Origin of the sequence: Paenibacillus polysaccharolyticus, assembly GCF_900102085.1 — a bacterium.
Taxonomy (GTDB): domain Bacteria; phylum Bacillota; class Bacilli; order Paenibacillales; family Paenibacillaceae; genus Paenibacillus; species Paenibacillus polysaccharolyticus.
The window spans coordinates 173,014-230,684 of sequence record NZ_FMVM01000005.1; the positions used below are offsets into that span (position 1 = coordinate 173,014).

The 57,671-nt window shown below is 45.5% G+C and carries 52 protein-coding genes and 1 other annotated feature (2 of these 53 only partly in view); of the genes, 8 read left to right on the top strand and 44 right to left on the bottom strand.

Annotation, left to right across the window (positions count from 1 at the left end; all coding sequences use genetic code 11):
* The 9 genes from BLQ13_RS08765 to BLQ13_RS08810 all read right to left on the bottom strand — a co-directional run.
* Positions 1–3,740 carry the 5' portion of a hypothetical protein gene (locus BLQ13_RS08765; protein ID WP_090918199.1) on the bottom strand. Its footprint begins 3,079 nt before the window's first position, so the window shows 3,740 of its 6,819 coding nt (coding positions 1–3,740); its start codon is at positions 3,738–3,740; its stop codon lies beyond the left edge, outside the window.
* Between the two features lie 341 nt (positions 3,741–4,081).
* Positions 4,082–5,827 carry a clostripain-related cysteine peptidase gene (locus BLQ13_RS08770; protein ID WP_090918201.1) on the bottom strand — a complete coding sequence of 582 codons (1,746 nt, stop codon included), beginning with the start codon at positions 5,825–5,827 and terminating at the stop codon, positions 4,082–4,084.
* Between the two features lie 386 nt (positions 5,828–6,213).
* Entirely contained in the window at positions 6,214–7,845 is a 1,632-nt protein-coding gene (gene groL / locus BLQ13_RS08775) for a chaperonin GroEL (protein ID WP_090918203.1), read from the bottom strand.
* Between the two features lie 74 nt (positions 7,846–7,919).
* Positions 7,920–8,201: a co-chaperone GroES gene (groES, locus tag BLQ13_RS08780; RefSeq protein WP_090918205.1), complete on the bottom strand. Its 282-nt coding sequence runs from the start codon at positions 8,199–8,201 to the stop codon at positions 7,920–7,922.
* 494 nt (positions 8,202–8,695) lie between these two features.
* Positions 8,696–9,478, bottom strand: a complete 783-nt coding sequence (gene tatC / locus BLQ13_RS08790; RefSeq protein ID WP_090918209.1) for a twin-arginine translocase subunit TatC — start codon at positions 9,476–9,478, stop codon at positions 8,696–8,698.
* Between the two features lie 78 nt (positions 9,479–9,556).
* Positions 9,557–9,805 carry a twin-arginine translocase TatA/TatE family subunit gene (gene tatA, locus BLQ13_RS08795; RefSeq protein ID WP_090918211.1) on the bottom strand — a complete coding sequence of 83 codons (249 nt, stop codon included), beginning with the start codon at positions 9,803–9,805 and terminating at the stop codon, positions 9,557–9,559.
* Between the two features lie 151 nt (positions 9,806–9,956).
* Positions 9,957–10,442 (bottom strand): MogA/MoaB family molybdenum cofactor biosynthesis protein, encoded by a 486-nt coding sequence (locus BLQ13_RS08800; protein ID WP_017690080.1) that lies wholly within the window; start codon positions 10,440–10,442, stop codon positions 9,957–9,959.
* A gap of 37 nt (positions 10,443–10,479) precedes the next feature.
* On the bottom strand, positions 10,480–10,983 hold the full coding sequence (moaC, locus tag BLQ13_RS08805) for a cyclic pyranopterin monophosphate synthase MoaC (RefSeq protein ID WP_276326730.1): 504 nt from the start codon (positions 10,981–10,983) through the stop codon (positions 10,480–10,482).
* Between the two features lie 15 nt (positions 10,984–10,998).
* A complete protein-coding gene (locus tag BLQ13_RS08810; protein ID WP_090918213.1) occupies positions 10,999–11,637 on the bottom strand; it encodes a 5-formyltetrahydrofolate cyclo-ligase in 639 nt (212 codons plus the stop codon).
* Positions 11,638–11,915: 278 nt separating this feature from the next.
* On the opposite strand from BLQ13_RS08810, the gene BLQ13_RS08815 reads away from it, so the two are divergent.
* A complete protein-coding gene (locus BLQ13_RS08815; protein ID WP_090918215.1) occupies positions 11,916–13,877 on the top strand; it encodes an ABC-F family ATP-binding cassette domain-containing protein in 1,962 nt (653 codons plus the stop codon).
* A gap of 664 nt (positions 13,878–14,541) precedes the next feature.
* On the opposite strand, the gene BLQ13_RS08820 is transcribed toward BLQ13_RS08815, so the two are convergent.
* The 7 genes from BLQ13_RS08820 to BLQ13_RS08855 form a co-directional block, all read right to left on the bottom strand.
* The gene (locus BLQ13_RS08820) at positions 14,542–16,101 is read right to left on the bottom strand and encodes a 2-isopropylmalate synthase (RefSeq protein ID WP_090918217.1); all 1,560 of its coding nucleotides are present in this window, start codon (positions 16,099–16,101) and stop codon (positions 14,542–14,544) included.
* Between the two features lie 223 nt (positions 16,102–16,324).
* Positions 16,325–16,671 (bottom strand) — a binding site (T-box leader).
* 521 nt (positions 16,672–17,192) lie between these two features.
* Positions 17,193–18,251, bottom strand: a complete 1,059-nt coding sequence (gene tsaD / locus BLQ13_RS08830; protein WP_090918222.1) for a tRNA (adenosine(37)-N6)-threonylcarbamoyltransferase complex transferase subunit TsaD — start codon at positions 18,249–18,251, stop codon at positions 17,193–17,195.
* Positions 18,248–18,769 (bottom strand): ribosomal protein S18-alanine N-acetyltransferase, encoded by a 522-nt coding sequence (gene rimI, locus BLQ13_RS08835; protein ID WP_090918224.1) that lies wholly within the window; start codon positions 18,767–18,769, stop codon positions 18,248–18,250. Before rimI ends, tsaD begins: the two co-directional genes overlap by 4 nt.
* A gap of 17 nt (positions 18,770–18,786) precedes the next feature.
* Positions 18,787–19,707 carry a tRNA (adenosine(37)-N6)-threonylcarbamoyltransferase complex dimerization subunit type 1 TsaB gene (gene tsaB, locus BLQ13_RS08840; protein ID WP_244159257.1) on the bottom strand — a complete coding sequence of 307 codons (921 nt, stop codon included), beginning with the start codon at positions 19,705–19,707 and terminating at the stop codon, positions 18,787–18,789.
* Positions 19,704–20,189 (bottom strand): tRNA (adenosine(37)-N6)-threonylcarbamoyltransferase complex ATPase subunit type 1 TsaE, encoded by a 486-nt coding sequence (tsaE, locus tag BLQ13_RS08845; RefSeq protein WP_090918226.1) that lies wholly within the window; start codon positions 20,187–20,189, stop codon positions 19,704–19,706. The genes tsaB and tsaE overlap by 4 nt, the downstream gene beginning before the upstream one ends.
* 250 nt (positions 20,190–20,439) lie before the next feature.
* A complete protein-coding gene (locus BLQ13_RS08850; protein ID WP_090918464.1) occupies positions 20,440–20,616 on the bottom strand; it encodes an H-type small acid-soluble spore protein in 177 nt (58 codons plus the stop codon).
* A 4-nt stretch (positions 20,617–20,620) separates the two neighbouring features.
* Positions 20,621–20,920, bottom strand: coding sequence for a hypothetical protein (locus BLQ13_RS08855; protein ID WP_090918228.1), 300 nt, complete (start codon positions 20,918–20,920; stop codon positions 20,621–20,623).
* Between the two features lie 176 nt (positions 20,921–21,096).
* Between BLQ13_RS08855 and ku the strand changes: the two genes are divergently transcribed.
* From ku to ligD, 5 genes are all read left to right on the top strand, one after another.
* A complete protein-coding gene (gene ku, locus BLQ13_RS08860; protein WP_090918230.1) occupies positions 21,097–22,011 on the top strand; it encodes a non-homologous end joining protein Ku in 915 nt (304 codons plus the stop codon).
* Positions 22,012–22,424: 413 nt separating this feature from the next.
* Positions 22,425–23,294, top strand: a complete 870-nt coding sequence (locus BLQ13_RS08865; protein WP_090918232.1) for a VOC family protein — start codon at positions 22,425–22,427, stop codon at positions 23,292–23,294.
* 235 nt (positions 23,295–23,529) lie between these two features.
* Positions 23,530–24,627 carry a GerAB/ArcD/ProY family transporter gene (locus tag BLQ13_RS08870; protein ID WP_090918234.1) on the top strand — a complete coding sequence of 366 codons (1,098 nt, stop codon included), beginning with the start codon at positions 23,530–23,532 and terminating at the stop codon, positions 24,625–24,627.
* A gap of 64 nt (positions 24,628–24,691) precedes the next feature.
* Positions 24,692–25,651, top strand: coding sequence for an ATP-dependent DNA ligase (locus BLQ13_RS08875; protein ID WP_090918236.1), 960 nt, complete (start codon positions 24,692–24,694; stop codon positions 25,649–25,651).
* Positions 25,652–25,665: 14 nt separating this feature from the next.
* On the top strand, positions 25,666–26,556 hold the full coding sequence (gene ligD, locus BLQ13_RS08880; RefSeq protein ID WP_090918238.1) for a non-homologous end-joining DNA ligase: 891 nt from the start codon (positions 25,666–25,668) through the stop codon (positions 26,554–26,556).
* Positions 26,557–26,622: 66 nt separating this feature from the next.
* Here the strand turns inward: ligD and BLQ13_RS08885 are convergent, their stop codons facing one another.
* Together BLQ13_RS08885 and cls are read right to left on the bottom strand one after the other, a co-directional pair.
* A complete protein-coding gene (locus tag BLQ13_RS08885; protein ID WP_090918241.1) occupies positions 26,623–27,534 on the bottom strand; it encodes a YitT family protein in 912 nt (303 codons plus the stop codon).
* Positions 27,535–27,887: 353 nt separating this feature from the next.
* A complete protein-coding gene (gene cls, locus BLQ13_RS08890; protein ID WP_090918243.1) occupies positions 27,888–29,327 on the bottom strand; it encodes a cardiolipin synthase in 1,440 nt (479 codons plus the stop codon).
* A 321-nt stretch (positions 29,328–29,648) separates the two neighbouring features.
* Between cls and BLQ13_RS08895 the strand changes: the two genes are divergently transcribed.
* Positions 29,649–31,001, top strand: a complete 1,353-nt coding sequence (locus tag BLQ13_RS08895) for a hemolysin family protein (protein ID WP_090918245.1) — start codon at positions 29,649–29,651, stop codon at positions 30,999–31,001.
* Positions 31,002–31,081: 80 nt separating this feature from the next.
* Here BLQ13_RS08895 and BLQ13_RS08900 read toward each other — a convergent pair whose 3' ends face one another.
* The 24 genes from BLQ13_RS08900 to BLQ13_RS09015 all read right to left on the bottom strand — a co-directional run bounded on the left by BLQ13_RS08900 (position 31,082) and on the right by BLQ13_RS09015 (position 55,598).
* Positions 31,082–32,158 (bottom strand): AI-2E family transporter, encoded by a 1,077-nt coding sequence (locus tag BLQ13_RS08900; protein ID WP_090918247.1) that lies wholly within the window; start codon positions 32,156–32,158, stop codon positions 31,082–31,084.
* Between the two features lie 129 nt (positions 32,159–32,287).
* Positions 32,288–33,079 (bottom strand): ABC transporter permease, encoded by a 792-nt coding sequence (locus tag BLQ13_RS08905; protein WP_090918249.1) that lies wholly within the window; start codon positions 33,077–33,079, stop codon positions 32,288–32,290.
* The gene (locus BLQ13_RS08910) at positions 33,072–33,983 is read right to left on the bottom strand and encodes an ABC transporter ATP-binding protein (RefSeq protein WP_090918250.1); all 912 of its coding nucleotides are present in this window, start codon (positions 33,981–33,983) and stop codon (positions 33,072–33,074) included. Before BLQ13_RS08910 ends, BLQ13_RS08905 begins: the two co-directional genes overlap by 8 nt.
* Before the next feature lie 574 nt (positions 33,984–34,557).
* A complete protein-coding gene (locus BLQ13_RS08915) occupies positions 34,558–35,070 on the bottom strand; it encodes a hypothetical protein (protein ID WP_090918252.1) in 513 nt (170 codons plus the stop codon).
* 94 nt (positions 35,071–35,164) lie between these two features.
* Positions 35,165–35,719 carry a VanZ family protein gene (locus BLQ13_RS08920; RefSeq protein ID WP_139168867.1) on the bottom strand — a complete coding sequence of 185 codons (555 nt, stop codon included), beginning with the start codon at positions 35,717–35,719 and terminating at the stop codon, positions 35,165–35,167.
* A 31-nt stretch (positions 35,720–35,750) separates the two neighbouring features.
* Complete coding sequence (locus BLQ13_RS08925; protein WP_090918256.1) at positions 35,751–36,668, bottom strand: LCP family glycopolymer transferase; 918 nt, start codon at positions 36,666–36,668, stop codon at positions 35,751–35,753.
* A 41-nt stretch (positions 36,669–36,709) separates the two neighbouring features.
* Positions 36,710–38,041 (bottom strand): UDP-glucose dehydrogenase family protein, encoded by a 1,332-nt coding sequence (locus tag BLQ13_RS08930; RefSeq protein ID WP_090918258.1) that lies wholly within the window; start codon positions 38,039–38,041, stop codon positions 36,710–36,712.
* Positions 38,038–39,426 (bottom strand): sugar phosphate nucleotidyltransferase, encoded by a 1,389-nt coding sequence (locus tag BLQ13_RS08935; RefSeq protein ID WP_090918260.1) that lies wholly within the window; start codon positions 39,424–39,426, stop codon positions 38,038–38,040. Before BLQ13_RS08935 ends, BLQ13_RS08930 begins: the two co-directional genes overlap by 4 nt.
* A 54-nt stretch (positions 39,427–39,480) precedes the next feature.
* Entirely contained in the window at positions 39,481–40,482 is a 1,002-nt protein-coding gene (locus BLQ13_RS08940) for a polysaccharide pyruvyl transferase family protein (protein ID WP_090918262.1), read from the bottom strand.
* Positions 40,448–41,833 (bottom strand): lipopolysaccharide biosynthesis protein, encoded by a 1,386-nt coding sequence (locus tag BLQ13_RS08945; RefSeq protein ID WP_090918264.1) that lies wholly within the window; start codon positions 41,831–41,833, stop codon positions 40,448–40,450. The genes BLQ13_RS08940 and BLQ13_RS08945 overlap by 35 nt, the downstream gene beginning before the upstream one ends.
* Complete coding sequence (locus BLQ13_RS08950) at positions 41,833–42,729, bottom strand: glycosyltransferase (RefSeq protein ID WP_090918266.1); 897 nt, start codon at positions 42,727–42,729, stop codon at positions 41,833–41,835. The genes BLQ13_RS08945 and BLQ13_RS08950 overlap by 1 nt, the downstream gene beginning before the upstream one ends.
* Positions 42,726–43,928 carry a glycosyltransferase family 4 protein gene (locus tag BLQ13_RS08955; RefSeq protein ID WP_090918268.1) on the bottom strand — a complete coding sequence of 401 codons (1,203 nt, stop codon included), beginning with the start codon at positions 43,926–43,928 and terminating at the stop codon, positions 42,726–42,728. Before BLQ13_RS08955 ends, BLQ13_RS08950 begins: the two co-directional genes overlap by 4 nt.
* A 45-nt stretch (positions 43,929–43,973) precedes the next feature.
* Positions 43,974–45,119, bottom strand: coding sequence for a glycosyltransferase family 4 protein (locus BLQ13_RS08960; protein ID WP_167375685.1), 1,146 nt, complete (start codon positions 45,117–45,119; stop codon positions 43,974–43,976).
* A gap of 36 nt (positions 45,120–45,155) precedes the next feature.
* A complete protein-coding gene (locus BLQ13_RS08965; RefSeq protein WP_167375686.1) occupies positions 45,156–46,238 on the bottom strand; it encodes a glycosyltransferase family 4 protein in 1,083 nt (360 codons plus the stop codon).
* Position 46,239: 1 nt separating this feature from the next.
* The gene (locus BLQ13_RS08970; RefSeq protein ID WP_090918274.1) at positions 46,240–47,418 is read right to left on the bottom strand and encodes a glycosyltransferase; all 1,179 of its coding nucleotides are present in this window, start codon (positions 47,416–47,418) and stop codon (positions 46,240–46,242) included.
* Positions 47,415–48,728, bottom strand: coding sequence for an O-antigen ligase family protein (locus tag BLQ13_RS08975; protein WP_090918276.1), 1,314 nt, complete (start codon positions 48,726–48,728; stop codon positions 47,415–47,417). Before BLQ13_RS08975 ends, BLQ13_RS08970 begins: the two co-directional genes overlap by 4 nt.
* 1 nt (position 48,729) lies before the next feature.
* Positions 48,730–49,923 (bottom strand): glycosyltransferase family 4 protein, encoded by a 1,194-nt coding sequence (locus BLQ13_RS08980; protein ID WP_167375687.1) that lies wholly within the window; start codon positions 49,921–49,923, stop codon positions 48,730–48,732.
* A gap of 49 nt (positions 49,924–49,972) precedes the next feature.
* Positions 49,973–50,938 carry a UDP-glucuronic acid decarboxylase family protein gene (locus BLQ13_RS08985; RefSeq protein WP_090918280.1) on the bottom strand — a complete coding sequence of 322 codons (966 nt, stop codon included), beginning with the start codon at positions 50,936–50,938 and terminating at the stop codon, positions 49,973–49,975.
* 32 nt (positions 50,939–50,970) lie between these two features.
* Positions 50,971–51,639, bottom strand: a complete 669-nt coding sequence (locus tag BLQ13_RS08990) for a sugar transferase (protein WP_208606761.1) — start codon at positions 51,637–51,639, stop codon at positions 50,971–50,973.
* Positions 51,636–52,544, bottom strand: a complete 909-nt coding sequence (gene galU / locus BLQ13_RS08995) for a UTP--glucose-1-phosphate uridylyltransferase GalU (protein WP_090918282.1) — start codon at positions 52,542–52,544, stop codon at positions 51,636–51,638. Before galU ends, BLQ13_RS08990 begins: the two co-directional genes overlap by 4 nt.
* Positions 52,545–52,768: 224 nt before the next feature.
* Complete coding sequence (locus BLQ13_RS09000; RefSeq protein ID WP_090918284.1) at positions 52,769–53,449, bottom strand: CpsD/CapB family tyrosine-protein kinase; 681 nt, start codon at positions 53,447–53,449, stop codon at positions 52,769–52,771.
* The gene (locus BLQ13_RS09005; protein WP_090918286.1) at positions 53,430–54,182 is read right to left on the bottom strand and encodes a YveK family protein; all 753 of its coding nucleotides are present in this window, start codon (positions 54,180–54,182) and stop codon (positions 53,430–53,432) included. The genes BLQ13_RS09000 and BLQ13_RS09005 overlap by 20 nt, the downstream gene beginning before the upstream one ends.
* A 65-nt stretch (positions 54,183–54,247) precedes the next feature.
* The gene (locus BLQ13_RS09010) at positions 54,248–55,006 is read right to left on the bottom strand and encodes a tyrosine-protein phosphatase (protein ID WP_090918288.1); all 759 of its coding nucleotides are present in this window, start codon (positions 55,004–55,006) and stop codon (positions 54,248–54,250) included.
* A gap of 154 nt (positions 55,007–55,160) precedes the next feature.
* A complete protein-coding gene (locus BLQ13_RS09015; protein ID WP_090918290.1) occupies positions 55,161–55,598 on the bottom strand; it encodes a hypothetical protein in 438 nt (145 codons plus the stop codon).
* 338 nt (positions 55,599–55,936) lie between these two features.
* Here BLQ13_RS09015 and BLQ13_RS09020 point away from each other — a divergent pair, with 338 nt between their 5' ends.
* Positions 55,937–56,305, top strand: a complete 369-nt coding sequence (locus BLQ13_RS09020; RefSeq protein WP_090918292.1) for a helix-turn-helix domain-containing protein — start codon at positions 55,937–55,939, stop codon at positions 56,303–56,305.
* Between the two features lie 106 nt (positions 56,306–56,411).
* Here the strand turns inward: BLQ13_RS09020 and BLQ13_RS28470 are convergent, their stop codons facing one another.
* Together BLQ13_RS28470 and gltB are read right to left on the bottom strand one after the other, a co-directional pair.
* A complete protein-coding gene (locus BLQ13_RS28470; protein WP_167375688.1) occupies positions 56,412–56,564 on the bottom strand; it encodes a hypothetical protein in 153 nt (50 codons plus the stop codon).
* A gap of 221 nt (positions 56,565–56,785) precedes the next feature.
* A protein-coding gene (gene gltB / locus BLQ13_RS09025; protein WP_090918294.1) for a glutamate synthase large subunit crosses the window boundary here: on the bottom strand, positions 56,786–57,671 show its 3' portion. 3,713 nt of this gene lie beyond the right edge of the window; the window shows 886 of its 4,599 coding nt (coding positions 3,714–4,599); its start codon lies beyond the right edge, outside the window; the stop codon is at positions 56,786–56,788.

The following is a 57,671-nucleotide window of genomic DNA, read 5'->3' on the forward strand; positions in this document are numbered from 1 at the left end:
TAGTTGCCACTTAGCCCTTTCAGATCAATCGTATATGTTGTCTGTTTGTTTCCTTCGCCATTAACGACGGGCTGACTACTTTGCATTTTTACTGATTTACTCGAATTAAACAGCTCATAATCTTCTTCAGTAAGAATATGACTGGCTGATGGATCTTTAATAAGTGCGAATGAAACAGTTGTGTCACTCTTGTCCGAAACATCGACCGTGATCCGGCCATCTTGTCTTGCTCCATTGGTTACCATTTCGCTGGATGCTATTGCATTCGGAGCTGCCTTGTCAATATTCGAAACTGAAATCGGAACTAAAACCTGATTGCCAAGCTCGTCAGACAGTATCAGGTTTGTTGTAACGTTCTCGCTCACAGTTACTGTGAATGCACCGTTTGTATATGGAGAAACGGTGATTTTGTCCTGATCTTTTGGCTCAACCGTCAGTTTTGAAATGCCTGTCCCAACATCATTAGCTACTATTCTTGCCGTTACTGATGAGTTGGTTGGTTGAATGGTGCTGTAGTCCGGTAATTCAAAAGTTGGTGCCTGGCTATCATATAAGATTTTGACAGGTCTTGTTTCTGTTAAAAACTCTGGCCTTTCGTCAGCAGGGTGATTTAAAAGTCCAAATTGAAGATATATTGTATTGATCCCTTCTTTGAGTGCCACCGGTGTATCTAGTGTAAATGCAAACTTACCACCTGAATTATTGCTCTCTGTAAAAGTTGGAACTAACACACCCTGATCTGTCGGCATCCCGTCAATTGTTGCATAATAGACTGGATTTTGATATTTCGTTGCACTTTCAGAAGTCCAAGCTGCATGGGGTTCATATAATTCAACATCGACCTTATATGTGCCGTCATTGGTTGCACCCATTCCGTTTAGCGTCTTGGCTTGAGCATGTGCTAACGACTCAATTGTCGCAGGTCCCGACCTCATCCCAAAGTACGGGGAAATCTTTTTACTTTCCTTACCAAGAACATCCGTCGCAACAACAACAATGCTATAAGCACCCGAAGGAAGTCCTGTCATTGTTAATGTTTGATCAACTTCGAATACACCTTCACTATTTGCTGTCAGTGTTAGCGGATGATTCTGCGTATTCTCAATCTTCGTTTCTGTTTCTGGTTTAGCCAAATAATAACTTGCACTTGCAATACCACTTGCATCTGTCACTTTAACTCTAAATTGATGCGTTGACTTGAAATGATCAAGCTGATTGCCAACGATATAACTAATTTCCGGTGCTTTATTGTCGTACGTGAACTCTCGAGTAAATTCTAATGAATTGCCAGAGCGTTTATCTTTAACTCGATATTCAAGTATATATTTACCGTCCATCAAAACTTCAGTTCCGCTGCTATTACGTTTTTCAGCTGCACCAACATCATCGCTTGCATCATAGACAGTAAAGTTTTGTGTGAAGCTTGTTCCATTACGAGGATGAGAGACCCATCTATAGCTCGTTTCAATATTGGAATTACTTACATCAAATTTGATATCAAAATGTGTATTTGGTGAACCTGTATCCTTTGTAATAAGGGTGTCAGCAACAGAACCATTAAAGATCTGGACTGTTTTTGTATAGTACTTTGACGCTTTTTCATTTCTTGAATCGTTACCTAATGAATCCACTGTGAAATAATATAGAGTCCCGTCAAAGCTATCACCTTTGGGAACAGATAATACAGCCGTTGAACTTTCACCTTTTGAATCTACAAATGCCCACTTGCCTTGAACTGAAGAAATTTCTTCTGATCCAAGTTTGATGTCATCTACAGGCGTATTAGGTGGTGAATCCGTACCGTTCATAAACGTATAATACGTTCTAGACCAACCGCCATTACTTTGTTGATAATCTTCCATTTCAAATCTATAGTCATTTCTTTTACGAGACTGTGCATCTTGCGGCTTTACACTTTCGTGAACCGTTACACGCGGAGCCTGGTTATCTAATTTAATATGTTCAATCTCTGAGTATCCAGCATCTCCACCAAGTGAATTGTTAGCTTTATCCCATCCATACAAACGAAGCTTGAATTCGCCCTCTGTAGGATCAATTGGGCTTAAATTTGTACTAACACCTTTTAATACCTCCGTACTAATAGGTGCTGTAACTTTCGTTGCGCTACCTAAACCGTCAAAGTTGGTTATTCTTGTTGTTGTCGGTTCATAGACATCCCCATTTTTCTTGTATAGCTCGTATGCCAAATAGTTTTGATTATCAATGGTATGAGCGACATTCCCCTCAGGATAGAGTGTTTCGCTAGCCACCATATAAAATTGATGCACTTTCTTCACATTATTTTGAATGGAATTTTGACCTGTTAGATCCTGTCCATTTTCATCGGTAATTCTGATCGTTGGTGTTTTGGTGTCCACTTTATGAGTAGAAAAATAAAAACTTTGTGCTGAATTCGATTCTGGTGTGGGTCTCTCCAAATAATATGGCTGTTTTACACCCTTTTTCGTTAAAAAGGTAGATACATCATTAAGCTGTAGCCTTATGCCCTCACTCTCCACTTCGCTAACATCCATGGGTACTTTCCCCGTAAACTGAAGCGTACCATTAGGTTTACCATCCTCCCCCAATAATTTGGTCATGGTCAGATTAGTAAGTGGTGTTGTAGTACTATTCCCAAGATATAACACTGGTGTTGCTTGAAAATTAGTAATCAATTCTTCTTTAATTTCTTTTGTCATCGTTTTTCTATGAATTGAAAGTGCATCAACGGTAATATTCACATCTGTTAATTTTCGATTTAGATATCGATTGTCAGTTGCATGCGAGAACGTAGCTGTTTCCGAAATATTTTCATTGCCTAAGTCATAGATGCTGCGATAGAACGTATATGTAACATCTTTATAATAGTAATCCGCTTGCCCAATTTTTGTTGTTAAATAGGTTTTAACTTCGGGATTTCCTGAAGTTTTATGGGCAAAAGTCCCTCCAAGGCTTTCAGCGTTGGTAGACTGGGCAAGGAGACCCACCCTATAGGTTAGTGATATCTCCGCTTTATTCTGCGCAACCATTGCATCGTGAAGCTTTTTGCGGTCAATATCTAACTTGAAATTATTCGTTTTGGTTGGCTCTTCAAATGTTAACCAATCTCTACCTACAGCATCGTCCGAAACGGTATAGTTGATCACTGGAGTATCTTCATATTGCATAATGTCGTATTCACCATATTGATCTCTAACCTTTTTGTCCCACTCTACACGTTCAGAGCCTGATGAATTAGTATCAAGGTAGAACTCTCCTCCACCAACATCAACATTACCCATAGCTGTGAATTTCCGTTTTGTTACATCTGAAATATCACGATAAAGTCTGCCCTGATCTTTTGTCCATGTGTTTAATTTAATGGTCTTCGCCTGTGTTGGATTTATGCCCCCATTAATAGTAGGAAGCCATAGAACCACAGAATCCCCGTACCAGTCATCACTGCCAACCAGCCAAAAAACCAATTCATTCATTCTCCATGGTGGAATGTTCTGCAATTTGAATGTATGTTGCACATCAGACCAAGCCGTAGCGGCGCCAATTGCTCTATAATGATCAGAGGCTATCCCAGGTTCATAGGTACTTACGCCCATATGAACATCATCATCTGTTCCTCCATTTTCGTTTCCTCCTGTTTTCACACCGAACACATAGGTGTACTCTGTTGGCACATTCGCATAAACAGGTGCTACTGATGCCAGAAGTGAAATGACTAGCATCAAACTTAAAATCTTCTTCATGTAATGCCTCCTCGGTTCATTGTGCTTGCCATTTTGACCTAACACCTTACAATCCATTTGTTACATTTTCATTTTTAAATCCGCTATTTTGGCGGCTATCGCCTGCTGCATCGGCAGTGTACGCATTAGCAGTTATACATCATGTTCGACAAATTGTGACAGTTCTTTTCGTATCATATCATCATTGATTACAGGAACGGTGTTATATAAAGAAAACTTTAAGTTTCATAGATGAACATAATTGCAAAAAAAAGAGACCGCAAAAATTTGGTAAACCTATGCGAACCTCTTAATGAAGAATCTAGGAACCGTTTTGATTCATTTGAGCTTTAAGGCTCATTTTAGTTAAAAATAGTTTCTAGATACTTTGAACTAAGACCGATGGCTTTTAGTTCTTCTTTCATTTCATTTGCATGTTCCATTTTTTTGTTAGGAACGTACATACCCACACCATTACGATTTTTAAAACCTGCTGAATTTTTCACTTCAAAGGCGAGTGCTTGAGCAGCAGCAGTAACTTCTGATGATTTACCCATTAGATCTATAAGATCATATTGATCAAATACTCCGTCGTTTTTGCCTAATAGATCAGAGTTTTTTGCAAGGTCTGTAAGTGAGAAATCAAATGCTGCATTTTCTATTGCATGAACCAATGATTCAGCCTGAGAAAGCTTCATCATTGACATTGTTGTCTGCATGCTAGATTCAATCCCGGAATGAAGGGTAAAGGAATCTAAAATTAAACGTCCTAATCTTTCCGAGCTAATTTGTGGGTTTCGCTCCATCGCACCGATCCATGTGGTATAGTACAATCCTGCAGCGGGGATTGAATCTTCAGAAGCGATGAGATACTTGCCATAGTTTCTAAGCGAATAGGCCGTTTCAACTGTGCCCATAAGACATGCATCAAAGACGATTAAGTCGAAATACATATCTGATGCATCAATCGCCTTCGAAAGCTCCGAAACCTTCATCGTTTTTCGTCCGTTTAACTCGTCTGCACCAAAGCCACCCATTGTACCGTACCCGTGATCCCATAAAACAAGTATATAACGATCACTTGGTGCCACGGCTTTTCCCCAAACAAGAAAATCCCTTAGTGTTTTAGGGTCTGATGCGGCGGTTTGGATGCGGCTTGGATGCTTTTTAAGTCGTCCCTCGCTAACTTCAAAGCGTTCGGATGCTCCATCCGTCATATATTTGTTGTGATATTTGAGCGTTCCACCTGTTTGAATCAGGATGTTCGTATTTTGGTTTGGCTGACCACGATATATTTCTTCCAAGTCATTGGTTAGTTGGCCTTGTTGTGATTCAAGATCAGAACCAATGGCATATATTAGAACCGTCGTTGAATTCAGTTTTTTATCCTGCTCCAAGATCAATCTTGCCTCGTTTAAACTTTGCGTTGTAAACACATTTTTCTCTCGAAGGATCTGACCATGTGTTGCAATTTGATTTTTGGGTCTGGTTTTTAACACATAGCCACTTATTTTTGCAAGAGTTCCCCGATTGAATTCGACTTCTTTTGTAAGGTCTATTCCTAAAACGATTGAAGCGAAAGAAACCGCAGTTTCATATGTAAAGTCACCCTTTGTTTCTGAATATCCCAAAACCCTTAAAACCATTGCACTATATTGCTTTAGAGAACTTGGTTGGTTACCTCCGAAATGACGCTCATTGATTCCATTAACAATGCCATTGGCGTAGGCAAACGACACATAGGAACTTTCCCAACCCGTATCCTTAAATGGATTTTTGTTGGTGTTTTTCTGAACGTCTTCTTCCTTCCCCCAGAGACGAAGCATCATCACCAGCGCTTCTGCTCTGGTAGGCACCCTCGAGAGTTCATAGCCATTCTCCGTTCCATTGAATAATCCCAAGTGGTTAAGCGCATCTGCATGGCTTGTATCTTGTGCCGATGCTGATGAAGTTGTTGCAAGAAACAAAAATAATAAAATGATTAAACTTCGGATATTTCTCATCACATTTCGACCTTTCAATCTGAAAATTTCCTTCTTAAAATATGAAAGATAAATACGCGGCTTGATAAAACCTAGAAAACATTGTTCTGTTCGTTGCTTTTGCATAGCTACTTTAGCCTATCATGGAGGATTAGCCCCGTGTGAAAGTTAAAGAAATCTTTAAGTTCGTACATGCAACTCACTTCTGCAATCAGCGAAAGAGCCTGATCTCTAGAAGAACAGACTCTTACCCATATCAGAAATTCTATTCAATTAAGTGGAGTCACAGAATCTTAACGAGACGCCTGATGAACTACACATCACTTAATATTCTTAAGTTTATTCGTATCAGCACCCAACTGCACATTCATTATTCCAGTCATCCCTTGCGAGCATAACCCGTAGTATCGCTTATCATCATACAAAACAAAGGACCACTCTTAATAGATATTAAGAAGTGGTCCTTGTATTATTATAATTTGTTTAATGCTTTAAAGGTTTTTACACCTTTATTACATCATGCCGCCCATTCCACCCATGCCGCCCATGTCAGGAGCGCCAGCCGCGCCTGCAGGTTCTGGCTTGTCAGCGATAACCGCTTCAGTAGTCAGGAACATAGCTGCTACGGAAGCCGCGTTTTGCAGTGCATAACGTGTTACTTTCGCAGGGTCAACGATACCTGCTTCGATCATGTTAACCCACTCGCCAGTTGCAGCGTTGAAACCTACGCCAACTTGCTCTTTTTTCAGACGTTCCACGATTACGGAACCTTCTTCACCAGCGTTAGCCGCGATTGTGCGGATTGGCGCTTCCAGAGCTTTCAGTACGATGTTAACACCTGTTTGCTCGTCGCCGGACAATGCTACACCAGCAACAGCATGATATACGTTCAGAAGCGCAGTACCACCACCGGATACGATACCTTCTTCAACCGCAGCGCGAGTTGCGTTCAGGGCATCTTCGATACGCAGTTTGCGTTCTTTCAATTCAGTTTCAGTTGCCGCACCGACTTTGATTACTGCTACGCCGCCGGACAATTTAGCCAGACGCTCTTGCAGTTTCTCTTTGTCGAACTCGGAAGTTGTTTCTTCCAATTGTGTACGGATTTGGCTAACACGAGCATCGATATCGGATTTGTTACCAGCACCGTCAACGATGATTGTGTTTTCTTTCGTAACACGGATTTGGCGAGCTGTACCCAATTGTTCCACAACTGCGGATTTCAGGTCCAGACCCAGTTCTTCCGTAATTACTTGGCCACCAGTCAGGGCTGCGATATCTTGCAACATTGCTTTACGACGGTCACCGAATCCTGGAGCTTTAACCGCTACAGCATTGAATGTACCACGTAGTTTGTTCACAACCAGCATCGCCAGTGCTTCGCCTTCGATATCTTCAGCGATCAGTACGAGCGGTTTGCCTTGTTGAACGATTTTCTCAAGCAATGGCAGGATGTCCTGTGTGCTGGAGATTTTTTTGTCTGTGATTAAGATGTACGGATTGTCCAGAACTGCTTCCATTTTGTCCGTATCTGTGATCATGTATGGAGAGATGTATCCGCGGTCGAATTGCATACCTTCTACCACTTCAAGCTCCGTTGCGAATCCGCGGGATTCTTCAACGGTGATTACGCCGTCTTTACCCACTTTTTCCATAGCTTCAGCGATCAGTTCGCCTACTTCTTCGTCAGCTGCAGAGATTGCCGCTACTTGTGCGATGGATTGTTTAGTCTCAACCGGTTTGGAGATGGATTGCAGTTCAGCAACCGCAGCTTTAACCGCTTTGTCGATCCCTTTACGGATACCGATTGGGCTAGCGCCTGCAGTTACGTTTTTCAAACCTTCTGTGATCAGGGCTTGAGCAAGCACTGTCGCAGTTGTTGTACCGTCACCGGCAACATCGTTTGTTTTCGTTGCAACTTCTTTAACCAGTTGTGCACCCATGTTCTCGAATGCATCTTCCAGTTCGATTTCTTTTGCAATGGTTACACCGTCATTTGTGATGAGCGGGCTTCCGAATTTTTTCTCCAGAACCACGTTACGGCCTTTTGGTCCGAGCGTTACTTTCACTGCGTTAGCCAATGCATCCACACCACGAAGCATGGAGCGACGAGCGTCTTCACTGAATTTAATGTCTTTAGCCATTTAAGAAAACCTCCCTAGTATATTGTGTAAAATGGTACTGCTATATGGTTCGGTTAACCGATTAAGATTTGAAATTAGTCGAGAATCGCGTGAATGTCGCTCTCTTTCATAATCAAATATTCTTTACCTTCGAATTTGATTTCTGTACCGGCATATTTGGAGAAAATAACGCGGTCTCCTTCTTTCACTTCCAGAGCTACACGTACGCCGTCTTTCAATGCACCCGCACCAACTGCAATGATTTTACCCTCTTGCGGTTTTTCTTTGGCGGAGTCCGGAAGTACGATCCCGAAAGAAGTCGTTTGTTCTTGCTCCAGTGGTTCTACCAATACGCGTTCACCTAAAGGTCTGATCATGAAAAATAGCCTCCTTTTAAAATTATATAGCCTTGCATTTGTAGGTTGCAGCCATATGTATTAGCACTCGACAGTGTTCAGTGCTAACAACCAACTTTATGATACTCAACTTGAAGCATGATTTCAAGTCTTTTTGATGATTTCTTGCGAGAATTTACGTTGAATTTACATCCATACGGCTTGATCACTTATATCCAATAAGCCAAATCACGCCTGGTACAGCTGGATGAATGTTACATTCACACCTTCTATTTTACGAGATTCGTTGCCTTAGATGCAAACTTCGCCCCGTATCCCCTTTTCCATTGTATCCATTGCCCCATATAATATGCCTGCATGTCCAGATCTCTTCTCATCTTCCATTGGAACCAGAAGACCCGGATCAGAACAAATCGTCTTCTCCGGGTCTCCTGGCGAGTAGATTCATCCTCCACCCGCACTCATTTTTGATGCAGGCAGCATTCTCCCTCTAAATACATAAACTATAGAATTCTCTACCCTGTATGCTGGTTGTCCTCGGTCCGCACATAACGAGCTTCAATCTCCTGATCGGCTGCAAGTTGCTTGCGATACACAATGGCGGATAGAAACACACTGATCTCATACAAGAGCAACAACGGAATCATGACAAGCAGATCAGATATTAAGTCTGGAGGTGTAATAACCACTGCAATAAAAATCAGCACGAAATAAGAAATTTTGCGCATTTTACGCAGACGAATCGGATTCAGAATGCGTAGACCCGTCAGGAACATAATCAGCAGTGGCAACTCAAACAGCAGTGACACTGGCAACACAATGCCAAACAGGAAACTGAAGTACTGCTTCATACCATAAGTCTCGACAAGTCCCATTTTCTCCGTAATCGTTGTTGTAAATGCAAGCGCCATGGGAAAAACAACATAATACGAAAAAGCGACTCCCACCAGAAAAAGTAGAAATACATAAGGCACATACTTCAGAGATGCCTTACGTTCTTGTGGCCGCAGACCAGGACTCACAAACTTCCAGAGCTGGTACACCGTAAAAGGCAACGTGATAATAATGGAAAAGAGCCCGGCAATCTTCATATAAATCCCGATACCGTCCCAGAACGAGAACGCATGCAGTACGAAGCCCTTGGCCGTCTCTGCCTTCGTCAAATACTGATAAACCGGGTCTGCCACGAAAAAACCTGCAATCAGTCCCAGAATAAAAATGCTCAATACATAGATCAGCCGCTTGCGCAGCTCACTCAGATGTTCGGTAAGCGTCATTTCTTCATTTTGCCGCGTCATGCCTGCCTCCCCTGGAATTTCAGCTTTAAAATACAAAACCCTTCCGGCAGGAAGGGGTCTCTCTCTTAGCCATGAAACTTATTCCGGCAGGCGTTTATCCACAGGTTTCTCAGCGGCCGTTGTATCAGCTGCTACCGGTTTCGCTTTTTCCTGCTCTTTCCGGCTGGAAGCATCATCGTCCGAAATAATATCACGTGCGCCTTCCTTGAACTCGCGGAACGTACGCCCGACAGCCCGTCCCAATTCCGGCAACTTGTTAGGCCCAAACAACAGCAATGCAATCACGGCCAGCAAAATAAATCCTGTTGGCCCAATTTGACTTAACATAGATCTTCCTCCTTGTTTCAAGCGTTCAACATGCGCATATCCGAAGCCCTATTCATCAGATGTCTGAACTGCATTTGGATTTATGCCCATCATACCACAGATGTAACCACTTACATAACCCGCAAAATATTATAACTGTGCTTTATTTTCCTTATTGCTTGAATTGGCCTGTTACCATCAGGAGCGCTTCCGGAAGCTGGTCCATAATAGCTGCCAGATGTTCGTGCACACCCTTCGGCGTACCCGGCAGATTCACAATCAATGTGCGTCCGCGAATCCCGCATACCCCGCGGAACAACATCGCAGAGCGATTTTTGCTCATCACACTATATCTCATCGCTTCCGCCATGCCGGGAACTTCACGTTCAATCACTCGTCTGGTCGCTTCAGGCGTAATATCCCGAATGGCCAGCTCCGTTCCACCCGTTGTTAGTACGAGATCGGCGTGAAAATAATCGGTCATCTCGATTAATGCCGCAATAATCTCATCAGGCTCATCCGGAACGATCCGATACTCCACGATCTGACCACCCAGTTCTTCTTCTACAAGTTCCCGTATCACCTGCGCACTTGTATCCTCACGTTCTCCACGGGCCCCTTTGTCACTGGCTGTCAGGATTGCTGTTCTCCACACCATAAAGATCACCCTTCTCCTCTATGAAAATAATTATCCGTTATCGGTTGAAATCACCGTTTTTACCGCCGCTCTTGGACTGCAGCATTGTCGGGCCGATGATCATATCTTTTTGCATCGCCTTGCACATGTCATAGACCGTAAGTGCCGCAGCCGAGGCAGCCGTGAGTGCCTCCATCTCGACACCTGTTTTGCCTTCTGTCTTGACGGTTGCTTCGATATGAAGTTCGTCCACGCCGTTATCATGGAAACGAATATCCACACCATTCAGTGCAAGCGGATGACACATCGGAATCCAATCAGACGTTTTTTTCGCCCCTTGGATACCAGCAATCTGAGCAACCGCGAGCACATCGCCTTTTCCAATACGGCCTTGGCGAATGGCTTCCAGTGTCTCCGGGTTCATCGTGACTTTCGTTACAGCAACAGCGGTACGTACCGTTACATCCTTACCCGAAATATCCACCATCCGGGCTCGTCCCTGTTCATTAAAATGAGTCAGCTTCCCACTGGAAGATTGACCTTGGTTTACTTCTGAGTTCAATCACATCACAACCCTTTATTCGATATGTAATATACCTTCGGGTGTTATCAACAGATCCAGCCGCAGATCTAGCGGGTCCATCGGAATGTCAGGCTCCAACTGGCCAGGTAATACCAAAGCAGCCATGAGAGGTCTTTTACCTTGCTTAGCACAATGGTTCTCAAGACACGCCGCAAACCGGTCGTAATAACCACCACCGTATCCGATACGTCCTCCTTGAAGGTCGTAACCCAGTCCGGGTACCAGCACCAGATCCAAAGCCGGCCAATCTTCGGGTTGCAACACTTCACAAGACGCCTTAGGTTCAGGTATGCCCCAAACGCCTGGTTCAATATCCTCCTGGCTCGTCACTCGCCGCAGTTCCATTCGTGGCGGATCAGCGAGCACTTTGGGCGCTAGCAACACATCCCCTTGTTTCCAACCCTCTTCAAAAAGAAAATCGGTGGAAGCCTCACTGCCATAAGACAGGTAGCTGAAAATAACCAGCGTCTCACGCTTTTGCCTGTTCTTGTTTAGCCGCAGACGATCCAGTTCACGCTTCAGTCCGTCATTCATTCGCATGCTGGCTTGCTGACGCATCTGCTCGTCCAAACGATCGCGTAGCTGTCTAAGCCGGGAGCGAAGCTGCTTCTTCTGTTCCGCATGATCCTGCATAATGCTGACGAACCTCCTGTTGATGTGGAAGGTAAAAAATAAATTCAAGCCATTGCACTTATATGTTAAGACAAGATGTCATCTGGATGATCAGGTTCAAATGATTCATTTTCTGCAAAATCGTCATGGTATAACATGCCTTCTTTCAGTTTATCACTGATTGACCAAAAAGACTACAAGCCGGAGCCGTTCCCAACCGGTGCATTTGCTCTGTATTTCATGTAAACTGAGAAGTAAGTGTCTATTTCAGAACTCGACCTATGGAGGAACTTAATTCTATGTTGCTGCAAGTATCCGGAATTATTAAACGTTTTGGTGTCGATCCAATCCTGGACGGCGTGAACTTACAAATATTAGAACGTGAGCGCATCGGACTGGTTGGCGTTAACGGTGCAGGAAAATCAACTTTACTCAAAATCATCGCTGGAGAAATGTCCCATGACGGCGGACAAATCTTCAAATCCAAAGAAACAACGCTTGGTTACCTCGCGCAGAATAGCGGCCTGCAGTCTAACCGCAGTATCTGGGAAGAAATGATGCATGTCTTCGCTCATCTGACCCAGACCGAAGCTGAACTGAGACAGATGGAGCATGATATTGCCGATCCCGCACGAATGGGAGATGAAAAGCAATACGCTGATCTGCTGGAACGCTATGCAAGACGCTCGGACTGGTTCAAGGATCATGGCGGTTACGAGATGGAAACGCGCATTCGCAGCGTATTGCATGGTATGGGTTTTGGTGAATTCTCCCCAGACACCCCCATCAGCACACTCAGCGGCGGTCAGAAGACCAGACTCGCATTAGCTCGCATTCTGTTGCAAGCTCCCGATCTGCTTATGCTGGACGAGCCTACCAACTATCTGGACATCGCAACCTTGACATGGCTGGAAGATTATTTGAGAGGATACTCTGGCGCACTGTTAGTTGTATCCCATGACCGGTACTTCCTCGACAGACTTGTAACGACAATCGTTGAAATCGAACGTCACCGCTCCAAAAAATATACGGGTAATTACAGTCGCTATATGGAGCTGAAGGCAGCAGAGTATGAGATTCAGATGAAACAATACGAGAAACAACAGGATGAAATCTCCAAGATGGAGGACTTTGTGCAAAAGAACATCGTACGCGCTTCAACGACGAAGCGTGCCCAAAGTCGTCGCAAAGCACTGGAGAAAATGGATCGTCTGGATAAACCACTTGGCGATCTCAAAAAAGCCCATTTTTCATTTGAGACCGCTGTTATGTCTGGCAAGGAAGTCCTGCGTGTCGATCAGTTATCCGTTGCATACGATGAGGGGTCACCTCTGTTCCGCAATGTGTCCTTCGAGTTACGACGTGGTGAAACCGTGGCCCTGATTGGGCCTAACGGGATCGGAAAATCAACGATGCTGAAATGTCTGACCGGAAGCCTTCGTCCTGTGCAGGGTGATATTCAGTGGGGCACCAAAGTACAGATCGGTTATTATGACCAGGAGCAGACTGGACTGAATCCGTCCAATACGGTGCTCGAAGAACTGTGGAGTGCTTATCCGGGCATGGAAGAAGCGCGTATTCGGACCGTACTGGGTAACTTTTTGTTCAGCGGTGACGATGTGCTCAAAAAAATATCCTCGCTCAGCGGTGGAGAGAAGGCTCGTGTGTCTCTGTCCAAGCTCATGCTGAAGGAAGCCAATGTGCTTATTCTCGATGAGCCGACGAACCATCTCGACCTCTTCGCCAAAGAAGTGCTGGAAGCCGCCTTAATGGATTACGAAGGAACACTGCTCTTTATTTCACATGACCGGTACTTCCTGAACAAAATGGCGGAACGGATCGTTGAGCTTCATCCGGGCGGCACTGAGCAATACCTCGGCAACTATGACGATTACGTGGAGAAAAAGCAGGAATTGGAGGACATTGCACGTGAGGCCGCCGAGGCTCGCCAGGCCGCTTCCAAATCCGCTTCTTCAACAGCAAGTGCCGGTTCAGCAACAACTGAAAAATCCGGTGCCGCTTCCTTCGAGGCAGATAAACAAGCCAAACGCGAAGAACGAAACAGACAGCGCAGACAGGAAGCCCTGGAGCAACAGATTGCCGAATTGGAGTCCGAAATCACTTCGCTCGAAGAACAAATGACTTTTCCGGAAGTGTATCAGGATTATATGAAATTACAGGAGCTCCAGCAGTCATCGGAGGAGCACAAAAGTCAGCTTGCAAAAGCTTATGAAGAGTGGGAAAGCCTAGCGATGGGCTAAGCTGTGATTCCGCGTGATGATTCTGTCTGTGATTCCGGTAAGGCTCCGTGTTACGAAAGTAACGTGGAGCCTTTTGTATTGTGTAGGAAACCAGCGATTTAGAAGACGCGTGACTCGCTGATAAAATAACTTCAACACTCTCAGCTTGGTAGAGATCAAAAATCATATTTTCACATTTGTCAAATATCCATGGATTACATAAAATAAATTTCGGAAGGCATCCCCTTTTATTATCCACAACAATGAGTAACATTTCACAACCCTTTTCATGTAATCAAACGTTGGTAGAATAAGCTTTGTATGAAAAAACCATATTTATCCACTGTTTTATCCACATTATCCACAGCAATGTTGGTAACTCAGATGCATTCTATCCCCTGAGAACCTCATGTTTCGAAAACACATGTTGCAGTACTTCACCTTAGTTACCCACAAATTATACTGGATATGTGGATAACTATAGTCACACCTTGACAGATTTGATTATTGCTATATGGTTTTTCGTTTATTGCATTCTTTCATATTTTAAATGGGCAAGCGAGCGTGTTCCTACTCTGCTCCTATCATCAAAAACAGAAAAAGGGTTCCATTCCGCCCAAATCATGGCGGGAAGGAACCCTTTTTAGCTTTTTTTGCTATATCATAATCACATATCTAATGCACCTTAATGTACAGACACCTCTTCACTATCCGCAACAGTTTCCGCTTTAAGTCCAGCTGCATTACATGCCGCAACGTAAGCCAAACCTGCAGCCATGACAATATCATGATGTGTTGCTGTACCCCTGAACTCTCGTCCGGCACGTTCTACGGTGATCACGGCTTCCGCGCTGGCTCCTTCTCCCCCACTCAAGGCATGCATCTCCATATCAACAAACGTAATGTCATCTGAGATACACTGCCCGATAGCCTGGATCGTCGCATCTACAGGACCTTTGCCTACGGCAGAGTAGGACTGTTCCCCTGCACTCGTACGAATACGGACCGCAGCCATGCGGTCTGTCATGCTACCTGCCGTCACTTGCAGCTCAACCAATTCATAGTCCTGTGCCGGAATATTCATCGTTTGGCTTACCATTTGCAACAACTGGTCATCACTTACCACTTTTTGCTGATCTGCGGTAACTTTGAACACTTCGTACAGTTGTTCCATCTGCAGTTCATCCGGTTCAAATCCGTATTTGCGCACCCGATCCTTCAGAGCATGACGACCCGAGTGTTTCCCCAAAATAATCATACTGCGCGGAATGCCCAGTGCTTCCGGGTCCATAATCTCATACGTATTGCGGTTTTTCAGCAAACCGTCCTGATGGATGCCCGACTCATGCTGGAATGCGTTACGTCCAACAACCGGTTTGTTGTAAGCAATCGGGAAATGCATGGCCCGGCTAATCTGGCGAGATGTCTCATACAGCTGATTCAGCTTGATGTTGGTCGTTGCTCCGATCACGTCTCCGCGTGTTTCCAGCGCCATAATCAGTTCCTCTAACGCACAATTTCCTGTCCGTTCCCCAATCCCGTTAATCGTCACTTCAATCTGGGAAGCACCATTCGCAATGGCAGCCAGACTGTTTGCCACGGCAAGGCCCAGATCATTATGGCAGTGGGCACTATAGCGAACTTTATCGCCGCCCCGCGCCCCTTCACGTACGCGTCGGAACATCTCTCCATACTCATGCGGCAGCGCATAACCAACGGTATCCGGCAGATTAATGATACTCGCCCCTGCCTCAATGGCCACTTCAATCATTTCAATCAGATCATCCATCTTGGTACGCGCAGCGTCCATCGCTGTGAACTCCACGGTATCCGTAAACTGACGTGCATAGGAGACCATCTCCCGGGCCGTTGCCACCACTTCACTGCGTGGACGGCATAGCTGATGCTCAATATGAATATCAGACGAGGATATAAACAGGTGGATTCGTCGCCGGGCCGCATCTGCTGTAGCCTTCACCGCAGCATCGATATCGCCTTTGACTGCACGTGCAAATCCACAGATTTCCACCTGTTGCAATTGTCTCGAGATCGCCTGAACCGCCTCAAACTCCCCTGGACTGGAGATGGGGAATCCAGGCTCAATGACGTCAATGCCAAGCGCTGCCAGCTGGTGAGCCAGCTCTATTTTTTGCTCAGGATGCAGGCTAGCTCCGGGTGCTTGCTCTCCATCTCGCAGCGTTGTATCAAAAATGTCAATCATGCGTTTGTTCGGATTGGTTGTCATATTCATTAACCTCCATTAATTTTGGGATATCGGTTCGGTTATGTTTGGTTTGTGAAAAGTTATGTTCAATGTGATGTGTGATGTGTGATGGTTCAAAGTGTACGTCGACTTACACCCTGAACAACTGTTGTTCCAGATTTCCTGATCAGACTTGCATCCATATGGTTGTTTCCTTTCGCCCACCCTGCTGCCGGCAGCAAAAACAAATAACCCGCCATCTCATCAAAGAGACGGCGGGTTAATCTCCCCTCCGCGGTACCACTCTCGCTTGATGGCTCAGCCTGCACTGACACCATCCACCTCGTGTTCTCCAAAAAGTTCATTAGACTTCATCCTAACTACGGCGAAACCGTAACATTTCAGAGAAACACCCTGTAACGGGGGTTAACCGTTGCTAAGTACACATGAGTTGACACCGTCTCGTTTAGTGACGAGCACACTCAACCTCTTCTCATGTTTCCAAAGCTCTGTTCCCGGGCGAGATTCAAACGATTCCAGCCACTGCGTCGCACCACCCCGCAGCTCTCTGAGCGCTTTTGCCGTTCTACTGCTCCCGTTCATTACGTTTGTTGATATAATATTTGTTGTTAATATTGATCAAAAAATAAAAATCAAAAAAGCCTGCCTTCTCCTGCATAATGCAAGAGACGACAGGCTGTTCACCTTCGCGGTACCACTCTTGTTGACCTCAAGCCTGTTCGAATAACAGCTTGAAAGTCCCCTTAGTATTGTGCATCGATCTCTACACTTCGTATTAGCGTAACGGAAGTTGTCTCCGTTTCGTTCTAATATGCTTCGACCCGAGCACAATGGCCCATTCACGGAGGCAACCCGTAACGATATACTGTCGGCTGGCTTCAGCCTTCGGCCCGTTTCTTGCTAGCCGTGTTCCATCGTTCCGCTTCCAGGTGAGTTTCAGGTTTCCTTCGGCTACGTTGCACCATCCCGCAGCTCTCTAATGACCCGGAGTGACCTTACTGTTCCTGTTCATCGCGTTTTTCAGTTCAGGAGATAATTCCTGTTTAAATTTGTAACTAATATACATTCTTCACAAACCGCTGTCAACCATTCATTTCAAAAAAGGGAGAATTTTACGCTTCGGTCTGAACCGACCAGGCTTCCAGAGAAAGTCCCGGGTCCGCCTTCGCGTCAAAATTAGTCCCCTCGCCGCGAATCCATTTCAGATGTGCTGCCGCGCCGATCATGGCTGCATTATCCGTACAATATTCCATTGGCGGGATGACGAGTTCAAGTCCTTCCTTCGCACAGCGTTCCTGCAGAGCAGTCCGCAAACCGCGATTGGCAGCAACCCCACCGCACAGAAGTAACTGACGTGAGCCATATTCACGAACAGCACGTACCGCTTTTTCCACGAGCACTTCAACGACTGCTTCTTGAAAACCACGTGCCACCGCAGACGGTTCCAGTGTTTCACCACGCATCTTGGCCTGATTCAGTGCGTTGAGTACAGCCGATTTCAACCCACTTAGACTGAAATCATAGGACCCTGCTTCAAGCCACACTCGTGGCAAAGGAACAACATCTTCAGCTTCAGATGCCATGCGGTCTACATGCGGCCCTCCCGGATATGGACAGCCGAGCGCACGAGCGACTTTGTCATATGCTTCACCGACAGCATCGTCCCGAGTGCGTCCAATCAGCTTGAACTTGCCCTCGGACTCCAGATGTACAAGCTCTGTATGCCCTCCGGATACGACTAGTGCCATCGCTGGATATTGCAACTCACGCACAAGACGATTCGCATAAATATGACCTGCAATATGATGGGTGCCGATCAGCGGTTTACCCAGAGCCATCGCGAGTGTCTTCGCTGCTACGATACCCACCAGCAATGCGCCGACCAATCCTGGTCCCTGCGTAACCGCAATCGCGCTCAGATCACGCGGACGAATGCCAGACTGCTCGATCGCTTGCTCCAGCATTAGCGTAATCACTTCAACGTGTTTGCGTGAAGCCACCTCGGGCACAACTCCGCCAAACGCTTTATGTGTCTCGATCTGACTAGAGATAAGATTGGACAATACTTCACGTCCATCTTTGACCACGGCTACCGATGTTTCGTCACAGCTTGTCTCTACCGCCAGAATGTAGGATGGAGTCCCGCCTTGATTATCTATAAGATCATTCATGAATCCATTACGCTTCCTTCCTCTTCGCCGCTCCGGCCCGCAGGCGGAAGTACCGCCCACATGATCATTGCATCTTCTCCGTTATCGGAGTAATACCCTTTGCGCAGACCTGCCGATTCAAACCCTTTTTTCTGATACAAATTCTGAGCCACGACATTCGACACCCGAACTTCCAGTGTCATTCGCTCCATACCGAGGTAGGCTGCCGTCTTCATTAACTCGTCCAGCAGTTTCTCGCCCAGTTTGCGGCCCTGGTAGGCTTTTCTCACCGCTATATTGGTAATATGCGCTTCGTCCATAATCGTCCACATTCCCGCATATCCAATAGCAGTCCCGTCCAGCTCCATGACCATATATTTAGCAAAATGATTATGCTTCAATTCATTGTGAAATGCCTCTTCCGTCCAAGGGAGGGTAAATGCTTCATGCTCAATCTCCATCACGTCAGGAATATCTGCCACGGTCATGAGTCTGAACTGAAACATGGTCTCCTGTCCTTCATTCGCTACGTTGTCCATCCGCTCTCCCTCTCCCTTCAGCCTTTGCGCAGCAGGTTGGCTTCGGCTTCGGACAGCTGGGTGTAGTTCGGCACCAGGGCATGTACGTCATCGCGCTGACCTGCAAGCAGCGCTTCGGCGCCGAGGCGCCCAATCCAGCGGCCTTCCAGCTCATACGGTACGAGCTGGAGCGCCGTTCCTGCGGGGCAGCGAAGCTCTGCCGCTGCCGCCGCATGTTGGCCCGTCTCGCCGACGATCCAGACGGCAGCGGGCCGCTCTTCCGGCGCCGCCTCCGCCAAGCGGGCGGCGAGCTCTTCCAGCCATCCGTTCACTTGACGGATGGCATCCGGCGCCAGCCGGCGGGGTGTATCGCCGCCGGCTGAGGCGAACAGCGCGGTATAGGCTTGACCGCGCCGCGCATCCACGAGCGGAACGATCCAGTGGACAGGGGCGGCACTCGTGCCGCCCTGGTCCGCGGATGGCGTTCCGCCAGCCCCGGCTGCGGCATCATCTGCCGCAGCTTGCGCCTTGGCGGCGAGGCCGCTGTGCCAGCCGCCCCAGGCGAGGGCCTGCAGGCTGGACACCCCGGCAACGGGGATGTCCCACGCCCAGGCCAGCGTCTTTGCCGCGGTCACCGCAATGCGGATGCCCGTGTACGAGCCCGGTCCAATGCCAACGGCAATCCCGTCCAGTTGGCCTGGCTTCGTGCCGCTGGCAGCGAGCAACTGCTCCATCACAGGCACGACGTGCACCGAGTGATTACGCTCTGCTCGCTCATTGCGCTCTTCCAGTAGCGACCGCTCCTCCATCACCGCTGCAGCCATCACCGCGGTAGATGTATCCAACACCAAAAACCGCTGACGCGGCTTTTTTTGCTCCTCGATCGTCCCATCATTCCTTAATGCTTCTTCTTTCCCTAAACCTTCGTTCGTCCCTTCATTTCCAAAACCTTGTATCATCCTATAACTCCATTCTGTCTGAACTGTCGACATAGCGCGGCATATCCCTCACCATACCCATCCAGCGTTATCGTTCGATCTTCCAGACCTGTCGTCTCAATATGCACATGAAGATGCTCTTCGGGTAACAACTCAGGAATGATGCTGGACCATTCCACCAGACTGACTCCCGGACCATAAAAATATTCTTCAAGACCCAGCTCATCCGCTTCTTCCAACGATATGCGATACACATCCATGTGATATAGCGGCAATCGACCCTCGTATTCCTTGATCAGCGTGAAAGTTGGACTGCTTACAACATCTCTCACGCCCAAATGCCAGGCAAACTTCTGAGAAAAAGCGGTTTTACCCGCACCCAAATCGCCGTCCAGTGCAATAACCATGCCAGCCTGCGCCTGCGCCGCAAGTGCAGCCGCAAGCGTTTCTGTATCTGCAATGCTGTGGGAGTGATACACCCACTGCTCGTGCGTCTGATTCAATATACGCCCCACCTTTGACGGTCTTCCGTCTGAGTTCACTTTGAACCTTATTATATCGGTCCCTTTCCTTGCCCGCAACATCGAAGGAACATGCTGGAAAGGTTAGACTTTATAACCATCTCTTTGCGTAATCACAGAAAGGATCTGAACCTAAAAAACCGATACCTCCCGGTATCGGCCGCACTTTCATTGAATTCCAGAATGACAATAACCTCTAGTTTCCGCTGTACTTGTCACATTTTTATGACTGCTACTCTTCCAGACGATCCACTCGCACCGTCTGGGTGTTCCCTGGTCTGCTACCCACCTGTACCGTTGCCATGCCGTTTGCCTCATCCACATTTTCAATCCAGACAGGCTCGCCTTCAAGCGTCACCGCGATTGTATCTTTGGAATTATAAATAGCTTTTGCCCGTTTTGCATCCATCATACTATTCGTAGTCTCCTTCCGGGTCATCATTGTGATCCTCTTGCACAATCGTATCTGTCGTACTATCCCCAATATAACCATTATCCTCTGTAACCTGACCGCCGCCCAAACCTTCATTCACCATACGATCGATATCCAGCATAAAGGATTCCCGATCGAGCGGCAGTTTCTCTGAAGTTACCGCTTCCCAATTGACATCTGCTGCCGGCGTATAAAATTCTTCTGCACTCTCGGCATCCTCCAGAGGGTAGGGGGTAAACGTGTGCTTGTGCGCCTCTTCCTCATCTCGCCTGTTCTTCATCTGGCACCTCCCCATCATGTTTCTGTTATCATCCCCGACTCTTGCTGAACCATACAAAATGCTGAAGACCCCCATCTAGATATCCCTAACCACCATACAATCAAGGGTTTACGACTATCCCTTACAACAGCTGCCCATACTATTAACAAATAAGAAATTTGAAAGGAGTCGCCTTTATGCATACGGTCTGGAAAGGTGCAATCAGTTTTGGTCTCGTGCATGTCCCTGTCAAAATGTTCTCGGCTACGGAGGACAAAGATATCTCCATGCGTTACATTCATAACGTTTGCGGAAGTCCGCTCGCTTATGTACGCCAGTGCCCCTCCTGTGAGGTCGAAGTCAAATGGGAAGAGATCACCAAAGGCTATGAATATGAAAAGGGTAAATTTGTTCTTTTCGAAAAAGAAGAACTTGAGGCTTTAAACGAGTCCAGTAGCAAAACCATTACCATTCTGGATTTTGTGGATTTGACTGAGATTGACCCGATCTATTTTCAAAAAACCTATTATCTCTCTCCTGATCAGGCTGGCGGTAATGCTTATCAGCTTCTCATGAATGCCATGCGGGATACGGGAAAAATAGGCATTGCTAAAATCTCCATTCGCTCCAAAAGTAGTCTCGCCGCCATCCGCGTTCTGGAAGACTGCTTGTCGATGGAAACTATTTTTTACCCGGATGAGATCCGTCCCGTGTCTCAGGTTCCTAACCTTCCTGAAGTTCAAAATGTAAACGAAAAAGAACTCACGATGGCCAAACTGCTAATCGACCAACTTTCAACTCCGTTTGAACCTGGTAAATATACAGATGATTATCGGGCAAAGTTGCTTGACCTCATACAACACAAGGTTGCTGGGGAGGAAATCAAGATTGCTCCAGCCAAACCGGAAGCTAATGTGATGGATCTTATGGCTGCACTTCAAGCAAGTATTGAAGCAGTAAAGCCCATTCCTTCAGACCCTGGAACAACCACGGCTAAACCTAAAAAACGCGCTCCGCGCAAAACAACCGCCCAGGCTGTTGCTGGAGGAGAAACCGATGCTACACCTGCAACTCCGAAACGCAAAAAAGCCCCCGCTAAACCCAAAGCTTAAGCGTGCTGTTGGAGTAGTCGGGTTGGGGGCCCCGCTTGCATCTAACGGACCGGACGTAATTGGGTCACCATGATCCCAAAACTGCCTTATCGGTTCGTTAGCAAGTGGTGGATCATTTATCTGTCACCACCCTCGACCCGCCACTATGACCAACCCCAATTAAACAAACATCTCAGACACTTTTGATGAAACAATATCGACTAAGTTATTGACTAAACAAAGTAAATATTTTATATTAACTTATGAAAAGTAACTTATTTATATTTATAAAGTGATGAGCTTCATTTTCAAAAATAACATGTTTCAAGGCTCACTTTTACATCGATATGCACTTCGTTCCAATATTTTAATATTCACACATTATAATTTGTAACTTGTTCACGATGAGAAGTCATTATAAGGAGGAAATAACCATGAGTACGACTTATCAAATCCCAGCCACAACCCATCTAGGTGAAGTGAGTCTCAAAATTAGCAATCTGGATCGGTCTATCCAGTTTTATACGGACGTTGTTGGCCTTAAACTACTGACACGCCAAGATCATATTGCCACAATGACAGCGGACGGAAAGAACGTCCTTCTTCGCCTTGAAGAAGTGAGCAACAGCATCACTTTGCCCGAGCGCTCCCATGCCGGACTGTACCACTTTGCCATTCTCCTACCTGACCGCAAGTCGCTTGGACTTGCCGTTCGTAATCTTGTCGCATCCGGGATCGATATTGGTCAGGGAGATCACCTGGTGAGTGAAGCCTTTTATATCTCTGATCCAGATTTGAACGGGATTGAAATCTATGCCGACCGCCCTCGTGATACTTGGAAACGGGATGCTGACAATAATTACGTCATGGCAAGCGATCCAGTGGATGTGCAAAGCTTGTTTGATCTGTCGGCAAGTGAAACTTGGGATGGTTTGCCAGCTGGCACCGTTATCGGTCATGTTCACTTTCACGTTCGCAGTCTGGAGGAAGCCCGCAGCTTCTACTCCGGTATTCTCGGATTTGATGTTGTAGGCAACTTCGCCAATATGTCAGCACTGTTTGTGTCTGCCGGAGGCTACCATCACCATCTGGGACTGAATATTTGGGCCGGAGTTAACGCTCCAATCAATCCTGCCAATGCTACGGGAATCAACTATTTCACCATTGTTTATGCCCATAACCATGAAGTTGAGCAGGCCGTTGAACGTCTGCGCGAGTCTGGCGTTGAAGTACGTCCCGATGGTGATGCATGGTATGCAGCAGACCCGCAAAACATCGGAATCCGCCTGATTGCAGAGGCCTAAAGCTCAATTTGTGTTACTTTGAACACAAAATGTTACCATCCATTCACTCTGCCGATTTCATTCTGCATTCCTTCTCTTGATCAAACTTGTTACTGCAAAAAAAGCCTGACCTCGTTCCTCCAAAGCTTCCTTAGGAGGTAAAGGGTCGGGCTTTTTTTATACTTCTGATAAAACCGTAAATATTGGTACATCCTAACTCAGACTTAAACATTGTCAGACGAAGGAGATTTATTGAATGATTGAAAAGGGACGTTTGACCGTCAGGCAACTTGCTTCGCTGATGTTCCTTTGCACAATCGGTGAACAGATCCTCTTTTTCCCCTCGATGATCACATCTTATGCCCAGCAGGATGCCTGGATCTCTTCATTGCTTGGCGTAGGAGGCGGAATAGGTGTGCTTCTGATCATGCTCGCTGTATATCGCTTGGATCCGCGTCTGAATTTAATTGAACATGTACTCCGGGTGCTGGGGCCTTGGGTCGGTGCTGTGATCAGCGCATTCTATATTTTTTATTTTCTGATTGGTGCATCGACGTTTATCCGTGAAATGGGAGACTTTATGACGACGAACATTCTGAGAAATTCGCCATTATGGGTGTTGCACCTGACATTCATCTGCGCCCTGACTTGGGGATTGCGATCGGGACTCCCTAACATGGGAAGGACTGCCGAAATCCTGTTGCCTGTCGTTATCCTGTTCTTGATTATTCTCACCCTATGCCTACTCCCCAAGGCAGAGCTCGACAATATAAAACCCATTCTTGGTCGGGGATTCCTTGATCCGTTCAAAGGCTTTATCGCTGTACTTACATATCCGTACTGTGAATTATGTATTTTCATGATGTTATTGCCTTACACAGAGCAACGCCCTCATCTGAAAAGAGATTTTTTGCTCATGGGTATGATCGGCGGATTAATGTTAACGCTAACCATAAGTATGTGTCTGCTTATTATGGGACCATTCATGACACAGCATTACTGGTTTACTTCATTTAATCTGTCCCGTCTGATTAACATCGGTAACTTTTTAGAACGCATTGAGGCTATTATGGCTTCCGTCTGGGTTATCGCTGTATTTTTCAAAAGTGTGCTCTTCTTCTACAGCTTTGTGCTTGGGCTCGCTCATCTGTTTCGCTTGTCCAGCTATCGGAATCTCATTTTCCCAGCGGCATTTCTTATTTTAACATGTTCCATCCTGATCGCTCCGAATGAAACCTTCTATTTGAAAGTGATCATTCCCTACTGGATTGACTGGGATTTAACCTGTGGCATTTTTCTGCCGCTGCTGTTGATCCTGATTCATCATTTGAAACATAAGTTGCAAAAACATTAATGCCCTCCACGCATTTGATTTAACCCTCATACGTGGCTGGCTTAAGGAAGGAAAGGAGTAACACATGATCAAACCTGTTATTCCGTTTGAGCCTGTATCCCGAGACACTTTACCCACAGGCTCCCAGTGGATTGCCCAGATCAAGTGGGATGGTGTACGCATGCTCGCCTACGAAAACGGGCAAGAGTTACGGCTGGTCAATCGCAGGTTACACGACCGGACGACCCAGTATCCAGAACTAGTGGGACCGCGCAATCTATGCGAGGGCAACTCTTACATTTTGGACGGTGAGATCATCGCTCTCGATCCGGATACGGGACGTCCTTCCTTTTATCACGTACTTCGCCGGGATCGCATGAGCAAGCCGGATAACATTGCTCAAGCCAAACAGCAGATACCGATAACTTATATGGTTTTTGACATTCTATATTACGATGGAAATTGGGTCACAGATCTGACGCTATCTGCCCGTCAGCAGCTGCTTCACCAAGTGCTACATACCAGCACTCATGTTCAGGAAGTAACCAACTCAACGGATGCATCTACTTTGCTAAGCGTTATGAGGCAACATCAGATGGAAGGCATCGTCTGCAAGGATCTCACCAGCACCTACGGGATCGGTAGCAAGGACTCACGCTGGCAGAAGGTGAAGATCATGCATGATCTGTACGCCATGATCGGGGGCGTTACATATCGTGATGGAATCGTCAACGCCGTTGCGATTGGCGTATATGACGGACCTCATTTTATCTATATTGGTCATGTAGGAACAGGGAAGTTGAACATTAATCGCTGGCGGGAACTCACTTCACAGGTGCAACCACTTATCATAAAGGATAGGCCGTTCCATAACATTCCTGAGCGTAGCGCAGAGACAACTTGGGTACAACCCGAGATTGGACTTAAGGTGCAGTATATGGAACTGACGCATCATCGCACACTGAGACATCCTAGCATCCAAACCTTTGCAGAAGTAACACGGGAGGACTGCCTGGCGAGCCAGTTACAACATGAATTCCAGTAAAAGGAGGTGAAGTGGTGCCACACAAAGTCAAAGGCTCCATCAAGATTGAGGGTGTAGAACTCACGGTTACGAATCCAGACAAGCTGTTATGGCCAGAGGCAGGGATTACCAAAGCCATCTATCTGCAAAAGTTGGCCGCACTGGCTCCTTATCTGCTAACCTACACTCACAACCGTTTACTGACAACCATTCGCTACCCTCATGGCGCTGGTGACACGTTCTTTTATCAGAAAAATGCACCGGAGCCTGTGCCTGATTTCGTTCAAACACAGGATCATGAAGGTATACGGTATATTGTCATGAACGGGCTACCTGAACTTCTCTGGTTAGGAAATCTGGCCGCACTTGAATTCCATCCTTCGCTTCATGCGATTAACAGTACGCTACCCTGTGAATGGATGATTGATCTCGACCCTTCGATGGAGCACGAGCCGCGGATCATGCAGGCCGCCTTGATTGTAGGTGAAACATTGTCCTCCCTCGGGTTGCAATCGGTTCCCAAAACCTCTGGCGCCACAGGTGTTCAAATTATTGTGCCAATTACTCCGGGTGTAACATTTGATGAGTTAAGGGATATTGGTCATTTTGTAGGTAAATATGTCACGCAAAAACATCCTGATTTGTTTACGCTGGAACGGCTCAAAAAAGATCGGGGTGATCGAATTTACTTTGATTATCTCCAGCATTATGGCGGCAAAACATTAGCTGCTCCCTATACCCCTCGCGCAAAGCCACGGGGAACAGTCTCCACTCCCCTGACTTGGGATGAAGTGCGCCGTGATGTCTCTATTCAGGATTATCACCTTATGAATATTATTGAACGCCTGACAACCATTGGCGACCTGATTGCAGCAGTGCCACCGCAACCTATCGAACTAATTCTGAAACATCTCAAGAAAAAATAGCCGATATCCTGAATCACAGGATATCGGCTATTGGTATAGTAGAGTCATATCGAGCAGAAAGCTTCGCTAATGGATGCCTTTTTTCTTGAAGCGTCCGCCCTTCACATCGTGGATGTTACCGATAGCTACAAAGGCCTGCGGGTCCCAGTCCTCAACAATGGACTTCAGCTTGGCTTCTTCCAGACGAGTGATGACAACAAAAATGATCTTTTTCTCATCCCCGCTGAATCCGCCTTCGCCGTCCAAATACGTTACACCACGTCCGAGACGATCTGTCAACGCGGAACCGATATCACGATACTTCTCACTGATGATCCAGACCGACTTGGACTGATCCAGCCCTTCATTCACGATATCAATCATCTTCATGGCAATGTAATAGGCAATCATGGAGTACAGAGCGTTCGGCCAGCCGAATACAAATCCAGCACCCGCGAAAATAAATACGTTAATAATCAATACGATCTGTCCTACAGACAGCGGTGATTTCTCACTAAACAAAATAGCAACGATCTCTGTACCGTCCAGTGAACCACCTGAACGAATGACGAGACCTACTCCCACACCCAGGATCAATCCGCCGAATACAGCACCCAGCAGTGGTTCACCGGGTGTCAGTGCCGGAACTTCATGCAATAGAGACGTGCCGATAGACATCACGACGATCCCCAGCAAAGTAGATAACGCAAAGGTCTTACCAATCTGCTTGTAACCAAGGATTAGAAAAGGCATATTGAGCAAAGTCAGAAATATCCCCAGCGGCAGATGTGTAAGCTCTGAAACCATAATCGAGATCCCCGTGATACCGCCGTCGATGACGCCGTTTGGCACGAGGAATACTTCAAGCGATACAGCCATAAGCACAGCACCGATCAGGATCATTACAATACGTTGCAGCAACTTCAGTGTAAACACCGAGCTTTTGACGCCGCGGTCGGCTTGCTTGGCCGTTAATTCTTTCACCGTTACATTGGACATGGTATCCCCCCCGTAAAATCAGAATGTGAATCCATTTTATATATCCATTAAATCACTCCACGGGGAAGCTGCATGTAGAAAACGAGCCAAACTGTATTCTTCATGTACTTTAACCCACCATCAAAACGGGCATCTAAAGGCGATATAAAATAGATTCAAGATGTACTGCTTGCCGGATCACACTTCCAAAAGAGAGCAAAAGGGAGCCCGTTTCCCCAGACTCCCCTCCTTCATCACGACATGATTTATGTAACTATTATATCATAAAAGATCAAATTGGAGCAAAATACTTAGCAAAAAGAAGATAAATTCAAAAAAAGTGAATTTATCTTCAGAAATCTGCCCTAAATCGGCTAAAGAAGCGGAGAAAGCATGCGAGAAAGCATTTCAGCCCCTTTTTGCAGACGTGAGCGATGTTGGAAAGCGAAAGTATCTATTTGGCTACACTCCTCTAGGTCACGTTCAAAATCATGCATCAGACGATGAATCGCGGAGCTTTCAAACAATACAGCCGTCAATTCAAAATTATAAAAGAAACTCCGCATATCCATGTTGGCCGTCCCTACTGTCGCCAGTAATTCATCGACAATCATCACTTTGGCATGCACAAAACCTTTGCGGTATTGATAAAATTTCACACCGGCACGTAGCAACTCTTCAACATAAGAAAGAGATGCCAGATGTACTAACCGTGAATCGGATTGATACGGAATAACAATTCGCACATCCACTCCACTGACCGCAGCGGTCTTGAGAGCCTCGTAAAGAGCTGGATCAGGAATGAAATACGGTGTTGTAATATATATCCGTTCACAGGCTACTGAAATCGCCCCAAAACACATCTCCTGAATGGCGTCCCAATCTTGATCAGGTCCACTACCTAAAATCTGAATTCGTTCTCCGCCGCTGCAAATATGAGGTGGAAACAACTCTCCGAGCTGCGGCTCCATAATCCGTTTTCCCGAGGCCAGCTTCCAGTCGTTAAGAAACGTGCTTTGCAGGAAATAGACAGCATCTCCTTCAATCTGCACATGGGTATCTCTCCAAAATCCAACCTCCGGGTATTGACCCAGATAGTCATCTCCGACGTTAATACCGCCAACAAAACCAACCTTCCCGTCCACAACTACAATTTTACGGTGGTTTCGGTAATTAACTCTGCGATCAATCGTCGCAATGAGCGGTGGCAGGAAAAAATGAAACTCAACACCTGCATCCTGAAGCTTGCGGATAAAACTCCAGCTCAGTTTATGACTGCCAAGCCCGTCACAGATGAACCTGACTTTCACTCCCTCCTGCGCTTTACGTATCATGACCTGTTGAAAGCGAGTTCCGATCACATCATCTCTGAAAATATAGAACTCGACATGTAGATGATGCTTCGCCTTCTCCATCTCTCTAAGCATAGCGGCAAATGCCTCTTCCCCATTGGTAAGCACTTTACTCCGGTTACATCCCGTAATCGGGCTTTCGGACAAGTGGGATAACAGGTTGAATAAACGTTGCTGGTGGTTATACCTATCCCCTGGCATTTGGGCAATCTCTTCTATAATGTGCGCCTGTTTCCAGATCGTTTCCCGCATTTCTCTGAAGATGCGGGACCCGCCCTTTCGCAGCTTTTTGCGTTTACTGTAGTCCTGAGCCACGAAATAATACACAACAAATCCGATCAAGGGCACACAAAATAAGATGAACAGCCAAGCCACTGCTTTGGCTGGATTGCGGAACTCCAGCACAAGAATCGTAGCCGCTTGAAAAATAAAAACAAGTAAAATAATGACCAGCCAGAACATGTGGCCTCCCCCTTAGTACATACGCTAAAATATTTCAATTATCTGTTTTGTAATATTCCGTTATCTCGCTCTCCAGCCTTTCCTTCGCTTTCATCCTAAACAGCTTTGACGATATTGTTCCCAGCTAATCATAGATACCCAATGTAGACCTCATTCGTAACGAATACTTAGATAAAACTTTACATAACCTAACTTCAACACTGTTTTGCATAACTCCCTTTCCAGACTCTTCCTCTTTTCTTCCGGTAAAGGTGGTCTTCTTACGTAAAATTAGATATAATACTCGTTAAAACTTATTACATAAAAGGAGAAGAGTAGTGAATGGACAGTGAGAGGTATGCGTTAAATTTGGTTTTGGTTGCATTTTTGATAGGGTTATCGGCATTTTTCGTGGCAGTGGAGTTCGCTCTGGTACGGGTTCGTCCGAGTCGGATCGACCAAATGATTGCAGAAGGGAACAAACGGGCGCTCGCTGTGAAACAGGCCGTCGCTAACCTAGACGGATACCTGTCTGCTTGTCAGCTCGGGATTACGATTACGTCTCTCGGACTGGGCTGGCTCGGTGAACCCACGGTAGAGAAAATCCTCCACCCGGTGTTCGAAAGCATGAGCATCCCAGATGCACTCGCTTCATTTTTGTCCTTTGTCATTGCCTTTGTAGCGATCACGTATTTACACGTTGTTGTGGGTGAGCTTGCACCCAAAACGATAGCGATCCGCAAAGCCGAGACTGTCGCACTGTTGACATCCGGTCCTATCATCTTGTTTAACCGAGTGATGTATCCTTTTATCTGGCTGTTGAACGGCTCTGCGAACCAACTGGTCAAATTGTTTGGCATCAAGCCTGCTTCGGAACATGAAGACGCACACTCTGAAGAAGAGCTCCAGATCATTATTAACGAGAGCTTTGAGAGTGGTAAAATCAATCAGGCGGAATTTGGGTATGTTAGCCGAATTTTTGCATTTGATGAGATGCTGGCCAAAGAGATCATGGTTCCCCGGACCGACATGGTCTGCCTTTATCTAAATAAAACGAACGAGGAAAATCTAGAGATCATTCGCGAAGAGCAATACACTCGCTTTCCAGTCGTTAATGAGAGCAAAGACGATATTATCGGTATCATTAATACGAAACAATTTTTCTTAGAACTGTATGGTAATGATGAACCCGTCGACCTGTCTTCCCTCATTCAGCCCGTTTCGGCTGTTCATGAGACAACTCCAGTCAAGGATCTGCTTAAAAAAATGCAGAAGGATGGCGTGCATATTGCTGTTCTCGTCGACGAGTATGGAGGCACGTCGGGGATTGTAACGATTGAAGACGTATTGGAGCAGATTGTTGGTGAGATTCGCGATGAGTTCGACGCAGACGAAGAAGAAGAAATTCAGATTGTGAATGAGCATTATATCATCATGGATGGTAAGGTTTCGCTGTCCAAGGTCAACGATATGTTCATGTCTTCGCTTGATGCGGACGAGTGGGATACGATTGGTGGATGGCTGTACAGTCACCGTCCGGAGATGAACGAACAGGAAGAGTATGAATACGAAAACCTGACCTTTGTCCTGCTGGAAAAAGATAAAAATCGCTTCTACAAGGTGGCTATCGTCCCGAAAGAACCACTGAACATGTCAGACTACACCGATGAAGACGAGAAAGAAACAAACGTTTGATTTAAAAGGTCTGTCCACGTCATTTCCGACGTGGACAGACCTTTTCTTTATGCTGAGGGATGAAATATCTTACCTACATCTTATTTGGCATCTGCTCGATCTTCAACAATCCGGTTCTGGATTTTCTTAAATATAATCTTGAGGATCATGTAAAGCGGAATAATAATAATCATACCTAGAATGTTGCCAAGGTCGGCTCCAACAAGTAACAGGATCACTGTAGTCAACGGATGTATATCAAGCTGTTTGCCATACACATAAGGAGAGATGAGATTATCCTGTATTTGCTGTGCAATGACGATAATGATCAGAGACCAGAGAGCCATGGAAGGCGAGTCGATAAAAGCAACAATCACAACAGGAATCGCCGCCAGTAACGCCCCTACATAAGGGATAAAGTTCAGAATAATGGACACAACCGTTAACAATAGCGCATAAGGCAACCCGATAAGAAGAAAACCGATAAACATGAGAATGCCCAACGCCACATTAACGATAACCCGGCCTACAATATAATTGCTCAGAGCCTCATCAATTTCATGCACCGTCTCTTCCCCATCTTTTCGGTAATGTCTCGGCAATAACAGCGTCAAGTTGGTTCCAAATTTGTCGCCTTCCTTGAGCATGTAATAGAGCATAATCGGAAATGTTGCCAAAATAATGACCAAGTTGGACACGACGGAAAACAGACCAGAGACATAATCCGTAACCTGCGTAATCCCCTGACTTAAATAATCGGACAATCTGGTAAACAAGTCCGAATTCTCAGGCAGGTAACGGGCAAGAAAACGATTGTTTTCCAGTGCTTTAATCTGCTCTACAAGAGATGAGACAAGCTTAGGTGTATTTTCGATAAAATTCCATAACTGCTCCCGCAGGGAAGGCCACACGAGAACGCTGAATCCTGCGATGAGGAGTCCAACAGCCACATAAATAATCAGGACAGACAGTGCCCTTTTGATTTTATGCCGCTCCATGAAGTCCACGAGCGGACGCAACAGATAGTAGAAAAATCCTGCGATCAAGAGCGGGATAATAATGATATGAATCAGCGAAGTGAGAGGGCGGAAAATAAAGTTGACTTTATCCCCCAAATACACGATCAGCAACAGTAAAATAATTGCTGTGCATATGCGGTAAAATTTGTTGTTAATCAAGAAAAATGATCCCTCCATGCGCTGCCATGCCAAAGTGACTGCGACGATAATATGATTCTAACATTACAATACCAGTATGTACCCTGAATAGACAGCTATGCCACATGAAAACAAAAAAAGAGGCAGGAGTTAACCTGCCACATCTCTTTTGTTGAACACAACCCAGGAAATCACCATAAAGATGACATAATACGCAGCGAGAACTGCCAAGGAGAACCCGAGAGTCATGCCCTCACTTGCTCCATTCATCAAGCCCATATCCGATGAAGAGTTCATATATTTGCTCAAGTTCATATTATTGAACAGAACATATTTAGCCCATTCATAACGATCCGGATTAAAGATCAGTGAGAATATATTTTGTGTAAACATAATAAACAAGGACAAACCAATCGCAAGTGCACCTGAACGAAATACCGAGGAGACCATAAAGGCAATCGCAAGTGTAATAAACAAGTCGATATACAGATATCCCCATCTCGTAAACGCATCAGCTGCGATTATACTGCTGTCTACCGAAACCTCATGAGAGAAGAGAATATACGAGCTAAGCATGGCCATACCAATCACCAGTAGTGTGCTTAATATACTAAAGCCTACTACAGTGAGATATTTGGAAGCCAAAATTTTACTGCGTGACCATGGTCGGATCAGTAACAGTTTAATGGTTCCCCATGTAAATTCACCCGCCACCGTTTCTGCTGCAATGACTACACAGAAGATGGTATTCAGAAAAAATGCAATCTGAACTGTTGTAGCCGCAGGTTGCCAAAACAAGGTATCACTTGACCCCATGCCTTCTCTCATTAAGACAGGCATGAGTAACGAGATCAGAACAAGAATAGCTAACATAATCCAGGTACGTACACGACGGAACACCTTCATATTTTCATTCAGTAGCAGATTGCCGAAACTACCCAATGCCGCCACCTCCAGTCACTTGCAAAAATTGATCTTCCAGCGTACGAGTCACACTACGAATGGCATAAACCTGCACGCCTTCATGTACCAGTTTGGCATTGACCGCAGGAATCTGTTCTCGAGAGAGAGACAACACGATAACCTTACCCTGAATAACTGCCTCACCCTCCATGAGTTCAACAGCACGTTCAGCGTCATCGACTTCAAACGCAACTTCAATTAAAGCATCTGAACCTTGCTCATCCCGCAGATTTCGAACATCAATCAGTTTACCGTTCTGAATAATAGCTACGGTGTCACACATCAATTCCATCTCGGACAACAGATGGCTTGATACAAACACGGTAATCCCCTCTTCATGGGTGAGGAGCCGCAGATAATCTCTCAACTCCCTTATGCCCTGTGGGTCGAGACCGTTCGTTGGCTCATCCAGAACTAACAGCTTAGGTCTATGTAATATAGCCTGTGCAACACCAAGGCGCTGACGCATACCCAAAGAATAGGTTTTTACCTTGTCATGAATCCGCGCTGTTAGGCCCACACGCTCAATGGTCTCTGCAATACGTTCCTTGGTAACGCCAGGTGACATACGGGCAAAATGCACCAGATTCTGATATCCGGTCAGAAACTTGTACATCTCCGGATTTTCCACAATCGCCCCCACTTGGGCTATCGCCTCTTCAAACTCACTCTTTACACTGTGTCCGGAGATGAAAATATCTCCTTTACTAATGGACATCAGACCTACCATCATTCGAATAGTTGTTGTTTTCCCCGCGCCATTTGGTCCTAAAAAACCAAAAACCTGCCCCGGAGAAATATCCAGGGTCAGGTCACTGACCAATGATCGGGAGGAAATGATTTTACTGACGCCTTGAAGTCGGACGACCGGCTCCTGCTGCATTCAATCCTCTCCTTCATAGACGGGCTTATTTCATGCCCGTTTCTCATATGAGCATAGTGTATCATAATCTTTAGTATATTGTCCTGCAAACTGGGACTTACCTTCTCGTTTTGACTCAACTACACACGCCTCACAGCATCCAAGTGGCATTTCACTCCGGTAAAATCCAGTACGAAACACGTGATTGCCTCCATTGCCCTCTGGCTTCTGGGCGGCGTCTCTAGCGACCGACACAATCATCCCACAACTGACACAGTAAAAGCGGCCCGTTTCATTCAATGGAATACCTTCCCCTCACAGGGAGTCTCTAGTCCCTGTTATTTGTCGTTAGACGCTGAAAATTGATACATTTTGTATCCTAATTCGTAATTTACTTGACACCGGGACTATTGTCAAGCTTTTTAAGCATGGGTTTAGGTTGAAAATTCAAAAAAACGCTATAAATGCGACAAAAGTCTCGCATTTATAGCGCTTGATCAAGGACTAATGATACAAAACGGTATACTCAACCTCCATTTACATTACAGCGTATGTAATATTCACTCCTCATCCTGATATTGCATCCTATCATGCATCACGATGAAGTTTCAGTGTTGTGTTTCCTCTCATCTGGATAATACCATAACAGCGTCCACTGCTTACCATCCTGCACAAGGTAACAGATCTGCACAAGATCAAACTTTCCAAAGGTTCCGGAATACGTTTGTGTAACTTTGATTTTGTATGCTTCAGAAAAAGGCTTTACGCCTTGAATGATCTCCACATCAAATTCCCGCTCTGGCGGTTCCATCTCCAGTTCAAACGTCTGCACACCAAAATGCTGCATAAAAATGTGAGCTCTATTCTGCACATAGGCACTCTTCGGAAACCGCTCTTTCATTAAAGGATGAAAAAGCTCCCAGGAGCTTCCGAAGTCACCCGTTTGCTCGTATTTGTAAAACTCTTCCGCCACAGCAGCAGCCTCTGTAGGCGCATCTGCACGAAACAGTGCAGGTACACTCCTAATAATCAGCCACAGCAAAAGCACTACAAATAAAATAAGTCCACTTTTTTTGAACAGTGCATTGCGGTTTCTTCTTCTTATCATCATTCAGCCCCCTTGTCCTGCCTACCCCATATGTATGATGGTTTGCAAACAAGTAGAAGCTATGCCCGGACTACACACTGCATTTCCTGGGAAATCAATGATGTCTCCTACCCAGCAAAGCTTGAATTCCTGTATAAACCGCGATGCCACAACTTCCGCCAATCAAGTCTACACCGACATCCCAGATTGAACTCGTACGATTGGGACTGAACTGTTGGATATACTCGTCAATGGAGGCAATCACTGCAACGAACATCAGCGCCACCGTAATACAAGTTATGACTCTCACCCGTTTGTAACGCAGACTGCCATAGATTAATACTGCGAGTACAGCGTAGATTAATAGATGCGCAGTCTTGCGAAAGAGGAATTCTACAAAAGCATAAGGCCTTTCTCTTAGTGAATACTCGTGCCCATTATAAAACAGGTGCACATCGGGCAATGTAACCCCGATGTGCACCTGTTTGGTCAAACGTTGAAGCCATGGCTGAATATTTTGCTGTTGATAGGATTGGGAAGACATCAGCCAGATTATCGCAATCCAGACCCCTGCCAGCATTAGCCAAAACAACATTTTATACGAACGATTCTTCCGTTGATATTTCTGTTTTCTTGTTTCTCTTCCCTCCGCATTCAGCAATGTTTTCACCACTTTCCTTGCTGTTTCACGAACGTTGCCCTTACTGTTCTAGGTGCTGCGTCAGTAATCCGTGAATGCGCTCCTTTTCCTCTTGACCTACAATAAAATAATAAATACCGTTGATCTTCTCGCCTTTTCCCTTGATCTCAACTGTATCGATTTGTTCCAGGTCGCTACGATAATCCAGAAGTAGTTCTTTCATCTCATCAAATGTCAGATCTGTTCTGACATGTGTACCCAGCTCATCTAACATATTCTGAAGGTGAAGCACACTGGAGAATTGCATCGTATTTTTGAGCATCTGCTTCAGGACCTCTCGCTGACGATCATTCCTTCCCAAGTCGCCCTTCGGATCATCATAACGCATTCTGGAGAATCCGAGAGCAGCAACACCATCCAGATGAATATTGCCCTGCTCATAACGTTTTCCCTCATAGTCAAAGGCAAACGGGTTGTTTACATCCACACCACCAACAAGATCAATGATTTTGGAGAACCCCTCCATATCTACTTTCATATAATAGTGAATGGGAATTCCCAAAAATTGTTCAACTGTTGCAAGAGACATATCCACGCCCCCAAAAGCATAAGCGTGATTGATTTTGTCTTCGGTGTTGCGTCCTACAATTTCTGTTCGTGTATCTCGCGGAATATTAAACATCAGCACTTTCTTTTTCCCCGGATTCACACTTAGAACAATCATCGTATCTGAACGTCCTCGATCATTCTGGCGTTCATCTACCCCCAGGATCAAGGCATTAAAGGGCTCTTTGCGATTGAGTTCAACCTGGAGTCCGCCCTTCGCATCGGTTACCGAAACAGGCTTTACGGGATTACGAGGCTCATAAATCTGATCAGCGGTTGATTTAACCGATTGATAGAGATAGATCGCATAACCAAATACAACGATGATCAAAAGGGAAGCAATCCAAGCCGTCCATTTCATCCACTTTTTCATGGGGATCTTCCTCACTCATAATGTTAATATTCACTGGCAGATTAGATAATTGCTGGTGCTTTCCCTTCCACCTTCACGAGACCTGGACGTCCGACAGAATAATAGTGGAAGGCAGATGCTTGAATCTGCTCCGCACTATACACATTACGACCATCAATCATCACAGGCTCCTTCATCGTTTGGGCTAAGGTTGTCAGATCTACCTGGGCAAATTCCTTCCATTCTGTCAGCACACATAGCGCATCCGCGTCTTGAGCAGCATGAAGCGGGCTATCCTCCCACGAAATCGAGGCAATGTCGATCTCTTTACGGAAGTTAGCCGTTGCAATCGGATCGTAGGCTCTGACCGATGCTCCAGCATCAATAAGATGTTGAACAATATCAATGGCTGGTGCATCTCGCACATCATCGGTATCCGGTTTAAACGCCAGTCCCCAGATAGCAATTGTTTTGCCTGCGAGTGACCCCAGAGCTTCCTCCAGCTTGTAGATCACTTGCATACGTTGGTCCTGATTGACTTGCACTACAGATTTCAACAGTCTGAAATCATAATCCACCATACCTGCAATCTGGATCAGCGCCTGTGTATCTTTAGGAAAACAAGAGCCGCCATAACCGATACCTGCCTTCAAAAAAGCAGACCCGATGCGTTTATCGTACCCCATGCCTTCTGCAACGCGTGTAACATCCGCCCCAACTTTCTCACAAATATTCGAAATTTCATTAATAAATGATATTTTGGTTGCCAGAAATGCATTGGATGCGTATTTAATCATCTCCGCTGAGCGGATATCTGTAATAATCAGATTACTTGTTAAGGGCCGATGAAGTTTCTTTAACGTCTGGATGGCCCGATCACTGCTCGTGCCGATGACAATCCGGTCGGGGTTAAGCGTATCCTTGATTGCGGAGCCTTCTCGCAAAAACTCGGGAACAGAGGCCACGTCAAAGGGCTGGGAGGATATACTGCGAATCAGATCGCGGATACGGTCATTGGTACCTACAGGAACCGTGCTTTTAGTCACGATGATTTTGTAACTTTCGAGATGGGTGCCGATCTCCATAGCCACTTGCTCTACATAACTCAGATTCGCCTCACCGTTTGGTAGAGAAGGTGTACCTACGGCTATAAAGACAATATCTGACTGGTGTATCGCCTCACCAATGTTTGAGGTAAACGACAGTTTACCTGCTTGCGTATTGGAAATCATCAACTCTTTAAGACCAGGTTCGTAGATTGGAACGATGCCCTCATTCAGCATTTGTACTTTTTCCTCATTGTTGTCTACACAGATCACCTGGTTGCCAATCTCCGAAAAACAAACCCCTGATACCAGACCTACGTAGCCTGTTCCAATCACCGCAATATTCATCTTGTTTTCCCCCAATTCACGCAATTTTGGATAATATCTTCCCATTCCATCTCAACGCGAACGATGTCCTCTTCCACCAGTTCACTGCCCATCTGCACCTCAATAATTTCGAGTTCGGTCAACGCTTTGACACTGTGCTTCCCTCCTGCCGGAATCACAATGACATCTCCTTGATGAAGCGGTCTGAGCTCGCCGTCCATAATGAATTCACCTTGTCCCGAGACAACGGTCCATACTTCATTTCGTTTGAGATGGTACTGGTACGAAAAGTTTTTATGGGGCTCGATGATGATGCGTTTGGTTAATACTTCTTCGCCTTTTTTATTGCGTGTGTAATCAAGCACTCTGTAACAGCCCCAACGACGTTCTTCATACATGGGGCGCTCAGCGCTATCTTTTAACACTTCCTTGATCTGAGGACTCGCCTCTTTTTCACTGACCAGAATGCCATCAGGACTTGTTGCCACGATCAAGTTGGATACTCCCAGTACGCAGACCGGAATGTTTAATTCATTAATCAGATGTGTGTTCACCGTACTGTTCGTCATGACACCTTTGCCCACAATATTGGTACTCATCTCATCTGTCAGCGTGTTCCATGTGCCAAGGTCTTTCCAGTACCCCTCGTAAGGTGTAACCACAATATGCTGAGCCTTCTCCACCACTTGATAATCAAAGCTGATTTTCTGCAGTCTCCCGTACTGTTTCAACATTTCTTCATACTGGATAGGCAGTTCAAGCGAGATGAGCAGATTAATCAAATAATTGAGTTTGAATGCAAAAACCCCGCAATTCCAAAGGGCAGATTGTTCGATCATCTCTGCCGCTTCAGCTTCACGGGGTTTCTCTTGAAAACGGGATACTTTGGCGTAACGTTGTTCTTCTTTAGTTTCAGACCGTTCTGGAATGATGTAACCATACTTTTCCGAAGGATACGTGGGTTTCACGCCAATTAACGCAAGCTCTGCACCGGAGTCATCCAGCACGTCCCCCAGCTCTGTTACTTTATAAAAGAAGGACTCCTCCACATAGGGATCAACCGGAAGCATGGCTACCGTTTCATTTAAGCTGGCTCCCTGCACGGAGTACAAATATACGGCCGCCAAGGCGATTGCGGGGAAGGTATCTCTTCGTTCAGGCTCAACGACCAGATCCACTTCATAACCCAACTGACTTCGCAAAATCTCCACCTGCGGTTTGCTCGTTGCAATCGTTGCTTGGCCACTTAACCCCGTGTGCTGCAATTGCCTCCATACGCGCTGTACCATCGATTCCGTCTGTCCGTCCTCGCCTTCAAGCACCTTCAGGAATTGCTTGGATCTCGTGTCGTTGGACAAAGGCCATAACCGTTTACCTGATCCACCGGAGAGAAGTACGATTCTCAATGCAACCACTCCACTCTATATATTTTAAGATGATACGGGACAGCTTTTCGTTCGTTATACGGTTGCCGTTGATTCCATATACTTGGTCACGGGTGGAGCACTCGCCTTGGAAGAGGAGTCCATATTGGCTGTGTTCACTTCATGTGTCCATATCCGGTAATATCCCGAATTCTTCCCATAAGAGTTATCAATCAATAGGTTAGGCTTCGCCATCAGACAAGACAGGATGTGACCATGTAATCTGGATGTGTGAATCATGCGATAATCCGAGAAGCAGCGTACCGCCTTATTCACAAGGTAGTCACTATATTTCATCCATATGAATTGGGAGAGGGCTCGCGAAGCAGGTTTCTTCAACCCTTTACTGATATAGTAGATTAGCTTTCGCTCATATTTGTTATACAAGGTGGGCCAATCCAGGTAATCTCCTTGCTGCTCTGTGGAATTCAGAGATTGTTGAGCTGCTGTTTGTTCAATGTCAGTTCTAAAGAAATTCAATCTCTCTTTACGAGAGTTATGCTGGATCTCCATCGGCCATAATTGGTGCGCCATATCGGGAACTAAGTTCACCTTAGAGTTGGCAAAATGATCCGAGGCAATTTGAAACGATATCTCATCGCGAACATAGATATGCAGATCTGTATGCTGAGCAAAAACAGATGCAGTTCTTTGAAGAATAGCTTGATCCTTATAAAATATCGTCTGAGGAAGAATCACGATTCGATGATGCGGGTAATGCTGAACGATACGTTCTCTTAATGATTGATGAGCTTCGTATAAATCACCGAAATTCCCACCACCATGAAGAACAATAATATGATCCTGGGGAATTTCAACTTGGTCATGAAAGTCATGGACGCTGTATCGTTGAGACACATGAATATGATGGTCTTTGAAAAAAGCCTCTGTTCCTTTCATAATAAGCAGATCACCACAATTGCTGTGAACGGGATAATCAATGTAATAGATCTTCGAATGAGGGGGCACAACTTCAAGGATCGATTCAAGTCGTTTTTTCAACTCATCCATGGGATGAATCTTTTGCACGTTTGACATCTCTTCTGGCTCCTTTAAATAGATTTTTTTCTCTCCATTTTTGCTTGAGGAAGGCCATATCTTCCTTGTTATATAACATCTTGTGCATCGGCATTTTGAAAATAATCGAAACGGATATTAATGACATCAGCATTCGGACGAAGGAACCAAGTAACAACGCCAGCCCTAAACCGTATAACCCGAACATGGGCGTAAGCACAAAGAACAACGTAATCGTCACAGCAAGTGCGATGACCTGCCGAAGCACGATAACGCCTGGTCTCCCGAGCGCATTAAAAGCCGAAGCCAGAATCCAAGATCCTCCGCCAACGATACACTCCAGAGACAACAGATAGAATACACCGCTGGCCTCCAGAAATTCCGGGCCAAACAACAAGCCAATAAAAAAACGACCAATCAGCATACTCGGTATGATGATGATCGTCATAAGTACCATACTAATGCGAAAAGCTCTGCCAACAAGAGACAACACCTGTTCCTGCTCCATGCCGGCTACCTTTGGAAATATGACATTGGTGATGGCCGTCTGCACAACATTAAACATACGCGATAGGGCAAACACAACCGAATATAACCCGAAATCTTTGGGTGTCAGTAGAGCCAAAATAATAATTTTGTCAAACTGGCTATACAACGTGCCTAGCAACTCTACCCCATATACACGAAGGCCATAGCTGAATAAATGAATCCCCGTTCGAATCTGAGCCACCAGCTTGCTGACGGAACTGAATATTTGCTGACGCATGGCAATCATATAACAGGTCAACACCAGTATAGTGCTGGCAAAACTGATAATAATGGCTCGTTCCACGGTTAATACCTGAGCTACCCACAGTAGTACCAACCCTGCAAGATTCAATAAGGGAGCTAGCAAACGCGACAGATTGTAAATATGGAACTTGTCGGTTCCTTGTGCGGCTGCTGCAAGCACACCCATGAACAGCATCACTGGAACCATGGATACGGTATACCACCTTGCAATGGTAATGACAGATTCTGAATATCCTGATAGCCAGATAGGGATACCAAACCAACTGATCACCCCAGCAATGATACTGATCGGAATCTGAACGGCAAAGCTCATGCTGATATAGATAGGGAGTTGCTGGCTGTTTTTTTTGACATTGTAAATTAACGAGGTGGGCAGACCAAATGCGGCCAGACCCGAAATGAATGCAGGCCAGAATAAAACAGCCGCAAGCTCTCCCTTCCCCGTCGCTCCGAACATGCGAGCTGTAATAATGGAAGTTAGCGTAGTCACAGCCATAATGAGAATATTAGCCATGCTGGTCATGACGATGGTCTGAATAATGCTTCGCTGCCTTGGTTTTCGGGCAATCGCCATGTTCATCAGGTGTTCAGCCCTCTGCCATTTCGGAAAGATCCCACAATCGTGCCGTTCCGATAAGATATTTTGACTAATTGGCTCATGACCTTCTGCACATTATTCATACATAACAACATAATCAGACCTGCCTGTGCAATTCGAACAATATGTTTGAACACACCCCAGCCGCTCTTGTTGTAACGTGTTGCATCACTGATTCCCTGCCAGTACATTCGCCGCAAGAGCCAGCGTTTATTTAATCTGCTTTTGGAGATTTTATGTTGCACTGACCCATATGGCGTATAAAATATGTCGTATTCCTCTCGAATTCTGCTAATGAGTTCACTCTCTTCGCTTGAAAGCAAATTATTTCCTACGCGCCCCAAGTCTTCGCGAAACGGCTCAATGGAATCAAACACACTTTTTCGAAAAGACACATTTGCCCCAAAGGGAAAATACGGCGGTTTCATCTCGGTAACCTGATCTGAAAAGTCCATCAACGTATACAAGCCAATGATCTCATCCGGAATCCAATCCGGCTTTCCACCTTCCCAGATCGGATCAATTTTCCCGCCTACACAGCCAATCTTCTCATCCCGTTCGAACACATGAATGACTTCACGAATCCAGGAAGAAGAGGCCAGCGCATCATCATCCAGAAACATGATAAATTCTCCCTGTGCTTCTCGTATGCCACGGTTCCTGGCATAAGATAGACCAAGCTTACTCTCAAAGATGTAGCGAACGTGATTGGGCCAATCGGTACTCTGAAATAATTCCCTGGTGTTATCTTTGGAGTTATTATCGATAACCAGTACTTCAAATTCAATATCTTGATCTTCTTGAGCCAGCACACTTTGGACAGCTTCAACGGTATCCTTCGCTCTATTATGTGTACAAATGACTACCGATGCTCTCATAATTCCACCTCAATGCTTTGTTTTCGTTTCATTCTTCCAGCATGGATTCCACTGTGTTTCAAGTAGTCTTCGTAGCTCTCCAAATAGGTGAGAGACATCTTCTTCCAATCATTTCGAAGAGCTACCTCTCTGGATGCCTTGCCCATCTCGTTCAGATAGGATTTATCCTGCATTAACGTGTTAAGAATGACTGCCAGCCCATCTACATCATTGGCATCTTGCAAAATAACACCGGGAGGGATACTTTCATGATCGTTCTTGATCATTTCAGTTACCCCCGACTCCTCCGTGATCACAACAGGAATTCCTGAGGCGAGGGCCTCCAACACGACCAAACTGCAAGCTTCATAACGCGAGGGGAAAATAAACAGATCCACATTGCGCATGAGATACCCCATATCTTTCCGATAGCCTAGAAAATGGACCCGATCTTCTATATTTAAGTCTTTAGCCATTTGAGGATAAATACTTCGATCTGTAGATCCCGCTACAACGAGTTCTAACTCAGGTACAGATACCATCGACTTCAATACCGTATCCAGATTTTTTCTAGGGCTGCTAATATCACCTGCAAATAAACCTACGACTCGGCCGGAGTTAATATCCATTCTGCTCTTCTCTCCAGCATCACTGGGGTAAAACTCATGGACATCCACTCCATTATGAATGACCTGCACTTTGTCGGGATGCGTGCCTAATTGAATCAATTCATGCTTTACTTTCTCGGAAACCGCAATGATTCTACCACTTTTGCGAAAGGCGAATCGTTCCAGATACGCATTCACCAACGTGTACAGACCGAAATACCATCGTTTCCAGGAGCCGTGTACACGGAAGCTATGTACGGGGGATTTTATCCATGTACTGTGCACAAAGTGAACCGCATTGATGTCCCCTCTAGCCCAGGTGATAAAACCATTGACCATCACAAGATCAACTTGCTTTTTTTTTCTTAATTTGCGAATATGGGTAGCACTGCTCCATGCAAACAACTGGTATCGTAACAGCTGTGGTAACCCCAGCGAAGGAAAAACTTTAATCCATGTAGCTCCCTCATATTCAAGAAGTTCCGGCTCCACCTCATTGGAAATCATAACAACTTCATGACCTTGTCTTAGGGTTTCAATTGCAATCTCATAATTAACTCTGCCCTGGCCCTCTCCTTTGACAACCCTGTGAGTAACGATACATATTTTCATCCTTAATCCTCCCCATTAGGACATGAAGATTGTGGAACCCGTCCATTAGGCCAATTGCTTCAACAACTTTCCACGATGCGACCACAAACAATAGTTGACCACCCATTCGTATCCGTTATCCCCCATCGCTCTGGCTAGCCCATCGTCGGTCATTAATTGTTCGATACGCGCAGCAATCTCCTGATCATTAACCGGGTCTACGAGATAACCGGTGATATTGTCCTTCACGGCATCGGGAATACCGCCACTATTTCCTGCGATGACAGGTAATCGATAATAGTTGGCTTCCAGGAATACAATCCCGAACCCTTCCACGTCACCCTTCTCCTTGATATCCCGGCTTGGCATAATGAAGAGATCCGCACATTCATATAATTGCTGAAGCTCATCGTCTGTAGTACGTCCTGTAAATACAACAACAGATTCGAGTCCGTACTGAGTTACCAGTCGTTCGAGTTCTCCCTTATACGGCCCATCTCCACAGATAACATACTTCAGATCAGGAATATGCGTAATAACCTGACTCACAGCTTTCAGTGTGACATCATGACCTTTGCGTTCCACAAGTCGCGAGACGGTGATCATCACTTTTTTACCATGCAGACCATACTTATCCCGTAAATCCCCCTGGCTCCCTGTATCCGCGTTTAGCTTGTTCACGTTAAGTCCCGGTGGAATAATGACAATCTGAGACTCCGAAATCCCCAGTTCAACCAGCTTCGACTTCGTATACTGGCTATTGGCAATCACCTTGTCCGCACGCTTCAGAATGAACAACAGCAGTGGGAATAATCGGCTATTAACCATCCCCATCACATCCAGGCCGTGAACATAAGGAAAGTATTTGACTCGAAAAAGGAATTTCATGAATGGACCGGCTAAGCCAACCGGGAATATATTCACAAAATGAATCTCATCTGTTTTTTTGCGCCATTTCAACAGAATCAGTTGCGCCACCAGAACAAGCTGTGAGAGAATCAACAGCCATTTATTCGAATCTGAAAAAATACGTTTCCGAATGATTTCAAAATCACTCTTCCGGTCAAACTGTTCGGACTCTGCGGTATTATTTATTTTATTGGTCAGCACCGTTGTCTCTTCTGCTGGAATCTGTGATATCAGCCCGTAGGCATAATCATGAATCCCTCCCTTTTCAGGCGGGAAATCAATCGCAACAAACACTTTGTTCATAGCTTTATCTCCCTCACAACAATACATTTGGCATGCTTACACCGTGCTCATAATAATGTTGACCGTATCCTTGGCACATTTGTTCCAAGAGAAGAAGGCTGAGTGCTCTTTGCCCTGAATGGACATTCGCTGTCCAAGCTCCGGATCAGACATCATCTCTACCAGACGTGAAGCTGCTTCCTGCGGATGATGAGGGTCAAAGTACAGTCCTGCCTCTCCACATACTTCCGGGATCGAACCACGGGAAGACACGATAACCGGACAACCAAGCGCCATCGCCTCCAGTGGCGGTAAGCCAAACCCTTCGTACAAGGATGGGAAAATAAAACCGGTGGCATGTTCGTAGAGCGCTTTTAACTCCTCATCCGTCACATACCCTACCCAATTCACACCTTCCGAATCATTCACAGCATGATTGCTGAACACCTTACTGTTCTTGGAGCCCACGATGACAACACTCAAATTCTGTGCTTTCACCTGAGGTAAAATCTCCAAGATCAGCTTAAAGTTTTTGTAAGGATTCATCGTGCTGACAGCCAGCACATACGGGGAGTTAATCCCATATTTCTCAAGTGTGCCTTGAGCCGCCTGCCTGTGATGAATATGATCGATGCCCAGGTGTGTAACGGATACCTTCTGAGCGGCAATTTTGCAGTGTTGAATAAGTTCACCTTTGGAAAAGTTAGACACGGTAATGACCTTTTTCGAAATCTTGCCTAAGCGAACCGTTAAAAACTGATACCATGACCGAAACGCGAAGGAAAATGCCTTCGGATAACTGAATACAGAAGCGTCATGGATCGTCACGACCTGATTGCGTTTGAATGCCGGGCCTGTGTTACACAGGTTAATTAGCAATCCTTTTTTCGCGTAAAATGGCAACTCCAGCTGTTCCCACACATGTCCCTTCAGTCTGCCAACAATCCGGTGCCGAATATGTTTCAGTTCAAGATGAGTAACCACATTCGCGGGTGAGAGCAGGCAAAACTCTACTTTTGTACCGTCTACTTCTCCAGCGTCAATCAAATTATCGATTTCCTTCACGAGTTCAATGGCATATCGCTGAACCCCGGTAACGGTCTGTGTCAGGAAACGGGCATTGATATAGATTGTATTCATGTTAATCTCCATTTCTCTTTGAAATTTCCAAACGGGAAGCCGGCCCGGCGGTTTGGAAGCTAACTTCTACATTTCTCGCTTCATAATAGAGACTCACGAACTCCTCATTCATTCGATCCGAGCTGAACTTCTCTTTATACACCTGATGTCCCGCTTCACCCATGGTTGCCAACGCTTCTTTATCAAGTTGCATTAGAATCTCTCTCAATCCTTCGAGTCGTTCAAGTTCAAAGATGTAGCCATTCTCCCCATGCGTCACCAGCTCTGGCAACGAGGCCCGATTGCTAGCGATGACGGGTTTGTGATTTTTCATTGCTTCCAGCGCGACCAAGGGTAACCCTTCCCACCTGGAAGGCATAATGATCGCATCACACTGCTCGTAATAGTGATCAATCTCTGCATTATTGACCCACCCTAACCGGATCATATTGTCGGTAAAGGTCCATTCATTTTTTTCCAATACGCTGTCTCCAATGATGTATAACTGAATACGCTGCTGCAGTTCGGGATACTGCCTGAATGCATCCAGCAGCAGATCCAGTCCTTTCTGCCGATCGTATCTGCCCACAAACAAGAGCCGGACCATGCTGTCATCCTCTTGCTCCTGATCTTTTTGCACAATTACTTGCGGCTGCTCTTCATGATTTTGAGGCTTGTGAGACTTGCGGTCACGCAGGCCACTATAAACGAATCGGGATTTGGCTGGAGACATGCCCATGCGAATCGATTGCTGCATCTCATATTTTGATATGTTCACGATATAGTCTGTTTTGAATTCCAGTATTTTCTCGATCATGAAATAAGCCTTTTTATGCAGGGGTTTGGTATCCATCAAAAAAGACCAGCCATGTGAGCAGTAAAAGATACTCGCTTTGCGCGGGGTGAAAAAAAATAAGCCCCTTGCGAGCATACCCGCAAATGAGCTGTGTACATGAATAATATCCGGTTCGATCCGCCGAATAGCTTGGTGAATCTGTCTCATCGCTGAGAAAAAGTGTTTCGGGTGGCGTTTGTAACTGTAACGAAAGATATGCTCTGGCTCCAGATCAAAATCCTTTGCCGAGTTATAATCACTCATCAATACATAAACCTCAAACCGGTTACGCTGGTAGGACACCAGCTCGTTTAAATACGTGGCAACACCGCCCACCACATATTCTCCGATGTGCAAAACCTTCATTTTCGCTCACCCGCTTTATATGGTATATCACCTGCATTACGATGCTGATACAGAGCTATGCCTATGAACATCCAGAAAAAAACGTTCGCAGGAAACAACTCAAGAACGTTGGTCGTCATACTTGCCGCAGCCACTCCTGCGCCGAGGGCTATAGCCACCTGAGGAAGTCTGGAACCTGCCGAGTAAGGTGAGGCATTCATTCGTCTAACCAGTGTGACCAACAACCACATGAATAACATCAAAAAATAGGCAAGACCGATCCAACCTGTCTGTTCGTACAAGGAAAAGTACTGGTTATCCACTGCAAAATTACTGGAGTTCAGACCCATCATATGTGTGCGCCGACTGGCAGCACCAACCGAACCAATTCCGTTGCCGATCATGCCATTCATGGTGAATGGCGAGGTCAGGCTGCTTCCCCATATCTGTAATCGATCAAGCAGGGATGAACTGGAGAGCAGATTTTTGGACTGCAGGAACCTGCCTCCGAAAAACACAACTGCAGGCAGTGTCAGAAAAACAACCGCCAGAACTAACATATTTTTTTTGTTGTACTTGCGAATCTGAAGTAAAAAAAGAACCACCTGATATACAAACCAGAGCAATAAAGCCGATCGAATCGTAGATAAAAGCAAAAAGCCGATCGTCAGCAACTGGATCATCAGGCGAAAGCTACGGTGCTTCACTGCCAGCTTGGTTTGTTCTGCAATGATACCTGTCATTAACAGTGCATACGCATAACCATCCGGCGAGTACGTAATGGAGGATAAACGCGGCACACCCTCAAGATAGTTTTTGATGTTTACGCCGTATACGAATCCCATAGTGATTAACTTTTCTATACCCAGCGCATATTGAGCGCACCATCCTGCAATGAGCATAATAAAAATAACCAGATTGGTTCTGGCAAATGCGTACATTCCACCCTGCTCGGCCATAAACATGCCTGCAAACAGCATCACCAGTGGTAAAAGCGTAATTTTGATTCCATAGACTAACGTGACCACGCTGGAACCGACAAGTACATTTAACGATCCGAGCACGATGAGGGAGGCCAGTATAAACAGGAATAGATTCAGAAAATGAATCTGCTGGCGATATACCCGAGCAAGTGTGTATACCGCAAGTAGCAACATGCCTGCGTCCTTTAACGAACGAATCACAATATTATCGACATAGATCGAAATCAGACCATAAATGGACAGATAGAGCAGTAAGAAATGAATCAACATCATGATGACTGAGGAAGGCGCATCAGACCTCGCTTGAACTAATGATGGCGATTTGACGTTCAGAGAAGTCATGTACATCTTAGCCTTCACCTCCAATTAACTTCTCGTAGATGATCGCATGTCTGGTGAGAAGATAATCTTCATTAAAGGATAAGCTGTGTTCGGAGCATTGTAGCATTAATTCATTTTTCTCCGCTTCAGATAAGGCGTAATAATGGAGGATTGCGTCACGGATCGCATCCGCACGATGGGCGGTGAAAGAGAAGGTATCCGCATCCAGCAAAATCTCGGGCATGCCCCCAACCTTGGAAGCGTAAACTGGCGTACCTGCTTGATACGATTCGATGACCACTCTGCCAAAAGGTTCATCCCAGGTGGACGGTACAATCGTGAGATCCATCTTTTTCATCTGGGAAGTGATCTCCTTTTTATCGATTTTGCCCACGAACACGATCCGGGGATCAGCCCCTGCAAGTTCTTGTAATGTGTGAAGCAGAGGGCCATCCCCATGGATGAACAGCTTCCCCACAATCTGCTGATCGAGCTTTTGCACTGCTTCAATCAGATACTGAACTCCTTTGACCTCGGTTAGTTGTCCAAAATATCCAACATGCAGGGGTTGCTGGTGACGAACCGTTTTTCCCGCATTAACATGCTGAACCCGATTATCACGCTCAACAATGTTATGAATGACATGTTTGGACGCGAGCGCGAAAAACCCCAGTTCGGTATGCTTGTTAAGCACATGCTCGGATATGCCAATAACAGAAGAAACTCTGCGGCTGTAGTGTTTGGAAATCTGTCTGTAGAACCTGGAATATGCCGAGATCGCGATAGGTTCAATTAACGAAAAATCGCGCAGGGTATGCACAACCGGGATGTTCAGTTCAAACGCCGCTTTCCAGATCGCAAGGCTTAATCCCGGTATATTCTGAGTGTGGATCAGGGCAGGACGTTTCATCATCAGATATTGTTTAATATGCTGGTACTGCTTCACATTAAAAATATCCTGGATACGCCATAACACTTTGTCAGAAGTGCTGGACTGCCTTGCTGTATCACCGATCCAGTACCGATTATTAAATGGTAGCCGCGAGATTTCAATCCCGTTCACTGTATCCGTCTGCACCCCGCCCTCCTTGTGTCCACCAACTGTAATGACTTTAACGTCATAACTGGACTCCAGCGTCTGGGCCAAAATCTGTGTTGATATCTCGGCTCCCCCAATAATATGGGGTGGATATAAACTGTGAGCAATCAATATAGTTTGCACGGTTCTCAACTCGCTTTTATTCAGCTTCATTGTTATCAGTTCAGTGTGATCAAGTTTCCTGTACCTGCAGCATCAATCGATAGTGCTCTATCGTGCGTTTCAATCCCTCTTCCAGACCAATCTCCGGCTCCCAGTTTAATATTTCGCGAGCTTTATCAATCACTGGACGTCTAACCTTCGGATCATCTTCAGGTAAAGGCAAGAATACAACCTTACTGTCCGATTGTGTGAGCTGTTTCACCAAATGAGCGACCTCAAGAATCGTGTATTCCGTAGGGTTTCCGATATTGATAATCTCTCCATCAGCCCGATCTTCCGCCATGAAAGCTTGTAATCCCCGAATGTTATCATCCACATAACAGAAGGATCGGGTCTGTGAACCATCTCCATACACTGTAATATCTTGACCCGCCAACGCCTGCGTTACAAAATTAGATATCACCCTGCCGTCATCATTGCGAAGCCCGGAAGAATACGTGTTGAAAATACGCGCAACTTTCACGGAAACTCGTTGTTTTGTGTAGTATTCATAACAAAAAACTTCGCCTAACCGTTTGGCTTCATCATAGCAAGCTCGTGGCCCCCACGTATTTACATTGCCTCGATAACTCTCCGGCTGCGGATGAATCTCGGGATCGCCATAGGCTTCACTTGTACTGGAATACAGAAACTTGGCTCCTTTGACCCGAGCCAGTTCCAGCATATGATAGGTTCCTCGCGTGTTCACCCAGATCGTGCCAATCGCATCTGCTTGATAGAATTTAGGTGAAGCAGGCGAAGCCAGATGATAGACTTCGTGCACCTGCTGATCAACGAAAATATCCATTGTATCGGGACGTGTAACATCTGCTTCATGGAATACAAAGTGAGGGTTCTCCATAACCCCTGCCAGATTGCGAATCACACCTGTTGAAAGATTATCGATCCCTGTAACCCGATGGCCCTGGCCGATCAAAGATTGCACGAGATGAGAGCCCAGAAATCCGGCAGCACCTGTCACTACAATATGTTTCATTACATCACACTCCAAATTATGATCCAAAATGGTCAAAAGGTGTTGCTTTTAATCATTACACCGATAGTTTTAAAAATGATCGTAATGTCCATTTTCATGGATACATTCGAGATATAGTGGAAGTCATACTGGAGATTATGGTGAATAGGCTCCTTCCGAGCCTCGCTCACCTGCCACAATCCCGTAATTCCCGGTTTCACCAGAAAACGCCTGCGTTCCAGATCGGTATAACATTCCTCCACAATACGTTTCATCTCAGGTCTTGGGCCGATAAAACTCATATCGCCTTTGATAATATTGAGCAGCTGCGGCAGTTCATCGAGACTCGTCTTGCGCAGAATTCTGCCCAGTCGTGTAATCCTCGGATCATGGCTGGTCGTTGGCGAAAGGCCATATTTCGGTGCGTCTGTACGCATCGTTCTGAATTTATAAATGTTAAATTTGACTCCATTCTTCCCGTACCGCTCCTGCTTGAAGATCACGGGCCCTTTGGAATCCAGTTTAATCAAAATAGCCGAAAGCAGCATGACCGGTAATGTGATGAGCAGTAACAGAATAGCGATAACAAAATCGGCCAATGGCTTCATCACATCCGTATACCCGCCAACACGTTGTGAGTATGGCTGCTCAAGTACAGCGGCATTCCCCTCTTTAACCAAGGTTTCCCCACTCCCAAAGTATTCCGGTCCTGATAGCTTCACAGACTATCCCCTCCAGCTACAAGGATTTGATTCATCTGTTCCTTCATTAGAATCTCTTCAATCGCCATCAGCACCGGTGCACGCAACTCTTTATTTTTGAGTGCAAAATCGAGTGTCGTGAGAATATAGCCCAGCTTCTCCCCTACATCAAACCGGGAGCCTTCAAAGTCATAGGCGCTAATTCCTTCATCATCATTCAACTTTTGCAACGCATCTGTAAGCTGAATTTCCCCTCCTGCACCGACATTTTGCTCTTCCAGATACTCAAAAATTTTCGGAGTCAAAATGTATCGTCCCATGATGGCCAGGTTAGACGGAGCCGAACCTAGTGGAGGCTTTTCAACCATACTCTTAACAGAAGATAAACGTCCTTCTGTGTGCAACGGATCAATAATCCCGTAGCGGGATGTTTCACTAGGACTTACCGTTTTCACGCCAAGCACCGACTGCTCTACCTTTTCATACTGCTGGATGAGCTGTTTCAGGCACGGCACTTCCGACACGACGATATCATCGCCAAGCAACACGGCAAAGGGTTCATTGCCTATGAAATTCCGGGCGCACCAGACCGCATGCCCAAGTCCAAGGGCTTCCTTCTGTCTTATGTAATGGATATCCACGTTGGAGGACTTCCGGACTTCTTCCAGTAAACTGAGTTTCCCTTTCTCAAGGAGGTTATGCTCCAGTTCAAACGCACTGTCAAAATGATCTTCAATCGCACGTTTTCCTTTTCCCGTCACGATGATAATATCTTCGATCCCGGAAGCAACCGCCTCTTCAACGATGTACTGGATAGTCGGTTTATCCACAATAGGGAGCATTTCTTTAGGCATTGCCTTTGTAGCAGGTAAAAAACGGGTTCCCAATCCAGCAGCAGGGATAATTGCTTTTCTCACCTTTGTCATAGATATCACCCTATCCATTTAGTTTTTTTATTTAACTCAAAACCATGAAAACATGAAACATATCATTCATAAATAGGGCATTGAACCCCTCCTCACATCACACCCCTGACGATACACGTCTAAGGTACACTACCCACAGTGTGACCGAGTGCCTACCTTGATAGAGGTATAGTAGACATGACCTTTTAAAATGATTTGAAAATAAAACTCCATTGTCTTGCCTGTTATTTTTCCCCGTAACTGTTATTGCGGCTTTTCGGAACCTGCACATTGTTCAGCACAGCGCCTAGAATACGTGCATTCACATGTTCAAGATGAGCCTTCGCCTTTTTGACCAGATCCTTTTTCACCTTGCCTGCATTCACCACAAGAATGACACCATCACACAATGAACTGATAATCAATGCATCTGTCACGGTTAGAACCGGCGGTGTATCGAAGAGAATAACGTCATACTCTTCCTTCAAGCCCTCAAGGAGTGCTGTCATCTTACGTGATCCGATCATCTCCGAAGGATTAGGGGGAATCGGCCCGGAAGATAAGACATGAAGACCTTCCACCCCCGTTTCCCGAAGCACTTCCGTCACTTTGTATTGACTCGATAACACACTGGTTAGGCCTACATGGTTGGGCACATTAAACATCAGATGTACTGCCGGTTTACGGAGATCCGTATCCATTACCAGAACCTTTTTCCCTTCCTGCGCATAGGTAACTGCCAGATTGCCAATCGTCGTTGTTTTCCCTTCCCCTGAGGATGCCGAGGCAATCATGATCGTTTGAATCTGACTGTCTATGGATGAAAACTGAATATTGGTTCGTAGCTTTCGATAGGCTTCTGATGAAGTGGATCTGGGATTAGCCATCGTTACCAGGCCTACTCGTTCATTGGTTAATCGTGACATACTGTCCATCACCTACCTGTTTTTGAGATATGGATGACTGTTTTGACATACGGCTCTCTTCTTTTCTTATCTTGGAGATAACAGCAAGTGCAGGGAGATTTAATTCTTTCTCCAATTCATCTTCCGTTTTCAAGGTGTCATCCAAATATTCCAGCAGGAATATAAACCCTACTGCCAGTAGTAGGCCAACAATAAAGCTGATTAAAATATTGATGATGGGGTTGACGTTAATAGGATTGGAGGAATCCGTAGGTTTCGCTTCACTTAGGATCGTGACATTGTCTACTTTCATAATTACGGGGATTTGAGATTTAAACACTTTCGCAACTGCGTTTACGGTTTTTGCGGCTTTTTCGGATGATAATCCCGTAGCCGTTAGACTCATAACCTGGGACTCATTGGCGGTGGAAACTCGGATGTTTTGCCCTATTTGATTACCAGTCATACCAAGATCGGGGTATGTAGATGCCACTTTATCGAGGATTGCAGAAGATTTAATAATCTCCATATAAGAGTTGATCACTTTGATGTTTGTCTGAATAGTTCCAATATCCAAACTTGGAACACCTTGGGCATTATATGCCTGGTTGACGATTAATTTGGCGCCTGCTTCATAGATCGGTACAGTAAAAAAGTAGTTTTTGACACCTGCACCAATACAAGCCACAGCTACGAAGGCAACAATAATCCAGATGCGTTTACGTAAAATGTGTAAATACTCTTTGAGTTCCATTCGATTTTCCTCCCATTTAAGTCAGCCATATTAAGTGACTATGTATTTGGTACATCAGTAGCTGCTCACCAGAATAAAAAGCTGCGCTTTTTCTTGGCTGGTAATACAGCCGAAATACGTTGATTATTCCATATGGATTGTGCATTATCTTGAAAATGTTGAATGCAGCAACGTCCCAAACGTCTTTCGAGCAACGGATATACGACATCCAGTTTGAACGTTCGATATTTCGTATCGTGTGCATCTGATGAAATGAAATGAAACCCGTTTTCTTTGCAAAAATGAAAACACCACTTCTGAACTTTTCGCCCGAAAAGCCCAGTGAATGATTCCGCCGTAAGCTGGCATAGTCCACCTTGAAACAAGTATTCGGACAACAGCAATGGCTTTTTCAAAATGACAAGGTTGCGTTCCGGATGAGCGATAATAGGGGTAATTCCCGCGATTCGCAGTTCGTGCAGTATTCCGGGGAACTGTGAGGGAATATGACCAAAGGGCAACTCCAGCAACATATAACGACTACCGGCAAGTGTGCAGCACTTTCCTGCATACAAGTCTTCAATCAGCCTATCATGCACTCTGATCTCCTGACCGGGATCAATCTGCAAACGGATATTTCGTTTGGCAAGCTCGGCACGAAACATATAAACAGCCTGATTGACTACCTTTGGTTCATTGTTGTAATGTCCGTTCAGGTGATGCGGAGTTGCAATAATGGAGGTAATTCCTGAAGCTACTGCCTTCTCAGCCATCGCAACGGACTGCTCCATTTGAACAGGACCATCATCCAGACCGAATAGAATGTGGCAGTGCATTTCAACCATATCCAAACTTCCTGAAATAGTATGCTCCCCCTTGCCCCTTTATTCATTGCGCAAATGCTTTTGGTGTTAAAGAACTAATGCATAACGCTACGAAATATAGTAAAATGGCGTTAAGTACATGCTTGTTCAGAAATTGTTCAGAGTCTACCTCATCCTATATGATAAAATCAATGTAACGATAAGGCTTCAGCTGAGGAGATGGATCTGTTGCATTCCCATATGTAGAACGGGAAACTGCCTCAAATTCAACTTCAGTAAGCATTCTGTTTAACTGTCCAGTTATATATAGTGTTTGGTCTTTCTGAATATGCAAGTTTGAATGATACAATATCAGTTCTCCAAAAGGCTGTTTCCATTGCAGCTTGGCATGAAGCCTGACGCATATACGGCTGTCTTCTACATCTAAACCTAGTACCATTTCTGATATTACGGGTAAGTTCAGGTCGCTCAGGAAAGTGATCGCTTGTGTATCCATACCAAGTAACAGGACGGGTCGTCTTTTGCGGTCTACCATTTTCCCATGAAATTCCTGAATGTACATATGGACATTTGGTTTCAGATCGGCCCATTCCTGAAGAATTTTTGAATTCATGATTTCATTCCTTTAGAATGGATTGGCCAGCATGGACGAGAACGTTATTTTTGACAGGTATAACGCTCAAACCATGAGGAAATACTTAAACTACTAACTATGATACATTTTGTAACTCCATACGTTCAATTTACGATACAATACGTATCATGTCAAGCGGTATTTGGACATGGTTCTTTTGATTTACGACAATATGAGCTGTCCTTAGACAGACCTATTTAATAAGTGGTATATGAGACGAATGAGGCGTAGTACATTTGCAGGAAAGTTTACCCTGATCAAAAACTTGGCTCAGGATTGTTTCAATATATATGATGGTGTTCAGGGGGAAATAGCTTATGAGCTACGGAAATCGCATTGCTGAATTACGAGAACAGCGGGGACTTACTCAAGAAGAACTTGCGAACTCCATTCATATTACGAGAGCAGCTCTTTCCCACTACGAGAAAAACCGGCGCAAACCGGATTTCGAGGTGTTAACGCGGCTTGCTGACATTTTCGATGTGTCCATTGATTATTTGATTGGACGTACGAAACAAAGTGATGTGGTTATGGATGAAGACGTGCGTGAATTCGTGGATGCGCTTGAATTGTCAGATAAGGAAGTGTTAGAGCGCTTTGATCTGATGATTGATGGTAAACCTTTAACAGAGGAAGAAGCTCGTCGTTTTATCGCTTTTGTACGAATGGAACGCAGTATGGATTAATCATGCTACACCCGAAAAGAAAACCCAGTTTCCGAGTACTTCCTGCTCCGGTTTCTGGGCCTTTTTGTGTATCATGATTTCCCTCCATTCCTTGGTGTGCAACGGCTCATGTACGCTTGTTGTCGGAGGATACGAAATGTTTCAAACGCTCCGGGTCGATTCCACATTGCAGTAAAACTTTCATGATGTCCACTCGGGTTGCTTCGACTTTGTTACTTGTCGGCTTAGAATCGCCCATGTTTGGATGCTTCATCTTCATTCCGCTAACCTCTCTTATCTTTATACTTTCTCTGCACTCCAAAAACTAAACCTAATTATACTTTAGAACGTTCCTTGATGTTGTCGTCTCATGACGATAACGTTTTTTGAGCGGGTTCTAATTTTGTCGAAAGCAAAAAGGAGCCTTATAACGCCGTTCTGGCGGCTATAAGACTCCTTTTGTTTTAAATCTTTTCTTTTATTAGGAAAATAAACGAAACATTACCCTCCGGTGCGCGCAAGCTCACGCATATTTGCTTCAAATGCGGCCAGCAAAGCGGCTTCACCTGTCAGACCAGTTGCATGTACACGCTCGATCTGTTCCGTCATACGTTTGAAGTCCTTCGGAATGACACGTACGAATTGATTCAGGGAATCCTGCCATGTATCCAGGATACGCTGACCTGCATCACTTCCAGTGAGTGCTACGTGCCGTTGAATCATGCCAAGCAAATCTTCACTTTCAGAAGCATCCTCGACCCGCTCCAAAAGAACCATTTCCAGATTGCAACGTTGTAGGAATGTGCCTTTTGGATCATACACGTAAGCAATACCTCCAGACATCCCTGCTGCAAAGTTACGACCTGTATCGCCGAGTACTACGACACGCCCGCCTGTCATGTATTCACAGCCATGATCGCCTACACCTTCAACAACCACTTTAGCTCCCGAGTTACGTACAGCGAAACGTTCTCCGGCAATACCGCGGATATACGCTTCCCCACTAGTCGCCCCATATAAAGCAGTGTTTCCGATAATAATGTTATTCTCCGCTTCAAATGTCGCTTTTGGTGAAGGCATAACAATCAGCTTGCCTCCTGACAATCCTTTACCCACGTAGTCGTTGGAATCTCCTTCAACCGTAAGTGTCATGCCTTTTGGTACAAAAGCACCAAAGCTTTGCCCAGCGGAGCCGACAAATTTAAATTTAACCGTATCCTCAGGCAAACCAGCAAGACCATACTTACGTGTAATCTCACTACCCAGGATGGTACCCACTGCACGGTTCACGTTGGTGATTGGCAGAACCGCTTCTACAGGTTGACCAGATTCAATAGCTGGCTGTGCGAGTGGCACGAGTTGTTGCATATCCAGCGTTTCTTCCAGT

What these genes read in the sequence shown, in the direction of transcription:
- BLQ13_RS08855 (WP_090918228.1), bottom strand. Translation starts at nt 20,920, where the DNA reads ATGAAGAACAGGCGAGATGAGGAAGAGGCGCACAAGCACACGTTTACC.
- cls (WP_090918243.1), bottom strand. Translation starts at nt 29,327, where the DNA reads ATGTTCTGGCTGGTCATTATTTTACTTGTTTTTATTTTTCAAGCGGCT.
- BLQ13_RS08820 (WP_090918217.1), bottom strand. Translation starts at nt 16,101, where the DNA reads ATGACAACCAATCCGAACAAACGCATGATTGACATTTTTGATACAACG.
- BLQ13_RS08885 (WP_090918241.1), bottom strand. Translation starts at nt 27,534, where the DNA reads ATGTCCAATGTAACGGTGAAAGAATTAACGGCCAAGCAAGCCGACCGC.
- BLQ13_RS08800 (WP_017690080.1), bottom strand. Translation starts at nt 10,442, where the DNA reads ATGGTGTGGAGAACAGCAATCCTGACAGCCAGTGACAAAGGGGCCCGT.
- BLQ13_RS08970 (WP_090918274.1), bottom strand. Translation starts at nt 47,418, where the DNA reads ATGAAGGTTTTGCACATCGGAGAATATGTGGTGGGCGGTGTTGCCACG.
- BLQ13_RS08865 (WP_090918232.1), top strand. Translation starts at nt 22,425, where the DNA reads ATGAGTACGACTTATCAAATCCCAGCCACAACCCATCTAGGTGAAGTG.
- BLQ13_RS08965 (WP_167375686.1), bottom strand. Translation starts at nt 46,238, where the DNA reads ATGAATACAATCTATATCAATGCCCGTTTCCTGACACAGACCGTTACC.
- BLQ13_RS08955 (WP_090918268.1), bottom strand. Translation starts at nt 43,928, where the DNA reads ATGAAAATATGTATCGTTACTCACAGGGTTGTCAAAGGAGAGGGCCAG.
- BLQ13_RS08870 (WP_090918234.1), top strand. Translation starts at nt 23,530, where the DNA reads ATGATTGAAAAGGGACGTTTGACCGTCAGGCAACTTGCTTCGCTGATG.
- BLQ13_RS09015 (WP_090918290.1), bottom strand. Translation starts at nt 55,598, where the DNA reads ATGAATTCAAAAATTCTTCAGGAATGGGCCGATCTGAAACCAAATGTC.
- BLQ13_RS08815 (WP_090918215.1), top strand. Translation starts at nt 11,916, where the DNA reads ATGTTGCTGCAAGTATCCGGAATTATTAAACGTTTTGGTGTCGATCCA.
- BLQ13_RS08930 (WP_090918258.1), bottom strand. Translation starts at nt 38,041, where the DNA reads ATGAATATTGCGGTGATTGGAACAGGCTACGTAGGTCTGGTATCAGGG.
- BLQ13_RS08910 (WP_090918250.1), bottom strand. Translation starts at nt 33,983, where the DNA reads ATGCAGCAGGAGCCGGTCGTCCGACTTCAAGGCGTCAGTAAAATCATT.
- BLQ13_RS08925 (WP_090918256.1), bottom strand. Translation starts at nt 36,668, where the DNA reads ATGAAAAAGTGGATGAAATGGACGGCTTGGATTGCTTCCCTTTTGATC.
- groES (WP_090918205.1), bottom strand. Translation starts at nt 8,201, where the DNA reads ATGATCAGACCTTTAGGTGAACGCGTATTGGTAGAACCACTGGAGCAA.
- BLQ13_RS08915 (WP_090918252.1), bottom strand. Translation starts at nt 35,070, where the DNA reads ATGATAAGAAGAAGAAACCGCAATGCACTGTTCAAAAAAAGTGGACTT.
- galU (WP_090918282.1), bottom strand. Translation starts at nt 52,544, where the DNA reads ATGACAAAGGTGAGAAAAGCAATTATCCCTGCTGCTGGATTGGGAACC.
- groL (WP_090918203.1), bottom strand. Translation starts at nt 7,845, where the DNA reads ATGGCTAAAGACATTAAATTCAGTGAAGACGCTCGTCGCTCCATGCTT.
- BLQ13_RS08895 (WP_090918245.1), top strand. Translation starts at nt 29,649, where the DNA reads ATGGACAGTGAGAGGTATGCGTTAAATTTGGTTTTGGTTGCATTTTTG.
- BLQ13_RS08975 (WP_090918276.1), bottom strand. Translation starts at nt 48,728, where the DNA reads ATGTACATGACTTCTCTGAACGTCAAATCGCCATCATTAGTTCAAGCG.
- BLQ13_RS08875 (WP_090918236.1), top strand. Translation starts at nt 24,692, where the DNA reads ATGATCAAACCTGTTATTCCGTTTGAGCCTGTATCCCGAGACACTTTA.
- BLQ13_RS09020 (WP_090918292.1), top strand. Translation starts at nt 55,937, where the DNA reads ATGAGCTACGGAAATCGCATTGCTGAATTACGAGAACAGCGGGGACTT.
- BLQ13_RS09000 (WP_090918284.1), bottom strand. Translation starts at nt 53,449, where the DNA reads ATGTCACGATTAACCAATGAACGAGTAGGCCTGGTAACGATGGCTAAT.
- tsaD (WP_090918222.1), bottom strand. Translation starts at nt 18,251, where the DNA reads ATGAATGATCTTATAGATAATCAAGGCGGGACTCCATCCTACATTCTG.
- BLQ13_RS08810 (WP_090918213.1), bottom strand. Translation starts at nt 11,637, where the DNA reads ATGCAGGATCATGCGGAACAGAAGAAGCAGCTTCGCTCCCGGCTTAGA.
- rimI (WP_090918224.1), bottom strand. Translation starts at nt 18,769, where the DNA reads ATGGACAACGTAGCGAATGAAGGACAGGAGACCATGTTTCAGTTCAGA.
- BLQ13_RS08950 (WP_090918266.1), bottom strand. Translation starts at nt 42,729, where the DNA reads ATGAGAGCATCGGTAGTCATTTGTACACATAATAGAGCGAAGGATACC.
- BLQ13_RS08770 (WP_090918201.1), bottom strand. Translation starts at nt 5,827, where the DNA reads ATGCAAAAGCAACGAACAGAACAATGTTTTCTAGGTTTTATCAAGCCG.
- tsaB (WP_244159257.1), bottom strand. Translation starts at nt 19,707, where the DNA reads ATGATACAAGGTTTTGGAAATGAAGGGACGAACGAAGGTTTAGGGAAA.
- BLQ13_RS08945 (WP_090918264.1), bottom strand. Translation starts at nt 41,833, where the DNA reads ATGAACATGGCGATTGCCCGAAAACCAAGGCAGCGAAGCATTATTCAG.
- BLQ13_RS08850 (WP_090918464.1), bottom strand. Translation starts at nt 20,616, where the DNA reads ATGGATGCAAAACGGGCAAAAGCTATTTATAATTCCAAAGATACAATC.
- tatC (WP_090918209.1), bottom strand. Translation starts at nt 9,478, where the DNA reads ATGACGCGGCAAAATGAAGAAATGACGCTTACCGAACATCTGAGTGAG.
- tatA (WP_090918211.1), bottom strand. Translation starts at nt 9,805, where the DNA reads ATGTTAAGTCAAATTGGGCCAACAGGATTTATTTTGCTGGCCGTGATT.
- BLQ13_RS08960 (WP_167375685.1), bottom strand. Translation starts at nt 45,119, where the DNA reads ATGAACAAAGTGTTTGTTGCGATTGATTTCCCGCCTGAAAAGGGAGGG.
- BLQ13_RS08985 (WP_090918280.1), bottom strand. Translation starts at nt 50,938, where the DNA reads ATGAAACATATTGTAGTGACAGGTGCTGCCGGATTTCTGGGCTCTCAT.
- BLQ13_RS09010 (WP_090918288.1), bottom strand. Translation starts at nt 55,006, where the DNA reads ATGGTTGAAATGCACTGCCACATTCTATTCGGTCTGGATGATGGTCCT.
- BLQ13_RS28470 (WP_167375688.1), bottom strand. Translation starts at nt 56,564, where the DNA reads ATGAAGATGAAGCATCCAAACATGGGCGATTCTAAGCCGACAAGTAAC.
- ku (WP_090918230.1), top strand. Translation starts at nt 21,097, where the DNA reads ATGCATACGGTCTGGAAAGGTGCAATCAGTTTTGGTCTCGTGCATGTC.
- BLQ13_RS08940 (WP_090918262.1), bottom strand. Translation starts at nt 40,482, where the DNA reads ATGTCAAACGTGCAAAAGATTCATCCCATGGATGAGTTGAAAAAACGA.
- BLQ13_RS09005 (WP_090918286.1), bottom strand. Translation starts at nt 54,182, where the DNA reads ATGGAACTCAAAGAGTATTTACACATTTTACGTAAACGCATCTGGATT.